The organism is Nocardia brasiliensis (genome assembly GCF_011801125.1).
Taxonomy (GTDB): domain Bacteria; phylum Actinomycetota; class Actinomycetes; order Mycobacteriales; family Mycobacteriaceae; genus Nocardia; species Nocardia brasiliensis_C.
Map to the genome: position 1 here is coordinate 4,813,212 of NZ_CP046171.1, position 57,671 is coordinate 4,870,882.

General features: G+C 69.3%; 52 protein-coding genes (2 of these 52 cut by a window edge). 20 read left to right on the plus strand and 32 right to left on the minus strand.

Annotated features, from left to right (window positions below; genetic code table 11):
• A protein-coding gene (locus F5X71_RS21670) for a DUF418 domain-containing protein (protein WP_167463700.1) crosses the window boundary here: on the plus strand, window positions 1-382 show its end. 836 nt of this gene lie to the left of the window's left edge; the window shows 382 of its 1,218 coding nt (coding positions 837-1,218); its start codon lies beyond the left edge, outside the window; its stop codon occupies window positions 380-382.
• Window positions 383-404: 22 nt separating this feature from the next.
• On the opposite strand, the gene F5X71_RS21675 is transcribed toward F5X71_RS21670, so the two are convergent.
• The gene (locus tag F5X71_RS21675) at window positions 405-1,166 is read right to left on the minus strand and encodes a DUF6882 domain-containing protein (RefSeq protein WP_167463701.1); all 762 of its coding nucleotides are present in this window, start codon (window positions 1,164-1,166) and stop codon (window positions 405-407) included.
• A gap of 414 nt (window positions 1,167-1,580) precedes the next feature.
• Window positions 1,581-2,291, minus strand: a complete 711-nt coding sequence (locus F5X71_RS21680) for a TetR/AcrR family transcriptional regulator (protein WP_167463702.1) — start codon at window positions 2,289-2,291, stop codon at window positions 1,581-1,583.
• Window positions 2,292-2,390: 99 nt separating this feature from the next.
• Between F5X71_RS21680 and F5X71_RS21685 the strand changes: the two genes are divergently transcribed.
• The 5 genes from F5X71_RS21685 (at window position 2,391) to F5X71_RS21705 (ending at window position 9,951) form a co-directional block, all read left to right on the plus strand.
• Window positions 2,391-3,287: an AurF N-oxygenase family protein gene (locus tag F5X71_RS21685; RefSeq protein ID WP_167463703.1), complete on the plus strand. Its 897-nt coding sequence runs from the start codon at window positions 2,391-2,393 to the stop codon at window positions 3,285-3,287.
• Window positions 3,287-5,053, plus strand: a complete 1,767-nt coding sequence (locus F5X71_RS21690; protein ID WP_167463704.1) for a DUF4873 domain-containing protein — start codon at window positions 3,287-3,289, stop codon at window positions 5,051-5,053. The genes F5X71_RS21685 and F5X71_RS21690 overlap by 1 nt, the downstream gene beginning before the upstream one ends.
• Window positions 5,054-5,127: 74 nt before the next feature.
• Window positions 5,128-6,786 (plus strand): right-handed parallel beta-helix repeat-containing protein, encoded by a 1,659-nt coding sequence (locus tag F5X71_RS21695; protein WP_167463705.1) that lies wholly within the window; start codon window positions 5,128-5,130, stop codon window positions 6,784-6,786.
• A 165-nt stretch (window positions 6,787-6,951) separates the two neighbouring features.
• Window positions 6,952-8,760, plus strand: coding sequence for an AMP-dependent synthetase/ligase (locus F5X71_RS21700; RefSeq protein ID WP_167463706.1), 1,809 nt, complete (start codon window positions 6,952-6,954; stop codon window positions 8,758-8,760).
• A gap of 21 nt (window positions 8,761-8,781) precedes the next feature.
• The gene (locus tag F5X71_RS21705) at window positions 8,782-9,951 is read left to right on the plus strand and encodes a PucR family transcriptional regulator (RefSeq protein ID WP_167463707.1); all 1,170 of its coding nucleotides are present in this window, start codon (window positions 8,782-8,784) and stop codon (window positions 9,949-9,951) included.
• A gap of 113 nt (window positions 9,952-10,064) precedes the next feature.
• Here F5X71_RS21705 and F5X71_RS21710 read toward each other — a convergent pair whose 3' ends face one another.
• Window positions 10,065-10,280 (minus strand): hypothetical protein, encoded by a 216-nt coding sequence (locus F5X71_RS21710; RefSeq protein WP_167463708.1) that lies wholly within the window; start codon window positions 10,278-10,280, stop codon window positions 10,065-10,067.
• On the opposite strand from F5X71_RS21710, the gene F5X71_RS21715 reads away from it, so the two are divergent.
• The 7 genes from F5X71_RS21715 to yidC all read left to right on the plus strand — a co-directional run bounded on the left by F5X71_RS21715 (window position 10,273) and on the right by yidC (window position 19,313).
• On the plus strand, window positions 10,273-12,258 hold the full coding sequence (locus F5X71_RS21715) for a CocE/NonD family hydrolase (RefSeq protein ID WP_167463709.1): 1,986 nt from the start codon (window positions 10,273-10,275) through the stop codon (window positions 12,256-12,258). The two genes, F5X71_RS21710 and F5X71_RS21715, sit on opposite strands and share 8 nt — an antisense overlap.
• Window positions 12,259-12,704: 446 nt before the next feature.
• Window positions 12,705-14,156, plus strand: coding sequence for a condensation domain-containing protein (locus tag F5X71_RS21720; RefSeq protein WP_167463710.1), 1,452 nt, complete (start codon window positions 12,705-12,707; stop codon window positions 14,154-14,156).
• Window positions 14,147-15,598, plus strand: a complete 1,452-nt coding sequence (locus F5X71_RS21725; protein WP_167463711.1) for a condensation domain-containing protein — start codon at window positions 14,147-14,149, stop codon at window positions 15,596-15,598. Before F5X71_RS21720 ends, F5X71_RS21725 begins: the two co-directional genes overlap by 10 nt.
• Window positions 15,598-16,977, plus strand: coding sequence for a condensation domain-containing protein (locus F5X71_RS21730; protein ID WP_167463712.1), 1,380 nt, complete (start codon window positions 15,598-15,600; stop codon window positions 16,975-16,977). Before F5X71_RS21725 ends, F5X71_RS21730 begins: the two co-directional genes overlap by 1 nt.
• A gap of 199 nt (window positions 16,978-17,176) precedes the next feature.
• A complete protein-coding gene (locus F5X71_RS21735) occupies window positions 17,177-17,965 on the plus strand; it encodes a helix-turn-helix domain-containing protein (protein WP_167463713.1) in 789 nt (262 codons plus the stop codon).
• Window positions 17,966-18,035: 70 nt separating this feature from the next.
• Window positions 18,036-18,335 (plus strand): DUF6412 domain-containing protein, encoded by a 300-nt coding sequence (locus F5X71_RS21740; protein WP_167463714.1) that lies wholly within the window; start codon window positions 18,036-18,038, stop codon window positions 18,333-18,335.
• 90 nt (window positions 18,336-18,425) lie between these two features.
• Window positions 18,426-19,313, plus strand: coding sequence for a membrane protein insertase YidC (gene yidC / locus F5X71_RS21745; protein ID WP_167463715.1), 888 nt, complete (start codon window positions 18,426-18,428; stop codon window positions 19,311-19,313).
• A 95-nt stretch (window positions 19,314-19,408) separates the two neighbouring features.
• On the opposite strand, the gene F5X71_RS21750 is transcribed toward yidC, so the two are convergent.
• The gene (locus F5X71_RS21750; RefSeq protein ID WP_167463716.1) at window positions 19,409-19,792 is read right to left on the minus strand and encodes a nitroreductase family deazaflavin-dependent oxidoreductase; all 384 of its coding nucleotides are present in this window, start codon (window positions 19,790-19,792) and stop codon (window positions 19,409-19,411) included.
• Window positions 19,793-19,877: 85 nt separating this feature from the next.
• Between F5X71_RS21750 and F5X71_RS21755 the strand changes: the two genes are divergently transcribed.
• Window positions 19,878-20,381 carry an NUDIX domain-containing protein gene (locus F5X71_RS21755; RefSeq protein WP_167466625.1) on the plus strand — a complete coding sequence of 168 codons (504 nt, stop codon included), beginning with the start codon at window positions 19,878-19,880 and terminating at the stop codon, window positions 20,379-20,381.
• A gap of 17 nt (window positions 20,382-20,398) precedes the next feature.
• Here the strand turns inward: F5X71_RS21755 and F5X71_RS21760 are convergent, their stop codons facing one another.
• A complete protein-coding gene (locus tag F5X71_RS21760) occupies window positions 20,399-21,079 on the minus strand; it encodes a TIGR00266 family protein (protein ID WP_167463717.1) in 681 nt (226 codons plus the stop codon).
• A gap of 114 nt (window positions 21,080-21,193) precedes the next feature.
• On the minus strand, window positions 21,194-21,562 hold the full coding sequence (locus F5X71_RS21765) for an arsenate reductase family protein (RefSeq protein WP_167463718.1): 369 nt from the start codon (window positions 21,560-21,562) through the stop codon (window positions 21,194-21,196).
• Between the two features lie 81 nt (window positions 21,563-21,643).
• Between F5X71_RS21765 and F5X71_RS21770 the strand changes: the two genes are divergently transcribed.
• Window positions 21,644-23,119: a bifunctional phosphatase PAP2/diacylglycerol kinase family protein gene (locus tag F5X71_RS21770; RefSeq protein WP_167463719.1), complete on the plus strand. Its 1,476-nt coding sequence runs from the start codon at window positions 21,644-21,646 to the stop codon at window positions 23,117-23,119.
• Window positions 23,120-23,130: 11 nt separating this feature from the next.
• On the opposite strand, the gene F5X71_RS21775 is transcribed toward F5X71_RS21770, so the two are convergent.
• The 9 genes from F5X71_RS21775 to F5X71_RS21815 all read right to left on the minus strand — a co-directional run bounded on the left by F5X71_RS21775 (window position 23,131) and on the right by F5X71_RS21815 (window position 33,591).
• Window positions 23,131-24,690: a glycosyltransferase family 39 protein gene (locus F5X71_RS21775; protein ID WP_167463720.1), complete on the minus strand. Its 1,560-nt coding sequence runs from the start codon at window positions 24,688-24,690 to the stop codon at window positions 23,131-23,133.
• A gap of 252 nt (window positions 24,691-24,942) precedes the next feature.
• Complete coding sequence (locus F5X71_RS21780) at window positions 24,943-26,247, minus strand: aspartate aminotransferase family protein (RefSeq protein ID WP_167463721.1); 1,305 nt, start codon at window positions 26,245-26,247, stop codon at window positions 24,943-24,945.
• 5 nt (window positions 26,248-26,252) lie between these two features.
• A complete protein-coding gene (locus F5X71_RS21785; protein WP_167463722.1) occupies window positions 26,253-27,395 on the minus strand; it encodes an ABC transporter substrate-binding protein in 1,143 nt (380 codons plus the stop codon).
• Window positions 27,392-28,183, minus strand: a complete 792-nt coding sequence (locus tag F5X71_RS21790; RefSeq protein WP_238815384.1) for an ABC transporter permease — start codon at window positions 28,181-28,183, stop codon at window positions 27,392-27,394. Before F5X71_RS21790 ends, F5X71_RS21785 begins: the two co-directional genes overlap by 4 nt.
• Window positions 28,180-29,088, minus strand: coding sequence for an ABC transporter ATP-binding protein (locus tag F5X71_RS21795; protein ID WP_238815385.1), 909 nt, complete (start codon window positions 29,086-29,088; stop codon window positions 28,180-28,182). Before F5X71_RS21795 ends, F5X71_RS21790 begins: the two co-directional genes overlap by 4 nt.
• 136 nt (window positions 29,089-29,224) lie before the next feature.
• A complete protein-coding gene (locus F5X71_RS21800) occupies window positions 29,225-30,106 on the minus strand; it encodes an ABC transporter permease (protein WP_167463723.1) in 882 nt (293 codons plus the stop codon).
• Window positions 30,107-30,230: 124 nt separating this feature from the next.
• Window positions 30,231-31,265 carry a TIGR03842 family LLM class F420-dependent oxidoreductase gene (locus F5X71_RS21805; protein WP_167463724.1) on the minus strand — a complete coding sequence of 345 codons (1,035 nt, stop codon included), beginning with the start codon at window positions 31,263-31,265 and terminating at the stop codon, window positions 30,231-30,233.
• A gap of 51 nt (window positions 31,266-31,316) precedes the next feature.
• The gene (gene hydA / locus F5X71_RS21810) at window positions 31,317-32,738 is read right to left on the minus strand and encodes a dihydropyrimidinase (RefSeq protein ID WP_167463725.1); all 1,422 of its coding nucleotides are present in this window, start codon (window positions 32,736-32,738) and stop codon (window positions 31,317-31,319) included.
• A gap of 16 nt (window positions 32,739-32,754) precedes the next feature.
• Window positions 32,755-33,591: a nitrilase-related carbon-nitrogen hydrolase gene (locus F5X71_RS21815; RefSeq protein ID WP_167463726.1), complete on the minus strand. Its 837-nt coding sequence runs from the start codon at window positions 33,589-33,591 to the stop codon at window positions 32,755-32,757.
• A 122-nt stretch (window positions 33,592-33,713) separates the two neighbouring features.
• Here F5X71_RS21815 and F5X71_RS21820 point away from each other — a divergent pair, with 122 nt between their 5' ends.
• Window positions 33,714-35,153: a PLP-dependent aminotransferase family protein gene (locus F5X71_RS21820; RefSeq protein WP_238815386.1), complete on the plus strand. Its 1,440-nt coding sequence runs from the start codon at window positions 33,714-33,716 to the stop codon at window positions 35,151-35,153.
• A gap of 152 nt (window positions 35,154-35,305) precedes the next feature.
• A complete protein-coding gene (locus F5X71_RS21825) occupies window positions 35,306-36,031 on the plus strand; it encodes a peptidylprolyl isomerase (protein ID WP_342803736.1) in 726 nt (241 codons plus the stop codon).
• Here the strand turns inward: F5X71_RS21825 and F5X71_RS21830 are convergent.
• The 5 genes from F5X71_RS21830 to arc form a co-directional block, all read right to left on the minus strand.
• Complete coding sequence (locus F5X71_RS21830) at window positions 36,028-36,843, minus strand: class I SAM-dependent DNA methyltransferase (protein ID WP_167463728.1); 816 nt, start codon at window positions 36,841-36,843, stop codon at window positions 36,028-36,030. The genes F5X71_RS21825 and F5X71_RS21830 overlap by 4 nt on opposite strands.
• A 69-nt stretch (window positions 36,844-36,912) precedes the next feature.
• Window positions 36,913-38,436 (minus strand): glycosyltransferase family 39 protein, encoded by a 1,524-nt coding sequence (locus F5X71_RS21835; RefSeq protein WP_238815387.1) that lies wholly within the window; start codon window positions 38,434-38,436, stop codon window positions 36,913-36,915.
• On the minus strand, window positions 38,429-39,064 hold the full coding sequence (locus F5X71_RS21840) for a TetR/AcrR family transcriptional regulator (RefSeq protein ID WP_167463729.1): 636 nt from the start codon (window positions 39,062-39,064) through the stop codon (window positions 38,429-38,431). The genes F5X71_RS21835 and F5X71_RS21840 overlap by 8 nt, the downstream gene beginning before the upstream one ends.
• Window positions 39,065-39,082: 18 nt before the next feature.
• Complete coding sequence (locus F5X71_RS21845; protein WP_167463730.1) at window positions 39,083-40,324, minus strand: carboxylesterase/lipase family protein; 1,242 nt, start codon at window positions 40,322-40,324, stop codon at window positions 39,083-39,085.
• 144 nt (window positions 40,325-40,468) lie between these two features.
• Window positions 40,469-42,229 carry a proteasome ATPase gene (arc, locus tag F5X71_RS21850; RefSeq protein WP_167463731.1) on the minus strand — a complete coding sequence of 587 codons (1,761 nt, stop codon included), beginning with the start codon at window positions 42,227-42,229 and terminating at the stop codon, window positions 40,469-40,471.
• 107 nt (window positions 42,230-42,336) lie between these two features.
• Here arc and F5X71_RS21855 point away from each other — a divergent pair, with 107 nt between their 5' ends.
• Window positions 42,337-42,921 (plus strand): hypothetical protein, encoded by a 585-nt coding sequence (locus F5X71_RS21855; RefSeq protein WP_238815388.1) that lies wholly within the window; start codon window positions 42,337-42,339, stop codon window positions 42,919-42,921.
• Between the two features lie 116 nt (window positions 42,922-43,037).
• Here F5X71_RS21855 and F5X71_RS21860 read toward each other — a convergent pair whose 3' ends face one another.
• Window positions 43,038-43,871, minus strand: coding sequence for a tRNA (adenine-N1)-methyltransferase (locus F5X71_RS21860; protein ID WP_167463732.1), 834 nt, complete (start codon window positions 43,869-43,871; stop codon window positions 43,038-43,040).
• A gap of 90 nt (window positions 43,872-43,961) precedes the next feature.
• Here F5X71_RS21860 and F5X71_RS21865 point away from each other — a divergent pair, with 90 nt between their 5' ends.
• Window positions 43,962-44,873: a RecB family exonuclease gene (locus tag F5X71_RS21865; protein ID WP_194250724.1), complete on the plus strand. Its 912-nt coding sequence runs from the start codon at window positions 43,962-43,964 to the stop codon at window positions 44,871-44,873.
• Between the two features lie 179 nt (window positions 44,874-45,052).
• Here the strand turns inward: F5X71_RS21865 and F5X71_RS21870 are convergent, their stop codons facing one another.
• The 5 genes from F5X71_RS21870 to F5X71_RS21885 all read right to left on the minus strand — a co-directional run bounded on the left by F5X71_RS21870 (window position 45,053) and on the right by F5X71_RS21885 (window position 48,027).
• Window positions 45,053-45,265 carry a hypothetical protein gene (locus F5X71_RS21870; RefSeq protein WP_167463733.1) on the minus strand — a complete coding sequence of 71 codons (213 nt, stop codon included), beginning with the start codon at window positions 45,263-45,265 and terminating at the stop codon, window positions 45,053-45,055.
• A 126-nt stretch (window positions 45,266-45,391) separates the two neighbouring features.
• The gene (locus F5X71_RS21875; protein ID WP_238815389.1) at window positions 45,392-46,567 is read right to left on the minus strand and encodes a YeiH family protein; all 1,176 of its coding nucleotides are present in this window, start codon (window positions 46,565-46,567) and stop codon (window positions 45,392-45,394) included.
• Window positions 46,567-46,701 carry a hypothetical protein gene (locus F5X71_RS37505; protein ID WP_275106740.1) on the minus strand — a complete coding sequence of 45 codons (135 nt, stop codon included), beginning with the start codon at window positions 46,699-46,701 and terminating at the stop codon, window positions 46,567-46,569. The genes F5X71_RS21875 and F5X71_RS37505 overlap by 1 nt, the downstream gene beginning before the upstream one ends.
• Window positions 46,702-46,866: 165 nt before the next feature.
• On the minus strand, window positions 46,867-47,718 hold the full coding sequence (gene hisG / locus F5X71_RS21880) for an ATP phosphoribosyltransferase (RefSeq protein WP_167463734.1): 852 nt from the start codon (window positions 47,716-47,718) through the stop codon (window positions 46,867-46,869).
• Between the two features lie 45 nt (window positions 47,719-47,763).
• A complete protein-coding gene (locus F5X71_RS21885; RefSeq protein ID WP_014986213.1) occupies window positions 47,764-48,027 on the minus strand; it encodes a phosphoribosyl-ATP diphosphatase in 264 nt (87 codons plus the stop codon).
• Between the two features lie 122 nt (window positions 48,028-48,149).
• Between F5X71_RS21885 and F5X71_RS21890 the strand changes: the two genes are divergently transcribed.
• Entirely contained in the window at window positions 48,150-49,115 is a 966-nt protein-coding gene (locus F5X71_RS21890) for an NAD(P)H-dependent flavin oxidoreductase (protein WP_167463735.1), read from the plus strand.
• Window positions 49,116-49,157: 42 nt separating this feature from the next.
• On the opposite strand, the gene F5X71_RS21895 is transcribed toward F5X71_RS21890, so the two are convergent.
• The 6 genes from F5X71_RS21895 to metH all read right to left on the minus strand — a co-directional run.
• On the minus strand, window positions 49,158-50,972 hold the full coding sequence (locus F5X71_RS21895) for a choline/carnitine O-acyltransferase (RefSeq protein ID WP_167463736.1): 1,815 nt from the start codon (window positions 50,970-50,972) through the stop codon (window positions 49,158-49,160).
• Window positions 50,969-51,805, minus strand: a complete 837-nt coding sequence (locus F5X71_RS21900; RefSeq protein ID WP_167463737.1) for a class I SAM-dependent methyltransferase — start codon at window positions 51,803-51,805, stop codon at window positions 50,969-50,971. Before F5X71_RS21900 ends, F5X71_RS21895 begins: the two co-directional genes overlap by 4 nt.
• 60 nt (window positions 51,806-51,865) lie before the next feature.
• On the minus strand, window positions 51,866-52,729 hold the full coding sequence (locus tag F5X71_RS21905) for a HalD/BesD family halogenase (protein WP_167463738.1): 864 nt from the start codon (window positions 52,727-52,729) through the stop codon (window positions 51,866-51,868).
• A 224-nt stretch (window positions 52,730-52,953) separates the two neighbouring features.
• Window positions 52,954-53,631, minus strand: coding sequence for an HAD family hydrolase (locus tag F5X71_RS21910; RefSeq protein WP_428981383.1), 678 nt, complete (start codon window positions 53,629-53,631; stop codon window positions 52,954-52,956).
• 94 nt (window positions 53,632-53,725) lie between these two features.
• Window positions 53,726-55,441, minus strand: a complete 1,716-nt coding sequence (locus tag F5X71_RS21915) for a serine/threonine-protein kinase (protein WP_167463739.1) — start codon at window positions 55,439-55,441, stop codon at window positions 53,726-53,728.
• Window positions 55,442-55,835: 394 nt separating this feature from the next.
• A protein-coding gene (gene metH / locus F5X71_RS21920) for a methionine synthase (protein ID WP_167463740.1) crosses the window boundary here: on the minus strand, window positions 55,836-57,671 show its 3' portion. It continues 1,761 nt past the right edge of the window; only the last 1,836 of its 3,597 coding nucleotides appear in the window; its start codon lies off the right edge, out of view — the gene reads right to left on this strand; its stop codon occupies window positions 55,836-55,838.

Below are 57,671 nucleotides of genomic sequence, written 5' to 3' on the forward strand. Positions count from 1 at the left end.
CGGCGGGCACTTGTTCCTCTACACCCGTTACGGCACCGCGCCTTTCGTCTCGCTGGGCATCCTCGCCCTGGTCGCGCGGTTCTATCTGAATCGCACCCGGACCGGCTTCGCCGGACGCCGTCTGGCCGAGGTCGGGCGGACCGCGCTCAGCTGCTACATCCTGCAGAACCTGGTGACCTCGATCCTGTGCTACGGCTGGGGTTTCGGCCTCGCCGCCAGGGTCGCACCCGACCTGTACGTCCCATTCACGGTAGGGATGTACCTGCTGGTTTCGGCGATCATCATCACCGCAGCACACCTGTGGCTGCGCCGCTTCGAACGCGGCCCGGTCGAATGGGCCTGGCACCGCGGCTATCAGCTGCTGACCCGCACGCGGGCCTGACCGCGCGCACCCGCCCTGTCGCTCAGCACATTTCGATGTCCGCCGAGCGCGGGGCGGGTGCGCGCGGTAACTCGATGCGGTCGATCGCCACCCCGACCTCCAGGTTCACCACCTGTCCCGCCGCATCGAATTCGATGGTGCCCGTGATGCCGAAGCCACTGAATTCCAGTAGCCGCTGATGCTCCACGAATTCGGTGCTCATCCCCCGCATGCTCAAGTAACTCTGCATCGCCCTGCGGTAGTCGACCAGCGGTAACGCGCCGACCCCGTGCGCGAGCACCCGCGCAAGCCCGGCCGCGGTGGGCGGCGGCAACTGGAGCGCCGGGTGCTCGACGAGAAAGGCGACGCAGGTGCCGTCGGTGACACCGCAGTAGGAACTCCAGTGTCCCGACACCACTTTCGCCGCGTCGGCCAGCAGATTCGCGATCTGGTGCGGTTCCGGCCGCGCCCGGCCGAGCGCGACCGGCATTTCCGCGGCGCACAATTCGGCGACGCTATAGCGAATCCCGAACGCGCGCACCATCCGCGCGACCGCGATCAGCGATTTGTCGAAGCCCCACGGGTTCGCCCAGGCCCACAGCCAGGATTCGGCGTCCGCGGTGCCGAGCAGGTGGAACCGCGTGCAGACCAGGGTGCGTTCGGCGCCGATGAATTCGAGCCTGCCCGCCTCCATGTCGGCCTGCCAGCGATGCGTGCCCAGCACTTCTTCGACATGTAGGCGATGCTCGAGCGATAGCAATCCCGCGTCGTCGAGCAGCCTGGTCAAGGGCACAGGTTCGGACACCGGCCTCAGCGTAGTCAACATGATCCCCCTCCTCTGCACCGTCCGGCCGCACTCTTTTCGCGTCGTGTCCCCGCCGAGCGACAACCGTTGCCGGACAACCAGACCCACCGGTCTCCAGCCGGCCTGGACCTGCGCTCGCGCATCGCCCACCCCCGGCGGGACGGTGGCACCGACCTCGGTGCCACCGTCCCGCTGTATTGCGACGTGTCATGCCACCCGGTCCCACGCGCGAACGGACGAGTCCATCGGCGCGGTCCGGTTCGCGAACTTCGCGAAGCGGCGGGCGCCTACCTTACCGGTCCGCCGCGGGCGGCACCCTGCACCCGAGCCCTCGGCAATCACGCTGCGTCCACGCGGAATTGGCGGCGAACCCGAAAAGGCCCGCCCGGTCGATCGGACAGGCGGAGCGGCGATCTACCTGGCGCTCAGTGCTTCCGGGGCGACCAGCAGGTCGCGCACCACCAGGTCACGCTCGAGTGGCACGCCGAGGCTGCGCGCGTTGCCCTCGAAGAGCGCGAGCACCGACTCGGTGAGGATGCCTTCGACCTGGTCGCAGGTGAGGGTCGTGCCCGCGTCGGCGCGCCAGCTGTTCACCACGCCGTCGACGAAACCGATGATGCCGAAGGCCATCGGCCGCGCCCTCGCCTGATCGATGCCGAAACCGGAGAGCCAGAGCGCGAACATGTCGGCCAGGCGGGCGCCGATCCGATCGCGGGCCCCGGCCAGTGAGGTCTCGCCCTGCGGCGCGGCGCCGCCGATGAAGCGGTGCAGGTTCGGGTGCCGCTCGACCCAGCGCACGTAGGTGCTGATCGCGCCGCGCACGGCGTCGCGCACGGTGCCGTCCGGGTGCAGCGTCGGCATGATCTGCGCCAGTAGCGATTCCAGGATCTGGCGACGGATCTGCTCGTCCAGGTCGGTGCGACCGTCGAAGTGGCGGTAGACCACCGGCCGCGGCAGCTTCAGCCGGTCGGCGATCTGCTGGACGGACACCTCGACGCCGCTCTCCTCGATGACGGTGATCGCGGCGTCGATCACATCGGCGCGCCGCCGCGCCTTGTGCCCGTGCCAGCGAGTCGCGCGGCCGTCCGCGGCGGGAGGCTCGGGCCGGTCACTCGTCGTGGTCACCTCACCACGATACCCGCCGCACGATTGACTGCGACATATTGTCTCACTAATATATGTGTAACAGCCTGTATCGGTTAAATCGACGATGTTGGAGCAGTCATGGGCAACGATGCCGCACTGATCCCCCAGGAGTCCTTCGCGCAGCGCCTGCTGAGCGGGTCGGTCAAGAAGTCCTACGACCCGGTGGTCGACATGGACTGGGACGCGCCCCTGGACCCGGACAAACTCTTCCTGCCCGCCGAGGTCGTCTCGCTCTACGGCACCGCGCTCTGGGAGTCGATGACGCCGCGGCAACGCCGCGAGCTGTCCAGGCAGGAACTCGCGAACGTGCTCTCGGTCGGCATCTGGTTCGAGAACCTGCTCAACCGACTCCTGTTGCGCGAGTTGATGGCCGACGATCCGACCACAAGGCACTCGCACTACACCCTCGTCGAGATGGGCGACGAGTGCAGGCACATGATGATGTTCGGCAAACTGATCGATCGCATCGACGCCCGGCCGTACTGGCCGCGCCGGGCGGGCCGGCTGGTCATCGCGACGCTGCCGATCTTCCTGCGCGGCTCCATGACCTGGGTCGGCGCGCTGGTCGGCGAGGAGATCTTCGACGCCATACAGCGCCGCACGCTCGACGATCCGCAGTTGCAGCCCTTGGTATCTCGCGCGATGCGCATCCACGTCACCGAGGAGGCGCGCCACATCGGTTTCGCCAGGGACGCGCTGGCCCGGCGGGTGCCGACCATGTCGCGCGCCGAACTCGCCTACACCCGGCTGTGTGTCGCGGTCGCGGCCCCGCTGTTCGTCTATCTGCTGACCAACCGGCACATGTACGACCGCGCGGGTCTGGACGGCCGTGCCGCGCGCCGGATCGCGACGCGCAACCCGGACGCCAAGAAGGCGCTGGGCATCGGCGCCGCGAATCTCGGTGCGTTCCTGCGCAAACAAGGCCTCATCGGCCCGGTCGGCGAGTGGATCTGGCGGCAGCGGGGGTTGCTCTGATGCCTACCGAACCCGACATCGTCATCGTCGGTGCGGGTTTCGGCGGCATCGGCATGGCCATCGAACTGCGCAGGGCGGGCATCGACGATTTCGTCGTGCTGGAGAAGGCCGGTGATGTCGGCGGCACCTGGCGGGAGAACACCTATCCCGGCGCGGGCTGCGATGTCATGTCGCTGATGTACTCCTACTCCTTCGAGCAGAACCGGCGGTGGACGCGCATGTTCGCGCGCCAGCCGGAGATCCTCGACTATCTGCGCCGCACCGTCGACAAATACGACCTGCGCCGCCATCTGCGCTGCCACGCGGAGGTGGTGGCGCTCGACTTCGACGACGAGCAGGACCGCTGGCAGGTCGGGCTCGCGGACGGGCGGCAGCTGCGACCCCGCCTGGTCGTGATGGCGCCGGGCCCGCTGCACGAGCCATCGATCCCCGCCTTTCCCGGCCAGGAGACGTTCCGCGGCACCAGCTTTCATTCCGCGCGGTGGGATCACGACTTCGACGTGCGGGGCAAGCGGATCGCGGTGATCGGCACCGGCGCGAGCGCGGTGCAGTTCGTGCCGCAGATCGCCAAGGACGCGGCACAGGTGACGGTCTTTCAGCGCACCCCGCACTGGATCCTGCCGAAGCCCGACCGGCCACTGTCCCCCCTGGAACACCGGATGTTCCGGTACGTGCCGGGCGCGCAGCGGCTCTATCGGTGGGCGATCTATTGGGGCTACGAGTCGATGATCCCCGCGTTCATGAATCCGGAGCTGATGCGCCGGGTGGAAGCGCTGGCCCTCGGCCATCTGCGCCGCCAGGTGCGCGATCCGGACCTGCGGTTGCGGCTCACCCCGGGGTATCGACTCGGCTGTAAACGAATCCTGGTGTCCAACAACTACTATCCCGCCTTGCAGCGCGACAACGTCACCTTGCGGACCACGCCGATCGCCCGGCTCACCGAGTCCGGCATCGCCACCGTCGACGGCGCGGAGGAAGAGTTCGACGCCATCGTCTACGGCACCGGTTTCAAGATCTCCGATCGATTCGCCGATCAGCACATCGTCGGCGCGAACGGGCTCACCCTGCAGCACGCGTGGCGTGCGGGCATGGAGGGGTTCCTCGGCGTCGCGGTGCACGGGTTCCCCAACCTGTTCCTCATCGTCGGCCCCAATTCCGGTGGCGGGCACCAGTCGATCGTATTCATGATCGAGGCGCAGGCCCGTTACATCCGCCAGTGCGTCGAGCTGCTGCGCAAGACCGCAGGCACCAGGATCGAGGTGCGCTCGGCGACCCAGCACGAGTTCAATCGCCGCACCCAGGCCGAACTCGCTGACACGGTATGGAATTCGGGTGGTTGTCAGAGCTGGTACCTGGATGAGCACGGCGTCAACCGCGCCGCGTGGCCCGGCTCGAGCGTGTCCTACTGGCGGGCCATGCGGCGTCCGGACCCCGGCCACTACGAGCTCACCGTGGCCGCGGATCGGGAACCGGCACACGAGTATTCGGGGCCCGCGATGCTGGACGCGCCCGGCGCGGTGCTGCCGGTGACGGTGGCGCTCAGCGGCCACGCGGACCCGATCGACGGCCGCTACCACTGGTACGGCCGGATCAGCGCGGCGGCGGGCGACGAACTGCCCGATCCCGGCCGCGCCGAGGTCCTGCTCACCCTCCCCGGCCGCTACCCCACCCCGGGCCGGCTTCAGGAGCGCGACCCATGGGGCAATGTGCGCATCGTCGGTATCGGCGATCCGCCATACCAATTGGCGGCCGCACAGGCACACTGAACCGACCAGGCAAAGGCACAAACTCGCGCCCCGAGGTTCGGCATTCTGCCGATACCCCGCGGGCCGGACATCGGGTGGGCTGGATCGACCAGATCGATCCGGAAGGCCCCATGAAACTCACCGCGCCACCCCTCGCCGCGATCGGCACGCTCTGCTGCGCACTCACCGTCGCCACCACCGCCCGGCCCGCGTCCGCCGATCAGGGGCGGACCTGGTACGTCAGCGCGACCGCCGCCGCAGGCGGAAACGGCACCGAGACAGCGCCTTTCCACTCGCTGGCGGCCGTGCAGCAGGCCGCCGGGGACGGCGATACCCTCGTCGTGCTGGCCGCGCCGCCGGGCACACCACCGCTCAACGGCGGCATCGCGCTCAAACCCGGCCAGCGCCTGATCGGCAGCAAGACACCGGGAAACGTTGCGGCGGTGGCCAATACCACCGCCGCGCTCGACGGCGACGCGATCCGGCTGGCCCCGGACACCGAGGTGCGCGACCTCACCGTCACCGCGGCCGAGCGCGGCGGCATCTACGGCCGCAACGTCGGCCGCGCGACCCTGGCAGGCAACACCGTCACCGGCACCAACCGGGCCTGTCACGACGGTTTCCTAGTGCAGCCCTTTCCGCCGATGCTCGGCGTTCCGTTCGGCACGGCGATGCCGGTCGCGCCGAACGTGGTGGCCTTGAACAACGGCTGGGCCGCCATCATGGTCGACGCCGACGCGGGCGCGAGCACCCTCACCATCGAGCGCAACACCGTGCACGACACACCGTGCGGCGACGGCATCGACGTGCGGACCAGCGGCACGGCACAGGTCGAGGCCGCCCTCACCGACAACCTGACCGAACGGATCAATCAGGGCCCGGCCAAGCTCTCGGTCCTGGCCGTCGGCCTGCAGAGCACCGGATCCTCGGCACTGACGGCCGCCTTGCGGGGCAACACCCAGCGCGATATCGCGCTGCCCGCACACGACCCGCTCAACGCCGCCGCCGACAGCGAGGGCCTGTTCGTCAACGCCGCCGACCAGGCCCGCATGCGAATCACCATCGACCGCAACAGCTATCGGCACGGCGGCGGCCACTTCTCGGCCAATGGACTGGAATTCGTCACCAGCAACGGCACCGCGGACAGCGAGGTCACGCTGACCAACAGCGAATTCATCGACGTGCCTGGCGATATCGTGGAGAACCTCAATCTGAGCGCTGAGGGCGCGCGCCACCGCATGACCATCGACGGACTCACCGCGACCCGCTCCAGTTTCCCCGCCGCGGCGCTGAATCCCGCGGTACCCGGCAACCTCGGCAGCTGCCTGTTCTCGGCGAGCTTCGGCCGGGACAACACCACCGCGCTCACGCTGCGCGACGCGCGGCTGGGCCAGTGCAGCGCCGACGGCATCGGCATCTACGCCTACTCCCCCAGCGGTCCCGCGCCGGCCACCGCGCGCATGAGCTTCGACATCGCCGACACCACGGTGTCCGACGCCGCCGTCGCGGACCTGCACGTGCAGACGGTCGGCGACCTGGCCGAGCTCTCCGGCAAGATCGAGCGCTCACGCTTCGGCGGCAAGGTGGTGCTGGCCAGGCACGCCGGGACGCTCGGGGCCGGATCGGTCCTCGATTTCGGCGGCGGCCGCCTCGGCAGCGCCGGGGCGAACTGCTTCGGACCGGCCACCGCGACCGACCTGGCCGCCCCGAGCCTGCCGGTCGAGCATCCCGGCTCTTGGCCGGCCTGCCGGTAGGAGGTAATTTTGGTCAACTGCACAAGACAAAACGCAACAATCTGCGCGTTTGCCGCTAGCGAAGACGCTCACTCATGCGTTGTGCTTAATAGCGACGATGAGGTCATCTCCGTCTCCCCGAACGAGCGGCGCGGGCCTCAGCCCTTCGGTAGCAGAGGTTAGGTCTTGGTTTCAACGACAGTCCCGGCAGGCAGCGGCCGCCCGGACACGCTGTGTGCGGCATTCCAGGCGAATGTCGCCAAATACTCCGACGCGGTCGCGCTGCGCACCTACGGCGGCGCTGTCTCGATCACGTGGCGCGAATACGGCGAGCGGGTCCGCGCCATCGCCACCGGGCTCGCCGCGCTCGGCGTCGGGCCCGGCGACACGGTGGCCATCATGCTGACCAACCGCCCGGAGTTCCACCTCTGCGACACCGCCGTGCTGCACACCGGCGCGACCCCGTTCTCGGTCTACAACACCAACCCGGTCGACCTGCTGACCTACCAGTTCGACAACTCCGGCGCCAAGGTCGTCATCTGCGAGCGGCAGTTCGCCCCGAAGATCCTGGAGGCGGTCGCCAAGGCCGCGGCCAAGGGCATCACGGTCGAGCACGTGATCAGTGTCGACGAGGCGCCCGCAGGCGCCATCACGCTGGCCGAGGTCGAGCGGCGCACCGCCGACGGCTTCGATTTCGACGACGCCTGGCGCAAGGTGCGGCCCGAGGATCTGCTCACCATCGTCTACACCTCCGGCACCACGGGACCGCCGAAGGGCGTGGAGCTCACTCACACCAATTTCCTCGAAAACGCCCGCGTGCTGGATCAATTCGGCGGTGGCACCGCCGAGGACCGGGTGATCTCCTACCTGCCCGACGCGCACGCGGCCAACCGCTGGTTCGCGCACTACCTCACCATGCTCACCGGCGCGCAGATCACCACCGTGCCCGACTTCAAGCAGGTCGCCGCCGCGCTCGGCGAGGTGCATCCGAGCGTGTTCCTCGGCGTGCCCAGGGTGTGGGTGAAAGTCAAAGGCGCGCTGGAGGAACGCTTCGCCGCCGAGGCCCCGGTCAAGCGCGCGCTGGTGCGCTGGGCGCTCGACATCGGCCGCAAGCGGGCGCGCGCGGTGTCGGACGGCCACCCCCTCGGCGCGTTCGACCGGGCGCAGCTCGCGCTCGCGGATCGCCTGGTGCTCGCGCCGATTCGCGAGCGGCTCGGACTGGACAGGGTGCGCGTCGCGGTGACCGGCTCGGTCGCGATCCCGCCGGAGGTGCACGAGTTCTTCCTCGGGCTCGGCCTGCCGCTGTGCGAGGGCTACGGCATGAGCGAGTGCACCGCGGGCGCCACGCTCAATCCGCCCGAGCGGATCAAGATCGGCACCGTCGGCACCGCCCTGCCCGGCGCGGAGATCATGCTCGCCGCGGACGGCGAGGTGCTGGTCCGGGGCAAGATGGTGATGCGCGGCTACCGCAACGACCCGGCCAAGACCGCGGAGACGATCGACGGCGACGGCTGGCTGCACACCGGCGACATCGGCAGCATCGACAGCGACGGCTACCTCTCGATCGTCGATCGCAAGAAAGAGCTCATCATCAACGCGGCGGGCAAGAACATGTCGCCCGCCAACATCGAGAACACCATCACCGACAGCTGCTCGCTGGTGTCCACGGTCGTCGTCATCGGCGAACAACGCCCGTTCAACACCGCGCTGCTGCTGCTCGACCCCGACCTGGCCGCCGCCTACGCCAAACGGCACAACCTGACCGGAACCACGGTCGCCGAGCTGGCCACCGATCCGGTGATCCTCGCCGCGATCGAGGAGGGCGTCGCCGCGGCGAACACCAAACTCTCCCGAGTGGAGCAGATCAAGAAGTATGTGGTTCTCCCCGAGGTGTGGGAGAACGGCAGTGCGTACCTGACTGCCACCGGCAAGCTCAAGCGCAAGCCGATATCCAGCGGCTATACCGATACGATCGAGGCTCTGTACTCGACCTAGTCCGGGAAGAGGACCAGCATGATGCCATCGCGCATACGGGTGTTCGACGACCTGCACCGTCGTACCGCGTCGATGCTCGACGGGTTCTACGCGTCGATTCCGCCCTACGAGCGGTTGCCACAGTCGCTGGTCGAAACAGACTTTGCCCGGGGCACCAAGCTCAACGTGGATCTGTTCTTCGAGTACCTGCGCCGGGGCGAGGAACCCACCGACGAGGACACCAGGGAACTCGTCGAGCTGGCGTTGGATCGGTTGCGCGACGGCACCCCACTGCCCGAGGTGCTGGAGCGCTACCGGCTCGGTGCGACGTTCATCTGGGACCGGTTGCGCGCCTCGGCCAGCCCGGCGGAGCGTGAGCTGCTGCTCGACGCCTCGCTGGTGCTGCTGAAGTACGTCACGCTGGTCACCTCGCGGATCGCCGCCGCGGCCACCCAACGGGTGCACGACCCGCGCTGGGAACTGCTGGAACGCAGGCGCGGCATCGCCGACGCGTTGCTCACCGGCCGCGACCCGGTGGAGTGGGCGAACGATCCGGTGATCCCGGTGGCCGACGCCTTCCTGGTCGCGGTGTTCCGCCTGTGCGGCACCCGCGGCGGGCCCGCGTCGGCACTGCGTCATCGGGTCGAGGCGATCCCCGGGGTGTTCCTGCGCCTGGACGCGGGCGGCTGGACCGCGCTGATCCCGCTGCAGCCGGGCGACGACGGTTCGGCCACCCTCGGCGCGCTCACCGCCCGGCTACCGGTGCAGGAGTCCGACGAGCCGCCGCCGTACTGGGTCGGGGTCGGCGCGGCAAGGAGCAAGGACGCCATCCCCGCGATGTACGCCGAGGCGAGGGTGCTCGCGGAGCTGGGCCGGTGCCTGGCCAAGCGCGAAATCCTGTGCCGCAGGCAGAATTTGCAGTTCGAGTACACCGTCGCGGTGAGCGATGCCGCGCGCCCCGGCCTCGCCTCGGTGCTCGCCCCGCTCGACGCGCAGCCGATGCTGGCCGAAACGCTGGAGGTGTTCGTCGACAGCGGCTTCAATCAGCTGGCGACGGCCCGACAGCTCAACGTGCACCGGAACACGGTGACCTACCGGCTTTCCCGGGTGCACGAGCTGACCGGGCTCGACCCGCATCGCCCCGCCGACGCGATGACGCTCTCGGCCGCGCGACTGGCCAGGCGGCTGGAGTCGGCATCGTTCGCTCCGTAATCCGCTCCCGCCCAAGCTTTTAGGCACATTTCCAAATACTGCCCGTCCGCTCTTGCGAATTGCCAGTGTCGCGGTACCCCGCCTATGCGTTGTGCTGGGTACCGACGATGAGGTCAGGCGTAGCGCCGATCCGCCTGGACACAATCCGGGACACGGGCGCCGACGCTGCGGCACTCGATCCGCGCATCCGCGGCGGACGGGTAGCAGGCCGTGCTGACCTCGACCACCGCCCAGCAAAGGTTCAGGTAGTTGAGAATTGCTTCCCGGACGCGGGTCTCCCGCCGCACCGTGACGGTCGCCGCCGCGTGCACCGCCGTCGGATTGATCATCCAGTTCACCCCCACCGCGCACGCCGTGCCGACCGCGGGCCCGGTGCCGAACGCACCCGCCGACTTCGGGCTGCCCGCCGGCTACCAGCCGACGCCCGAGCGTTACGGCGTCGCTTACGAATTGGGACATATCGTGCCGCTCGCCGACGGCACGCGGCTGCAGACCGAGGTGCGCTATCCGACCGATCCCGCGACGGGTCAGCGGGCCGAGGGCGAGTTCCCCGTCGTGGTCAACTTCACCACCTACGGCGCGGTGACGAGCGCGCTCGCGGCGGCGGTCACCAGCGTGGTCGACACCTTGGGGATCGCGTTGCCGGATCAGCTGAAGGACGCCCGCCGCATCATCAATCAGGGCACCAGCGCCCAGGACATGCTGGTGCGCCGCGGCTACATCGAGGTGATCGCGGACGTGCGCGGCACGGGCGGGTCGACCGGCGCGTGGAATCCGGCCTCCCAGCAGGACGGGGAGGACGGCGCACAGTTGGTCGACTGGGCCGCGAAACTGCCGGGCTCCAACGGCAAGGTCGGCATGTACGGCTATTCGTTCCCCGCGCTGTCGGCGCTGCGGACCGCCGAATCCGTTTCGCCCGGTTCGCCGTTGCGGGCGATCGTGCCGATGGCCATGCCCAACAACATCTTCAACGAGGTGCTCGGCCACGACGGCATGATGAGCCCGATCCTGCTCACCGCGATCTCGGTGCTGGTGCCCTACCTCAGCCTGATCGGCCCGTTCGTGTCCGCCGTGGTGTCGCCGCAGCAGTTCCTCGCCGCGCTCATCGATCATCTGCAAGCGGCGGTCTCGGCGGACAGCACCATCAAACTGCTGCTCGAGGCGTACGCGGGCGGCCCGCTCGCCTACGACGGCAAGTGGTGGCAGGACCGTCGTTTCGAGACCGACCTGCGCCGGGTGGTCGACAACGACATCGCCATGTATCAGGTCGGCGGCCTCTGGGACCTGTACCAGGAAGGGCCGTGGCGCAACTACTCCCAGCTGCAGAACATGGCGGCGGGCAAGGGTCAGTTCGCGCCGATGGCGCCGGGGCAGGCCACCGACGGCCGCTACCAACTGCTGATGGGCCCGTGGTACCACGTCGGTCTCGGCTTCGGTCCGGGCTCGCGGCTGGACACCGACATGATCACCGTGGCGTGGTTCGACCGCTGGCTCAAGGACATTCCGAACGGAATCGACAAAACCGACACGCCGCTGCATGTCATCGACCCGAACAACATGGCGGTGGCCACGGCGCGATACCCGTTCGAACAGGCCACGATTCAGCGGCGCTATTTCGACGGGGATCGGCTGGTGACGCAGCCGCCCGCGGTCGCCGACGCCTCGGATCGACTGGATTACACCGGCATCGACAACATCTGTAACCGGCAGAGCCTCGGCCAGTACAGCGCCGGGCTGCTCGACTTCCTGTTCCGCCTGTTCACCGCGTACAACCCCTGCACGGAGTGGGTACAGGGACCGACCGCGGGCCTGCGCTACACGATGGACCCGGTGACCGAGCCGACCGTGCTGGCCGGCCCGAGCAGCGTGAACCTCTACGCGTCCTCGACCAGCGACGACGCCGCCTTCCAGGTCTGGCTCGACGATGTCGCCCCCGACGGCACCGCGGTGAACATCACCGGCGGTTCCCAGCTGGCCAGCCAGCGCACCCTCAACGAGGAAAAGACTTGGCGCGCAACCGATGGCACCATCTACGCCCCAGAACACGTGGTACGCAAGGATGCCGAGCAATTGCTCACCCCGGGTACGGTGACCGAGCTGGCGATCAAGATCCGCCCGACGTTCTATCGCCTCGAACCCGGACATGCTCTGCGCGTACGCATCACCAGCGGCACCTTCCCGTCCACTATGCCGATCCCGACGGACCTGCCCCGGCTGCTCGGCTCGTCCCAGCAGATCCACCGGGACGCCGTACGACCGTCCAGCCTCATCGTTCCGCTGGCGCCCGCCGCCGCGTTCGGCGGCTGACCGGGGTGCCATATCCGGCATACCTGGCATACCCGGGACGACCCGGGTATGCCAGGGGTCACTTTTAGCCCGTCTTCAGACCTTCCAGCTGTAAAGATCGCGAAAACCTAGGATGAATTCCCGGTGCCGTGAGACACATTGTCTCGCTATCTCTCAGCTATCTGAACATTAAGTATTTCATATATCCGCTGGCTGTGGCGCTGCGACCGATGGTTGCGCGTCCCGCAATGCCGTTGTCCGGCAATCTCCGGCGAATACCGGTGACTCACCTCACCGACACATGCACCGGGAATTTCTTCTACAGTTTGTCTCGTCCCGGTCCGACGATGACGTCCCGGGACCGATCGGACAAAGTTCTCGGATGCAGGCCGAAATTCTTGTCACTATTCGGATCGGTAATTCCCTACTGCACACGGGGATTGTCGAGGGGCAGCTGAAGGTGTGTCATGGAATTCATCGAACTGGCCGACTATCCGTTGCCGAGCGGCCGGGTGATCGAGTGGCTTCCGACGGCCACCGCACACTGGGCCGACTGGCCACGAGATACGCGGGCCGTCTCCTATAACCACGAACACCACCTCCGGGACGCGGTGGAACACAGTCGAATACGAGATCGCCGACATTATTGGCTCGGCCACGCGTTCCGGATCGAGGGTCCGCTCGACCCGCAGGCCTGGCGCACCGCCTTCGACGCCTGGATCGACCGGCACGAGGGACTGCGCTCGCACGTCACCATCGAGGGCGGCCGGCCCGCGCGATACACGTTGCCGCCCGGCGAAATTCGGGTACAGCCGGTGGACGCGGGCGCGCCCGCCTCGACGATGGCGACCTACCGGCTGGTCAACGGCCTGCTCGACGACGGGACCTCGCCGCTGCGCTGGCCCGCCTACGTCTGCGTGACGATCGCGGGCCGCGACGGCTTCACCGTGGTGTTCGCGGCCGATCATTCGATCATGGACGGCTACTCCACCGTCTCCACCGGCGGCGAACTGCACGCGCTCTATCAGGCGGCGCGCGAAGGCAAACCGGCGCAATTGCCGGACACCGGCAGCTACGTCGACTTCTGCCAGGACGAGCGCGTCCGCGCGGCCGCGGCCGGTGCCGACAGCCCGGCCGTCGCGACCTGGCGCTCGTTCTTTCCCGACCACACCGAAAACGCCCTTCCCCGCGGCACTCTCAGCAAGGTCGCGGCGGCCCCGATCCAGCTCACCGGCCCCGCCGAGGCTCCGCCGCGGCGGGTGCCGCAGCGCAACCTCTCGGTCGAGGTGCTCGACGCCGACGCGGCCGACGCCGCCGCGGCGGTCGCCAGGGAACAGGGGCAGGGACTGTTCGCCGCGCTGCTCGCCGCGTTCGCGGTGACCACCACCGAGCTCGGCGCGGGCCGGGATTTCCGCACGGTGATCCCGCTGCATACCCGCTCCGAACCGCAGTGGGCCGACACCCTCGGCTGGTTCGTCGGACTCGCGCCGTTCCAACTCGATTGCGGCCCCGCGCGTTCGCTCGCCGAACTCATCACCCCGGCCGGCGAGGAACTGCGCCGCACCCGCAGCGCGGCGACGGTGCCGTTCGCCCGGGTGTGCGAGCTGCTCGGCGCGCGGCCACGCATCTCCTTCATGGTGTCCTACATGGACGTGCGCTCGGCGCACGCGGCGCACACCTGGGTCGACACCGACACGCGCTGGCTGCGCAGCCGCAACGTGTCGCCGGAGGAGTTCTTCTTCTGGTTCGTCCGCACCCCCACCGGCGTGACGCTGAACATGCGTTATCCCGGCACCGGCAAGGCCACCCGCGACATCCATCGGCACGTGCTGCGCATGCGCGATCTGCTGGCCGAGTTCACCCGCTACGGAGATGCCCGAATCCGCCCGATCGAAGGAGCGCCGCTGTCATGGAGATGACCCTCACCGAAGACTGGTTGCCGAAGCCGGGGGTCCTGCTGGAGTTCACCGCCACCGCGGCGACCGTGGCCGCCACCGCGGCCACCGAACCGTCCGACGCGCCGCCGACCTACGTGCAGGAATCGCATATCCGCCGCTGGGCCGCGCGCAGGCACACCGACGATCCGCTGGCCTCGGAACTGTCGCTGTGCTTCACCGTGGCCACCCCGCTGGACGCCGAGGCGCTGCGCCGCGCGTTCACCACCTTCCTGCGGCGGCACGAGAGCCTGCGCTCATGGTTCGAACTCGACGAGTCCGAGGGCCGATTCGCGCTCACCCGGTACCTGCTCGACCCCGCCGCGGTCGAGCTGGAGACCACCACCGTCGGCGCGTTCGACTCCGGTGAGCAGCTGCGTGACCTGCTGGTACAGAAGTTCCACGACAGTGCCGAGCCGACCAGGTGGCCCACGTTCCTCTGCGGGGCCATCGACCACGGCGCCGACGGTTTCACCCTGGTCTACAACACCGACCACGCCTTCAGCGACGGGCTGTCGCTGGTCACCGCGATCTTCGAGCTGAACGGGCTGTACACGGCGTACGCGACCGGGCAGGACCCGGTACTGCTGCCCGTCGGCAGCTACGTCGAATTCGCCAGGGCCGAGCGGGCTCTGGTGGCCGCGAACCCGCCCGAACTCGACCGACTCGCCACGGTGCTGGCCGAGAACGCCGACAACGTGCGGCCGCTGCCCATCGATCTGGGGCTGGCGCCGGGTGAGCTCGCCGACAGCCGCGGCACCAAGGTCGACCTGCTCGATGCCGCCCAGTGCGAGGCGTTCTCGGACGCGTGCAAGGCGGCGGGCGGGTCGTTCTCGGCCGGGCTGTTCGCTGCGATCGCGCTGGCCGAACTCCAGTTCGCCGGGCGCACCCACTATCTCGGGCTCAATGTGGTCGGTACCAGGCAGGAACCCCAGTACCAGCTCGCCCAGGGCTGGTTCATCAACCTGCTGCCGATCTCGTTCGACCTGGACCCGACCGACAGCTTCACCGATCTCATCGGCCGCGCCGGCGTCGCGCTGGACTGGGTGAAACCCCTCGCCGGCGTGCCCATCCACGCGGCACTCGAGCGGGCCGCCGAGCTCACCGGCGCGCCGCTGCCGGTGACCACCGAATGGCCGTGGGTCTCCTACATGGACGTGCGCGCGATTTCCGGTGCGGCACTGGAGAACGCGCTGCCCAACGTGTCCGGGATCAACGGGCTCGGCTCGCGCGCTCGGATGGGTCAGACCTCGCCGATGTGGTTCAGCCGAGAACTGGACCGCCTGCACGTCAGCATGTTGTTTCCCGACACCCCCACTGCCACGGCGTCGGCCGCGGCCTATCTCGACTCGATTCGCACAGCTCTGCGCGCCATCGCCACCACCGGCGAATTCGTTGCGGCCGCCCCGGATTTCGCGAGGTCTTGATGCAGTTGCTCTTTCTCGAACACCTGAGCGCACCACCGGGCACCCTGCTCGAATGGACCGCGCTCGCCGAGCCCGGCCCGACGCCGGACGCGACCCCCGCTTCCTCCAATCAGACCATCCACCTGTCCTCGGACGGACCGACGACCTGGCTGGCCGCCACCTTCGACGTGGCGGGCCCGATCGACGAATCCGCGCTGCAGACCGCGTTCTCGGTGTGGCTGCCGCGCCACGACGCGCTGCATTGCAGCTTCACCCCGCCCGCCGACGGCAACCCGCCGACGGTTCATGTGGTGGCCGATACCGATATCCGGCTGGTCCCCCGGCCCGCCGTGCAAACCTCGAGCACCGAGGACCTGCGCACCGTCCTCGGCGCCCGGCTCGACGAGGCCTGCGCGCCGTTCAGCTTCGCGCCGTATTTCCTCGGCGCCGTCAGCAGGCCCGAAACCTCCACCGTGATCTGCGGCTTCGATCACGCGGTCTGCGACGCCTGGTCGATCACCATCGCGGTGACCGAACTGGACGTGCTGTACCGCGCGGCACTCGAGGACGGGCCGGACGGCGCCGCGGCGGCGGCCGACGGGCTGCCCGAGACCGGGAGCTTCCTGTCCTACGCCACCAGGGAGGCCGCGGTGCCCGCGGCGGGCACCGGCCCGCTGATCCGGGCCTGGCGCGATTTCCTGCACGCCGCGGGCAACGATCTGCCGCATTTCCCGCTCGATCTCGGACTGCCCGCGGGCACTCTGGGGCCCTTCGGCAGCGACTCGCGGCTGCTGCTCGGCGCGATGGCCACCGACGCGCTGCACCGCAAGTCGCGCGCGGACGGGTACTCGATGTTCGCGGCCCTGCTCGCCGCGGTGGCGCTGGCCGCGGCCGAACTCGGCGGGCGCGCGGGCACCGACCTGGTGTTCCCGGTGCACACCCGGCGAGAACCCCGTCACCACAACACCTTCGGCTGGCTGGTCGCCAACGCGCCGGCGCACGTGCCGGTGGCGCACGACTTCTGCGCCACCGCGCAGGGCGCCGATCAGGCCATCCGCACCGGTCAGCGGCTCGCCCAGGTGCCTGCCACCCAGTTCCTCGCCGCGCTGGGCGCCGACCTGCGGCGCACCAGGAAGGACCTGTTCAGCGTCTCCTACACCGACTATCGGCGACTGCCGGGCGGCTCGCGCAGCGACACCACCCGCACGGTGCCGCGCAATCCGGCCCAATTCAGCCGCAGCGCACCGCTGGACGACGTGCAGATGTGGTTCACCCGCACCGACGACGGCCTGGCACTGCGCACCCGCTTCCCCGTGACCCCCACCGCGGGTCCGCTGCTCGGCGAGTTCCTCGATCGGGTCGCCGCCACCTTGTCCGCGGCGATCTCGGTCCGGGTATGACCGGGCGCCACCCGAGCCGCGCGCACGCGCGCCGCGCCGCCGAAACGGCGGTCTGGACCACGAGTTACGCGCGAATCGGAACCATGGCACGATCGGCTCCCCTGCGATCGACAAAGCACGACAGCCGGGGAGCCGAACCCACTAGTCTCAGCACAGGATCCACCGAGGAACTGTTCGTGTCAGCCGGGAGCATCCGACGATGAAGGCTCTTGTCACCAACGACTTCTCGACGTCATCGGACGCCGAACCCACCGAGACGCACCCCTGGACGGGCACCGCGCTGTTGCGGCCGGGAATCCTGGCCTTCGAGGGCGAGATCTGGCCCACCGAACTGCACGCCCACCATGCCGTGCAGATCGTCGCGGCCTGTACCCCGATCGTCGTCGTGGACGGCAGCGGGGTGCGTCAGCAGGGCACGCACATCATCGTGCCGACCGACGCGCCGCACCGGGTCGCCGAAGGCGCCGTGCACGGTATCGCGGTCTATCTCGACCCCGAGACCACCGCGGGCGCCGCCGCCGACCGGCGGGCCCACCTGCACGGCTGGGTGCACGGGCTCGGCGTCGATCCGGCGCACGGCCTGCTCGCGTCCCACGTCACCGACCTGCTCTCGGATCTACTGCCCGACGACGCGGCGGCCACCGACGACGGGCCGCACGGCGTGGTCACCGCCGCGCTGCAGCTGCTGCCCGAGATGGTCCGCGACGGCTCGGTGCGCGGCTCGGATGTGGCGCGCCAGCTCGGCATTTCGGCGACCAGGCTGACCACCATGTTCACCGAACAGGTCGGTATTCCGTTGCGCCGCTACATTCTCTGGTTGCGGCTCTACATCTCGATGACCCGGGTGATGGCGGGCGACGATGTCGCCGCGGCCGCCGACGCCGCAGGCTTCGCCGACTGCGCGCAGCTCACCCGCACCTGCCGACGGACCTTCGGGCTGCCGCCGTCGATACTGAGCCGCGACGTGGACTGGGACATCGCGCTCTGAACGCGATGGTGACCGTCGGCTCGGCGCGAACGCCGCGCCGTGCCGGCGGCACAGCACGTATCCTCTAGGCATGATCTCGCGGGTACGGCTGATCACGTGTGCGGTTGTCGCGCTCGTGCTGCCCGCCCTCGCGCTGCTGGCGGTTCCCGTCGGCGAACCCGGGTCGGTCGCCGTCGTCGGCGTGGTCGCGGCCTCGCTGATCGTCGCCTTCGCCGCGGTGCACCCCGCGATCGCGCTGCCGGTCGCGGTGGTCGATTCCGGCCCGCCGCCCTCCGCGCAACGCCGCCGCCGCGGCTCGTTCCAGCGCCAGAGCAACCCTGACACCGCGGGCCGCCCGCGCCCACGAGCACCGGGTCGCGCGCTCGCCTGACGTCTGTCCCCGCTGTGGACGGGCGTCGGCGTTGCCGTCGCATCCCGTTCGTTCTCGTGCGCGTTCGCACGCCCACAGTCAGGTGCTCGCATGCTCGACTTCATCTACTACCCCGTCTCGGCCATTCTCTGGTTCTGGCACAACGCCTTCGGCCTCGTCCTCGGGCCAACCGGCGGGCTGTCCTGGGTGCTCGCCGTGATATTTCTCGTGCTCACGTTGCGTGCTGCCCTTTTTATCCCTTTTCTGGAACAAGCACGCAACCAAGCCATTGTGAAAAGGTTGCAACCCAAGGTCGCAGGGTTGAAACAAAAATACGCAACCGATCGGACGCGCCAGGCCACCGAAGTCCAGAAACTCTATAAAGACAACGGCGTCAAAACCTTCGCCACCTTGATTCCGATCATCGTGCAACTATTCGTATTTCTCGGACTGTTCCATGTCCTGCGCTCCTTCGACCGCACCGGCAACCTCGGCCATCTCCCGTTCCAGGCGATCGCGACGCCGATGAGTCCCGAGCAGAACGCCGCCACCCCCAACTACGTCTTCGGCGCGGCCGACGTCCAGTCATTCCTGCACGCCGACCTGTTCGGTGCGCCACTGGCCCGGACCGTCGTCGGCGCGGGCGACCTGCTGGCAACGGTGGCCTGGGTCGCCATCCCGCTCATGCTCATCGCCGCGATCGCCACCCACTGCACCGCCCGTGCCTCCCTCGCCCGGCAGGAGACACCGGCACAGCTGTCGTTCATGCGGCCGCTGTCGCTGTGGGTGTTCCCCGCCGCCGCGCTCGTCGGCGGCACGCTGCTGCCGGTCGCGATCCTGCTCTACTTCGTCACCAACAACGCGTGGACCTTCGCCCAGCAGCACATCGTCTATCGCAAGCTCGACGCCGAGGCGGCCGCCGAGGCGAAGCTGGTGGCCGCGAGCAGAGCCGCCGCGGCCCCGAAACCGGGCGCCAAACCCACCCGCCGCCGGAAATGAGCTGAAAACCGCCGGGACGGAATCCGTCGCACGAAATCCGCCCCGCTCGGCCGCATTGCGAAACCCATTGCGGTAGCGGCGTTCCCGGGAACAGCTCAGCGGGTGACGGCGCGGGCCTCGACGTAGTACTCGGCCGAGAGCACCCGCAGCCACGGGCGTACCACGACCGGCGCCCAGGCGGCGGCGGGGTCACGGCGGATGACGGGGTCGGTCAGGTCGAGCACGTCGCCGCGCGTCTCGACGCTGAACTCGCCCGCGGCACAGATGTTCTTGGCCCAGTCGACGTCACGCCCGTAGGTCATGGCGATCCGGTAGACACCGTCGTCGTGGAAGATCGAGATCGGGGTTCGGTAGAGCCGCCCGGACTTTCGCCCCTTGTGCCGCAGAATGGCGAACCCGGGCGCGCGGCCCGCGAACAGTCCGGCGACGCGATTGGTCGCCGATCGGTTGAATCTGGCCAGCGTGCGGGGAAGTACCATGTGCGCGATCCTCTCTGCGGATGACCTGCTGTGCTCACGTTACCCTCGAGCCGTGGTAGCCGAACCGGTCCAGCAGAACTCCGAGATGATCGCCGTCTACGACGCGGCAGGGCGCCCGGTCGGCGCCGCCGATCGCGCCGAGGTGTACCGCACCGGACTCTGGCACGCGAGCTCCGGGGTGCTGGTCCGCTCCGGTGACGGCACCCGGATCTACGTGCATCGACGCACCGACACCAAGATGGTGTTCGCCGGCATGCACGACTGCCTCGCCGGCGGGGTGGTCGGTCCGGCGGAATCGCCGCGGGAAACCGCCGTACGGGAACTCGCCGAGGAACTCGGCATCACCGGTGTCGCACTGCCCGCGCAGCCGGCGGGCACGATCTCCTGGGACGGCCGGTGGCAGGACCGCCCGATGCGCTGCCACCTGTTCGCCTACGAGATCCGCTACGACGGGCCGATCCGGCATCAGCCGGAGGAGATCGTCGACGGGTGGTGGTGGACCGACGCGCAACTGCGCGCCCACCTGGCCGATCCGGACTGGCCGTTCGTGCCCGACACCCGCATCCTCGTCGACGACCTGCTCGCCTGAGCGCGCGCTCGGCCGGGCTATCCGGAGGAGGCCACCGAACTGGCCCACGCGGCGAACGCGCCCGGATTGCGGGTCTGCAGCAGGACGCGGCCGGGCCCGACGAAGTCGAAGACGAAGCCCTCACCGGACTTCAGCGACTGGATCGACCGCCCGACCACCGCGCGCCGGATGGTGAAGTTCATCGACAGGTCGTAGGCCACCACGTGCCCGGTGTCGATGGTGATCGGCTCCCCCGGCTGCAGGTCGATGACGTCGATCGCACCGAACACGCCGACCACGATCTCGCCGTCGCCGTGCGCGCGCAGACCGAACCCGCCCTCGCCGCCGAACAGGTTCGCGAACCCGCCCCACTTGCTTTCCACTTGCACGCCATGGGAATTCGCGATCCAGCCGCCGCGGCTGATGAAGAACGGCCGATCCTGGGTGATCTGCAGATTCAGCATGTCACCGGGCAGCGCGGGCGCGACGTCCACCCAGCCGCCCTGCGGCGGCGCGGTGAACGTGGAGACGAAGAACGATTCACCCGCCAGCACCGAGCGCTTCAGCCCCGCCAAGATGCCGCCTTCGGCCTTGGCCTGCAACGTGACTCCCGCCGAGTGCGCGACCATGGCGCCGCTCTCGACCCGCATCGGCTCGCCGCCGGCGAGGAAGCACCGCGCGATGGTCGAGGCCGGATTGTGGCGCAACTGTACCTTCATGATTGGCGACACTACCGCCTGATTCGCACCGGCAGGGCCGCGAAATCCAGTGGTGTCGGCTACCGGCGCGGCCTCGGCGACGCGGGCGCTCAGCTCAGCTCAGCACAACTCAGCTCAGCCGAGCGAACGCAACGTGTCCTCGTCCCTGGCCACCACCGCGCCGCCGTCGGCAGTCAGCACGATCGGGCGCTGGATCAGCTTCGGGTGCTCGGCCAACGCCGCGAGCCAGCGTTCCCGGTCCGCCGGGGTGCGCCCCCACTGCGCCATGCCGAGGTCCTTGGCGATCTGCTCGCCGGTGCGCGTGATGTCCCAGGGCTCGGCGTCGAGCCGGCGCAGGACCGCGCGCAGCTCCTCGACGGTGGGCGGCTCGTCGAGGTAGCGCCGCACCTTGTATTCGACGCCCGCCTCGTCCAGGTGCGCGGTGGCGTTGCGGCTCTTGGTGCACCGCGGGTTGTGCCAGATCTCGGTCGGTCCGGAAGTCATACCGGCAGGCTACCGAGCCGCCGCGCGGCCGGTGCGCGGCGACACCGTTTGAGCACCGCGTGCCTGGATAAACTCGCCTCGATGTCACACAGACCTGGTCCTATCAACGCACTCGACCGCAAGCTCGTCGAGCACGCCGCCCAGATTCCGCCGAGCCGGGCGGACGCGCTGCTGCGCGAGCTCAGTACCGGCGCCGATCACAGCAAGCTCTGGATGGCCGTTGCCGCAGGGCTTTTCGCGGCGGGCGGCCGGGCGCAACGGCGCGGCGCGGTCCGCGGGCTCGTCGCGGTCGCCCTGGCCAGCGCGCTGGCCAACGGAGTCGCCAAACCGCTGTTCCCGCGCAGGCGGCCCCCCGTGCACGCGGTGCCGGAATTGCGCAGGCTGGTGCGGCCGCCGCGGTCCTCGTCCTTCCCGTCCGGTCACGCGGCCTCCGCCGCGGCCTTCACCACGGCGGTAGCGCTGGAGTCGCCCGCGACGGCCGCGGCGCTCGCGCCACTCGCCGCGGCGGTGGCGTACTCGCGCGTGCACATCGGCGTGCACTGGCCCTCCGACGTGGTGGTCGGCGCCGCGCTCGGTTCCGGCGTCGCGCTGGCCACCCGGCGCTGGTGGGCGGTGCGCGCGGACGAGCCCGCCTCGCTCGGCCCGGCCGAACGGCTCGATTCGCTGCCCGCGGGACGCGGCCTGCTGCTGGTGGTCAATCCGGCATCGGGCAGCGGCACGGGCACCGAGTCGCTCGAGCAGCTGCGTGAGCGGCTGCCCGAAGCACGACTGCTCGAGGTCGGCGACGGTGATCTCGACGCGGCGATCGAGGATCGGGTGCGCCACGGCGGTGTCACCGCGCTCGGCGTGCTCGGCGGCGACGGCACCGTCTCCGCACTCGCGGAAACTGCTGTGCGACATGGTCTTCCGCTGGCCGTGTTCGCCGGCGGGACGCTCAACCACTTCGCCCGCGACGTCGGCGTCGAGGATCCGGCGACCACGTTCACCGCGCTCGAGTCCGGCCAGGTGGTGCTCGTCGACACCGCCCTGGTCCGGCTGGACGAGTCGCAGGATCGCATGTTCGTCAACACCGCCAGCCTCGGCGGCTATCCGGACTTCGTGCGCCTGCGGGAACGGTGGGAACGCCGGATCGGCAAGTGGCCCGCGGCCGGTTTCGCGATGCTGCGCGTGCTGTTTCGGGCCGCGCCGCTGCGCGCCGAGATCGACGGTGCGCCCGGCGCATTGTGGATGCTGTTCGTCGGCAACGGCGCGTACCACCCGGCGGACCAGATCCCGATGTCGCGGCCCCGGATGCACGACGGCACCATGGACATCCGGTATCTGCGTGCGGACCTTCGCTTTTCGCGCGCGCGACTGATCTGGGCCACGTTCACCGGCACGCTGGACCGTTCGACCACCTACGTGCACCGCCGGGTCGCGCGGCTCGACGTGCGGGTCGACGGGGCGCCGGTCTCGCTGGCCACCGACGGCGAAGTGAACCACCGCGCAACGCGTTTGACCTTCACCAGCCGCCCCGCCGCACTGGCGGTGTTCCGGGAGCCGGACCGGCAGGGCTGATCACACGGCCGCTACAGGTGCATCAGCGTCGGCCACACCTGCGACCACGGGTGGCGCAGCCCGCTGCAGCGCCACACCACGACGTGCTGGGTGTTGCCGGGGTAGCCGATCCGCGAATCGACCAGGGCCACCGGCTCTATGTGGTCGAAATCCCAACGCAGGAAGTCCTCGTTGAGCGCAACGGCGAGCACCACGCTCGCGTCGTCGGGTGGCGTGCCGAAGTATCCGTAGCCGCGGCTCGGACTGTAGACGGGCGGCAGCCTATCTCGCGCGAACTGGTCCAAAGCGCTTGCCTGCCAGTAGGTGTCGGTGACGATCACCGCGCCGGGCCGTTGCGCATCGGGCAGTGACCGCGCCGCACCGGTGACGGCCTCGGTCAGCTCGGACCAGCCGAACTCGCCGTAGACACCGATGTTGATGGCGGCCTCGGCGTCGTCGGCGGGCGGGCGGATCGCCGAGGCGGACCGCCACGGCGTCGACCACAGCACGAAGACGGTGGCCGCGAGCGCGAGGGCCGTACCCACCACCAGACCGGCCCGGCGCCCCGCCGTATGCAGGCCGCGCACCGCCTCGGCCAGCCCGACCGCCCCGGCGGCCAGCACCACGCCGTACATGCCCGCCACGTAGTAGATCCGGCCGCCGATCGCCAGGAAGAGCGCGACCAGCAGCAGCAGGGTCCAGCCCAAGAACCGGTACGGGCGCAGCGCGCGGTGCCGCAGCAGCGTCCACACGCCGTACAGCAGCACCACCGCGCCCAGATAGCCCGCGGTCAGCACGGCCAGCGGCACGAACATCAGCCTGCCGCCGAGGATTCCCTGTTCCCCGCTGATCACCCCGCCCATGGCCAGCTGCGGCCACCCGTGGCCGGCCTGCCAGATCAGCGTCGGCACCGTCGCCAGCACCACGAGCGCACCACCGAGCCACAGCAGCGGCCTGCGCGCCAGCTCGCGCGGGCCCCAGATCAGCGAGGTCACCGCGACGGCGATCCAGAAGAACGGAATCAACCATTTCACCTGCATGTCGAGCGCGGTCAGCAGGGCCGCGTACAGCAGCAGGCCGTCGCGCCGGGTGCGCACCCAGCGCACCACCAGCCAGGTGATGACCACCCACAGCGCGGTGTCCACGGCATTCGTCGTGAGCATCTTGCCCTGCAGCAGCAGGAACGGCGAGGTCGCGTACGCGAGCGCGGCACCGAGCTGCGCGCCGCGCCCGCCGCCGAACTCGCGCGCGAGCACCGCGGTGAGCACGATCGCCAGCACGGTGAGCGCCACCGCGGGCAGCCGCAGCACGAAGAACGAGCCCGGTGCGAGCAGGTCCATCGCCCGCGCCAGCAGCGGCAGCACCGGCCCCTGATCGGCGTAACCGAAGGACGGGTGCCGACCAGCCGCCAGGAAGTACAGCTCGTCACCGAAGTAGTCGTAGCGGCTCGCGGCGAACAGCAGCACCGCCGTCGCGCACCCGGCGAGGGCGGCGAGCCACGCCGTTGCCAAGGGCGGGCGGTCGGGGCAGGCCGGGTCGAGCGCGGGCCGTGCCGCGGTATCGATCGGCGGGGTCTTCGTACGCTCGCGCATGCCGGCTCCTGGAACACTTCCGGGACGGGACCGCTCGAATGTAGCGGGAAACCGCCGCGCGAACGGGAACCGGCCAGACGAGACGCCGCGGCGTTTCGCGCGAGATCCGGGGTCCGCGTTCGATGTCGGGGCGAGGACGCCCGCCGATCGCGCCACGCTGCGGCCAAGGGTGGGCGACCTACCCCGGGTCGCGACCGTCGAGGCGGCACCGGGCGGCGGCGGCATCGCGCCGACGCCGCACCGGCGGGCCGCTCAGCGCACGTAGGAGTCGGCCACCGCGAGGACCTCGTCGACGATCTCGAGGCCGGTGCGCAGTTCGTCCGCCGACGTGGTGAGCGGCGGCGCGATCTGAAAACGGTTGCCCGCGTTGAACGGCCACAACCCACGTGCCTTGGCGGCGGCGGTCACCTTCGCCATCGGCTCGGCGGCCGCGCCCGCGGCGGCGAACGGCACCAGCGGCTCCCTGGTCCCGGGATCACGAACCAGATCCAGTGCCCAGAAGAAGCCGAGCCCGCGCACCTCGCCGACGCTGGGATGCCGAGCGGCCAACTCGTGCAACCCTTTTCCGAGCACGTCCGCCCCGACCGAGCGCACGTGCTCGAGGATGCCGTCGCGCTCGAAGACCCCGATCGAGGCGACACCGGCCGCACACGCCAGCGGATGGCCCGCGTAGGTGAGCCCGCCGGGATAGACGGTGTGGTCGTAGCGCTGCGCGATCCGCTCGGCGATGAGCACGCCGCCGAGCGGCACGTAGCCGGAGTTCACCCCCTTGGCGAAGGTGATGATGTCGGGCGCGACATCGAAGGCCCGCACCGCGAACCACTCCCCGATCCGGCCGAAGCCGACCATCACCTCGTCGGCGATGTAGACGATGCCGAACTCGTCGCACAGCGCTCGCACACCCGCCAGGTAGCCGGGCGGCGGGATCAGCACACCGTTGGTGCCGACCACCGTTTCCATGATCAAGCCCGCGATGTTCTGCGGCCCCTCCAGTTCGATCACCTGCCGCAGATGATGCAGCGCGGCCGCCGTCTCCTCCTCGGGAGTGCTTGTGCCCCACGGTGATCGATAGGGATACGGGCCGAAGAACCGGACCACGTCGACGTTCGTCGGCTCCGCGCCCCAGCGGCGCGGCTCGCCCGTCAGGCCGATCGCGGTACCGGTGCCGCCGTGGTAGGACCGGTACGCGGACAGCATCTTGGTGCGGCCGGTGTAGCTGCGCGCCAGGCGCACGGCGTGCTCGATCGCCTCCGCGCCGCCGGTGGTGAACAGGACCCGGTTCAGCTCACCCGGCGCCCGCTCCACGATGAGCCGGGCCAGCTCGCTGCGCACCTCGTTGCCCATGGTCGGGGAGATGGTGGTCAGCACCTGGGCCTGCGCGACGATCGCCGCGACGATGTCGGGATGCTGGTGTCCGATGTTGACATTGACCATCTGCGAACAGAAGTCGAGGTAGCGCTTGCCCTGGTCGTCCCAGAAGTAGGCGCCGGAGGCTCCCGTGATCGGCACCGGGTTCAGTTCGGCCTGCGCGCTCCACGGGTAGAAGACGTGATCCACCAAGGTTATTTGCCTCCCTCATGCAGCGTGACCTGGCTCGGCGCATAGCCGGCGCCGGTCACGTCGATACCATCGGCCTTCAGCAATTCCACCGCCTTGCTGACGTATTCGTTCGTATAGGCGTCCGCGTCCGGGTCCTCGCGCAGCACGGTGACGCCCTCCTGGTTCTTGGTGTCCTTGGCGATGCGCACCGTGCGATCCCACGCCGCCTTGTCCACCATGCCGATACCGGCGGGGGCCGGCCAGATCAGCTTGTTCACCTCGTTGATCTGCCACTGCTGGTGGGACGCGCCCAGGGTGCTGCCCGCGGCGACGGTGATGTCGCGGCACTTGTCGACGTTGTCGCGGCAGAACGCCCAGCCTTTGAGCGAGGCCGCGACGAACTTCGTCGTCAGCTCTTGATATTTCGGATCCCGCAGCTTCTCGGTGTTGGCCCAGATCGCGTCCTGGAGCATCGCGACGCCCTGGTCGTTCCAGTCGATGGTGGTGAAATCGTCGGCGGTGTAGAGCTTTCCGGTCGCCGGGTTCTTCGTCTCCAGCAGCTGGGCGTACTCGTTGTAGGACATCGCCTGGGCCGCCGCGATGTCCCTGGCGAGGAAGGCGTTCATGTCGAACTGCTGCTGCACCAGCTTGACGTCCTTCGCCGGGTCGAGACCGGCCTTCGTCATGCCGGCGAAGAGCTCGAACTCGTTGCCGTAGCCCCAGTTCCCGACCGTCTTGCCGCGCAGCGCGCCGGGGTCGGTGATGTTGTCGGACTTGAACGAGACCTGCTTGGTGCCGGAACGCTGGAAGATCTGCGCGACCTCGGTGATCCCGACGCCCGCCTCGCGGGAGGCCAGCGCCTTGGGCACCCAGGCGATCGCGTAGTCGGCCTGTCCCTGTGCGAGCACGGTCTGCGGGACGATATCGGTTCCGCCGTCCAGGATTTCGACCGAGAGGCCCTGCTCCTTGTAGAAGCCCTGATCCACCGCAGCCAGATAGCCTGCGAACTGCCCCTGCTTGAACCATTGCAACTGCAGGCGGACCTTGGTCAGGCCGTCCGCGGTGGTGGTCGAGGCGCCGTCGGTGGTGCTGCAGCCGGTCAACGCGGCCGCGGCCAGCGTGACCAGCGCGAGACAGGCACGAAAACGCTTGGTGGACTGGGTCATGGTGTTCTCCAGAGGGTGGTGCGGGGTCTGCGGGTGAGTAGTTCGAGGAGCAGGACGGCGGCGAGGAACAGCAGGCCGACGAGCATGGCGCCGACCACGTAGGCCCATGCCCGCGGATAGGCGGTGTTGGCCGCGGCCGAGGTGATCCTGCTGCCGAGCCCGTTCTGCAGGCCGCCGAAGTACTCGGCGATGACGGCCGCGATCACCGCACCGGGCGCGGCGATGCGCAGGCCGGTGAACAGGTGCGGCAGCGCGGCGGGCAGCCGCACGGTGCGGGTGATCTGCCAGCCGCCCGCGGCATAGGAGGTCATCAGGTCGGTGTGCACCTGCGGCACCTGCCGCAGACCACGCGCCGTGCTGACGAACATCGGGAAGAACACCACGATGGTGACCACCATCCGGCGCGGGGTGTCCGTCGTCGTCGAGTACATCGAATTCAGCAGAGGGGCAAGAGCGACGATCGGTATCGCGGCCGCCGCCGCGGCGAGCGGCGTGAGCAGTCCGTCCACCGGGTGGAACCGGACGGCGAGCATCGCGGCCACGATGCCGAGCACACCGCCGACCAGCAGACCGAGCAAGGCGTTGGCGCCGGTGGCGCGCGAGGCGTCGAGGATGCGGTCGAAGTTCGCGGTGAACTCGCGCGCGATCGCGCTCGGCGTAGGCAGCAGGAACGACGGCACCCCGGCCACGGTGGTGACCAGCTGCCACAGCGCCAGTCCGCCGACCCCGAACAGCAACGGCGGCAGCACCGTTCGCCAGGACGGCAGCGCCTTCCAGGCCGCCGTCACCGCACGTCCCGTCCCGCGACCGCCCCCGGATCGGCCGACCCGCCGCGCAACGCCTCCCGCACCGCGGCCACGGCCTCGAAGAACGCCGCGCTGGACCGCACATCGTCAGCCGCCGCCGCGGCGTCGCGGCGGCCCCATCCGCCGGTCGGCACGATCTCGGTGATCCGGCCCGGCCGCGGCGACATCACCACCACCCGATCGGACAGGAACACCGCCTCCGGGATGGAGTGCGTCACGAACACCACCGCCGCCTCGGTCTCCCCCGCGATGCGCAGCAGTTCGGTCTGCATCCGCTCGCGCGTCATCTCGTCGAGCGCGCCGAACGGTTCGTCCATCAGCAGCAGCGACGGCTTGGGCGCCAGCGCCCGCACGATCGCCACCCGCTGCTGCATGCCGCCGGACAGCTCGGCGGGATAGCGCTTGGCGAACTCGGACAGCCCGGCCATCTCCAGCAATTCCGCACTGCGCGAGCGGCGTTCGGCCCGCGGCACCTTGTGCAGCTCGAGCGGCAGCTCCACATTGGCCTGTACGGTGCGCCAGTCGAGCAGGCCGGACTGCTGGAAGGCGATGCCGTAGTCCTGATCGAGCCTGGCCTGCCGTGCGCTCTTGCCGTGCACGGTCACGGTACCGCTGCTCGGCTGCTCCAGGTCGGCGATGATCCGTAGCAGCGTCGACTTACCGCACCCGGACGGGCCGATCAGCGAGACGAATTCGCCGGCGGCGACGGTCAGTGAGACGTCCGACAGCGCGGTGACCGACCCGGCGCCGAAGATCTTGCCCACGTGACCCAGTTCGACCGCGGCCAGGCGCCGCGCGCAGTGTTCGGCGAGATCGGTGGTACCCACCTGCTCGTCCGCCCCGTCCGGCGCCGCGGTCGCGACGGCCGGTCTTGCTTTGGCGGTCAATGGATACCTCCTGAAAAACTGCCCGCCCGGCGACGCGGGCGGTCCCTACTGTGCGTTCGTTTGTCGTCGAATGCGTTGGTGTCCACGGTCTTCGGACTTCGTTCGGTTCGTGCCGTGGCCCGGCCGCACCGCCGAGTCACCGACCCGGCCCTGTCGCGTCGACCGAGCCCGGTGGTCTGCTGTAGCGGCGCAGCGCCAGTTCGATGAGCCCGACCACGGCGGTGATCACCACACCGAGCAGCGCCGCGGCCAGGACCGCCGCGAACAGGCGCGACGCGTCGCCGGTGGCCTGCTGCGAGAAGACGATGATCTGGCGACCGATGCCGCCCGCCGTGCCCGTGGAGATCTCGGCGACCACGGCACCGATCACCGACGCGGCGGCGGCCAGGCGCAGGGCCGGCAGCAGGTGCGGCACCGCGGCGGGAAAGCGCAAGTGCACCAGCGTTTCCCACCAGCTCGCCGAATAGCTGTGCAGCAGCTCCACCGAGGCCTTCGCCGGTGCCTGCAAGCCGCGCAGCATGCCGACCGCCACCGGGAAGAACGCCAGATACGACGCGATCACCGCGATGCTCATCCACGGCCGCCACGGCTCGCCCGCGATCACGATCTTGCCGCCCCACCCGGCCACCAGCGGCGCGAGCGCGATCAACGGAACCGTCTGCGAGACGATGATGTAGGGCAGCAGGCCGCGCTCCACCCAGGCGAAACGCTGCATCAGCACGGCGAGCAGCACCCCGACCACGGCCCCGATCGCGAGCGCGAGCAGGGCCAGTCCCAGGGTGAATCCCGCCGTGCGCACCAGGGTCGTGCCGACCGTGCCCGTGCCGTCGCGCTCACCGAGCACCGTCACCACCGACCACACGTGCGGCAGCGCCGCGTCACCCGTGCGCGGCAGGACCCGCTGCGCGCCGATGCTCACACCGCGCTCGGGAACCGCGAACTTCACCAGCTCCCAGACGCCGACCACCAGGGCGAACACGACAACCGCGTAACCGGCGCGTACCCATCGACCCTTCATCGAACCTCGCTCACGTTCTCGCACCGCCGGATTCGAGAGCCCGGCAGGCGGTGACCGGTCCCGGCGAGCCACCCGTTCAACTCCGACCTACCCGCCCCGGCACAGACCAGGTAGTCCGCGGGTATCAAGCGCCCTCCGTGGCGATCACCGGGTGCGCCAGCCGGGGCAGCACCGATTCGCCGTACGCCTCTAGCGTGGCCGACTTCGCGTCGTGCTGCAGATAGACCGCGAACTGATCGACGCCGAGCTTCTCCAGTTCGCGCAGGCGCGCGAGCTGATCGTCGGGGGTGCCGAGCAGGCAGAAGCGGTCCACGATGGCGTCGGGTACGAACTCGGCGTGCGCATTGCCCGCGCGACCGTGCTGGTTGTAGTCGTAACCCTGCCTGCCCGCGATGTATTCGGTGAGCGCGGCCGGAACATCGCTGCCCGTCCCGTATTTCGCGACGATGTCGGCCACGTGGTTGCCGACCATGCCACCGAACCACCGGCACTGGTCGCGGGCGTGGGCCAGTGCCTCGGCCGAACCATCGGTGACGTAAGCCGGTGCGGCGACACAGATTCGCACCGCGCCAGGATCACGACCGGCCCGTTCTGCTGCGGCACGCACCCTGGCGATGGTCCAGGCGGTGATGTCCGGATCGGCCAGTTGCAGGATGAACCCGTCGGCCACCTCGCCGGTGAGATCCAGTGCGCGCGGGCCGTATCCGGCTACCCACACCTCGAGCCGGGAACTCCCGGCCCAGGGGAACCGCACGATCTTGTCGTCGACCCTGGCGCTGCGCCCGTTGCCGAGTTCCCGGATCACCTCGATGGCCTCGCGCAGCGTCGCCAGGTTGCTCGGCTTGCCGCCGAGCGTACGGACCGCGGAGTCACCGCGGCCGATCCCGCACACCGTGCGGTTGCCGAACATGTCGTTCAACGTGGCGAAGGTCGACGCGGTCACCGTCCAGTCCCTGGTGGCCGGGTTGGTCACCATCGGGCCGACGGTGACCTTCCTGGTGGCCGCCAGGATCTGGCTGTAGATGACGTAGGGCTCCTGCCACAGCAGGTGCGAGTCGAAGGTCCAGACATGGGAGAAGCCGTGCGTTTCGGCCTGCCTGGCCAGTTCGACCACCCGGGAGGCGGGCGGTGTGCATTGCAGCACCACACCGATGTCCATGCGGCACACTCCGTTTCGAAGTCGATGCGGCTGGGCGGGCCAGCCGCTGGATCAGATCAGGTTCTGCGACAGGCCGCGTTTAACGAATCGGCCGTGTCCGGCGCTGCCCAGATACGCGCCCGCGTCGACGATCACCCGGCCGCGCGAGAGCACGGTGTCGACGTGCCCGTCGATCTCGAACCCCTCGTACGCCGAATAGTCCATGTTCATGTGATGGGCCTTGCCGAGCCCGATACTGGTGTGCCCGTTCGGGTCGTAGACCACGATGTCGGCGTCGGCGCCCGGACTGATCACGCCCTTGCGTGGATACATGCCGAACATCCGCGCGGGCGTGGTGCAGCAGACCTCGACCCAGCGCTCCAGCGTGATCCGGCCGCTCTTGACGCCCTGGAACATCAGGTCCATCCGATGTTCCACGCCGCCGATACCGTTCGGGATCTTGCTGAAATCGCCGAGGCCCAGCTCCTTCTGGTCCTTCATGCAGAACGGGCAGTGGTCGGTGCTGACCGTGGTGACGTCGCCGGTGCGCAGGTAGCGCCACAGCTCGTCCTGGTGCCCTTCGGCCCTGGACCGCAGCGGCGTCGAGCACACCCATTTGGCGCCCTCGAAACCCGGTGCGCCCAACTGTTCTTCGAGCGAGAGATACAGGTACTGCGGGCAGGTCTCGCCGAAGACGTTCTGGCCGTTGCCCCGTGCGGTGGCGATCTGCTCCAGCGCCTGCTTGGCCGACACGTGCACCACGTACAGCGGGGCACCGGTCAACTGCGCCAGCATGATCGCGCGATGGGTGGCCTCCTCCTCCAGCTGCCACGGCCTGCTGGTGCCGTGGAAGTACGGAGCGGTGTCGCCGCGGGCGATGGACTGTTCGACCAGCACGTCGATCGCGATGCCGTTCTCCGCGTGCATCATCAGCAGCGCGCCGAGATCGCCCGCCGCCTGCATGGCGCGCAGGATCTGGCCGTCGGTGGAGTAGAAGACGCCGGGGTAGGCCATGAACAGCTTGAAACTGGTGACGCCCTCGGACACCAATTCGCGCATCCCCTGGAGGGATTCGTCGTTCACCGCCCCGATGATCTGGTGGAAGCCATAGTCGATCGCGCACTTCCCGTCGGCCTTCTGGTGCCAGGCGCCGAGCGTGTCCTGCAACCGCTCCCCCGGCGTCTGCACCACGAAGTCGACGATCGTGGTGGTGCCGCCCCAGGCGGCCGCGCGGGTGCCGGTCTCGAAGGTGTCGGAGGCCTCGGTGCCGCCGAACGGCATCTGCATGTGGGTGTGCCCGTCCACGCCACCGGGAATCACGTATTTGCCGGTCGCGTCGATGACGACGTCGGCGGTGGCGGCGAGATCCGCGCCGAGGGTAGTGGTGCCCGGTTGCAGCACGGCGGCAATGGTTTCGCCGTCCACCAGCACATCGAGCGGCTGCGAGCCGGTGGCCGAGACCACCGTGCCACCGTGGATGAAGGTCAGAGTCATCGCAACATCACCGGCCTCAGGGCGCCACCAGCGGACCGTACGCGTCCGGCCTGCGGTCGCGGTAGAAGGCCCACCGGTCGCGCACCGTCTTGATCAGGTCGAGGTCCAGATCGCGGATGACCAGCTCCGGCGCGGTGTCGGAGGCCACCTCGCCGACGAACTTCCCCTCCGGATCGACGAAATAGCTGGTGCCGTAGAAGTCGTCGTCGCCGTACTCCTCGATGCCGACCCGGTTGATCGCGCCGATGTAGTACTCGTTGGCCACCGCGGCGGCGGGCTGCTCCAGTTTCCACAAATACGCCGACAGGCCGCGCGAGGTCGCGGACGGATTGAACACGATCTCCGCGCCGGCCAGGCCGAGCGCCCGCCAGCCCTCCGGGAAATGTCGGTCGTAACAGATATAGACGCCGACCTTGCCGACCGCGGTATCGAACACCGGCCAGCCGAGATTGCCGGGACGGAAGTAGAACTTCTCCCAGAACCCGTTGACATGCGGAATATGATGTTTGCGGTACTTGCCGAGATACGTACCGTCGGCGTCGATCACCGCCGCGGTGTTGTACAGCAGGCCCGGCTGTTCCTGCTCGTACACCGGCAGGACCATCACCATGCCCAATTCCCTTGCCAGCGCGGCGAATCGGTCCGTGGTCGGACCCGGCACCGACTCCGCGTACTCGTAGAACTTCGCGTCCTGCAACTGGCAGAAGTACGGGCCGTAGAACAACTCCTGGAAGCAGATCACCTTCGCGCCCTGCGCGGCCGCCTGCCGTGCGTAATCCTCATGCGCTTTGATCATGGACTCTTTGTCGCCGGTCCAGTTGGTCTGGACGAGCGCCGCTCGAACGATTCCCATGCTTTGTTATACTTCACTCCGAACCAATTCGGTTGTGTTACAGAATTGCGGAAACAGTTTCGTAGCCGTAAACCTTGGCAGTGGCCATGGCCCCACCCCCTCCCACCACGCAGAATGACCATGTGAGCGACCTGAATCCGCACCTCGCAGACCGTTCGGTCGGAAACCAACGCGCGGTGACGGGGGCCGGGTTGTTTCTCGCTGAGCTGCCCGATCGGACGGCGGCCGGGATCGCGGCGGCGGTGAGCCGGTTGGTCCGATCCGGTGAGCTGGCGCCGGGCACGCGACTCCCGACGGTGCGGGAGGTGGCCCGGGAATGGAAGGTCTCCCCCGCGACGGTGAATCAGGCGTGGCGGGCGCTGGCAGCCGCGGGGGTGATCGTGGCGCGGGGCCGGGCAGGCACATTCGTGAACGCGCGACACGCCGGTCCGGCGGCCGTGACCGGCGGACGCTATCAACGGCTGCATCCACCGTCCTACAGCGCTTTTCGGATCGATCTCGCGCGGGGCACGCCCGATCCCGAGCTGCTGCCTGACCTCGGTGCGGCGCTGCGGCACCTGACCGGGGACGGGGCAGGCGACCTCGGCGCCGACTATCTCGGTGAGGCGGTGCTACCGGAACTGGCCGCGAAGGTGCGGGCGGACTGGCCCTTTCGGGCCGAGCGGTTGGCGATCCTCGACGGCGCGCTGGACGCGGTCGATCGCATACTGACCGCGCATGTGCGATTCGGGGACGCGGTGGCGGTCGAAGATCCCTGCTTCCCACCGTTTCTCGACCTGCTCGCCGGACTCGGGGCGCGACCCGTTCCGGTGCGGATGGACGAATCCGGGCCGCTGCCCGACGAACTCGCCCGCGCGGTCGCCGACCACGGTGTGACGACGCTGATCCTGCAACCGCGGGCACAGAACCCTACAGGTGTGTCGCTCACCGCGCGGCGCGCCAGGGAACTCGCCGACGTACTGCAGGACACCGACACCCTGGTGCTCGAAGACGACCACTCCGCCGGAATCGCCGCCGCCCCACTGCGTTCGCTCGGCAGCAGGCTCCCCCGGCGCACCGTGCACATTCGCTCGTATTCGAAATCCCATGGCGCCGATCTGCGTTTGGCCGCCGTCGGCGGGCCCGCCGACCTGCTCGATCCGGTGCTCGAACGCCGCATGCTCGGCGCGGGCTGGACGAGCAGGCTGCTGCAGCGGGTACTGCTCAGCATGCTCGAGGACGACCACGCGGTGCACGCCGTCACCGCCGCACGCGCCGAATACCGCAGGCGCTCGGCCGAACTGCGCCGTGCCCTGGCCCGCCGCGGCGTCGTGGTCCCCCGCCCCGACGGTATCAATCTGTGGCTGCCGGTCGCCGACGAGAACGCCGCGATGATCTCGCTCGCCGCCGCGGGCATCAAGGCCGCCCCCGGCGGCCCCTTCGTCGTCGGCGCGCACCCGCCGACCGATCACCTCCGCATCACCACCGCCCCGCTCACCGACGCCGACATCGACTGGCTGGCCGCCGAACTCGCCGCGGCGACCACCGCCGTACCCACCTACCGCCGCAGCCGCCGTCCCTGAGCTCGACCCCGACCGCACGAACGCCGTTGGGGCGCGCGACGCCGGATGTTTTCCGGCCGATCACGCCGTCCAGGCCCGTTCTGGCCGGGGAGATGGAATGATTCGGCACGGCATCGTCCGGTGCGCAACCCGATCGAAGGAGATTTCTAGCGGTGAGCAGCGAAGTCCAGGGGCGGCAGAGCGACAGCGGAAAGCACGGATCGCGGTTCGGGGTACCGCGCGCATTACTACGGATGGCCGGCGTGGCGGCGGTCGCGGCCGCGCTCGCGGCCTTCGCCAGCGGCGGCGTCTCCGCGCAGACCTGGAATGTCCGGACACAGGCCCCCGCCCAGTGCGGGGAGGCTGCGGTGGCGCCGAACGGCAAGCAGTGGCCCGCCGAACCCGGCATGGCCATCGACGCAGGCGCGACCTATCGGGCGACGCTCCAAACGAACTGCGGCACCGTGCAACTCGACCTGGAAGCGGCGGCCGCACCGCGCACGGTCAACTCGTTCGCGTTCCTGTCCGCCGAACAGTACTTCGACCACACCAAGTGTCATCGGCTGACCACGGCAGGCATCTACGTGCTGCAATGCGGTGACCCGCAGGGCAACGGGATGGGCGGCCCCGGCTACCGGTTCCCGGACGAGAACCTGGCGGGTGCGACCTATCCGGCGGGCACGGTCGCGATGGCGAACGCGGGGCCGAACACCAACGGCAGCCAGTTCTTCCTCGTCTACCAGGACAGCCAGCTGCCGCCGAACTACACGCCGTTCGGCCGCGTCACCGCGGGCATGGACGTGCTGGCGTCGGTGGCCGCGGCGGGCACACAGGGCGGCGCGGACGGTGCGCCTGCCAACGATGTCGTGCTCGAATCCGTAACCACCACACGCGACTAGATCGCGCCGAAGGCAGTGGCGGCGTCCCCCGGGACGCCGCCACCGTCATGTCCGGACGAGCCACGCGGTGCCGAATGCCTTGCGACCGTGATGATCTCCGGGCCACGGTCGGAGAGCGGGCGCCCATCCCAGTCGCCGAACTGTGCGGCGACGCGCAATCCTGCGCCGGACAACAGCTCACCCAGCGCCGCCGGGCCGAGAAACCGCAGCGTCGAGTGGCTCACGTGCGGCCGCGCCCAGCCCGAACTCCGGAAGGTGTGCGTGCACGAGACGGTATCGCCGCGCACCGGCCGCACGACCTCGCACACGCACCGCACGAGCGCACCGGCCTCGTCGGCCACCTCCCCCGAGTACCGTCGATGCCACGTCTCCCATTCGCGCGCGGCCGGATTGCGGGTCTCGAAGACGAAACTCCCGGTCGCGTCGAGCACCGCCGCGACCGTCGCCACGGTGGACCGCAACTCGTCGTCGCCGACCAGGGCTTGGAACGCGTGCCCGGTCATCACGACGAGGTCGAATTGCCTACGCCACCCGTGCAGGGCCGTTGCGTCGCCCAGCACCCATTCGATGTCGGTCCGCCGCCGGGCCACCTCGAGCATGCCCGGCGCCGGGTCCAGGCCGCAGAGTCGACCCCGGTGCCCGGCCGCGCGAGCGCGGTGCAGCAGGGCGCCGGTGCCGCAGCCGAGGTCGAGCACGGACCGTGCCCGCATGATCAGCGGTAGGTAGAACGCGAGATCCGCGCGCTCGTCCGCCGGGCTGAACAGGTCGTACAGTGCCGCGAGCCGGGCATCGGTGAATACCTCGTCGACCATGCCCGCAGCGTGCCAGAACCGCGGCACCGCTCGCCACCGGTTTTCACCGGCCCGGATCGCGGCGCGGAATCAGTCCAGTCGCAACATGTTCGGCCAATTCTGGGACCACGGCACGCGCGGGCCGTCGCATCGCCAGATGGTCGTGTCCCGGGTGAGGCCCGGAATACCGAGGCGGACGTCCGCGCGGCCGATCGGCGTCACCGACTCGAACAGCGCGCGCAGGTCGGCTTCCGCGCCGCCCACCCAGACAACCGTGGTCGCCGTGTCGGGCGGGGTGCCGAAGTAGCCGAAGCCACGGTTGGGACTGTAGACGGCGGGCAGCTCGTGTCCCGGCCCGAACACGTCGAGCGCGGCTGCCTGCCAATAGGAATCGGCGATGAGCACCGTGTGCGCCCGCACCGACTCGGGCAGCGCATCGAACGCGGTCGCGGTCGAGGTGGCGAGCTCGGGCCAGCCGTTCCTGCCGTAGATCGAGAGATTCAAGCCCACGTCCGCATCGCTACGCGCCGGTTCGATCTCGGACTCCGGGGTGAACGGCAGCGAGAAGTAGACGATGCCCGCGGAGAGCACGACCACCGGGATCGTGACGACGGTGCGCCAGCGCGCCCAATGCGCGGTCCAGTGCACCGCGCCCGCGGCCATGATCGCGGCGTAGCACCCGACCGCGTAGTACGGCCTGCCGTCGGTCACGATGAACACCACGGCGAGCACGATCGGCAGCAATGCCAGAAACCGATACTGCCGCAACGGTTCCCAGCGGAACAACACCACGATTCCATAGCTCAGCAGCAGCGCGCCCAGCAGGCCCGCCATGATCAACGCCAGCGGCAACCAGGCGTAGCGGCCGCCGATGGTGGCCTGCTCCTGCGCGATCACCGCGCCGAGCCGCAGCTGCGGCCACCCGTGAGCCGCCTGCCAGAGCAGACTCGGCACCGTCACGAGCAGCACAAGCGCCGCACCCGACCACAGCGCGGGCCTGCGCAACAGCTCGCGCGGGCCATAGCACAGCACGCCGATCGCGACGGCGACCCAGAAGAACGGGATCAGCCATTTCACCTGCATGTCCACCGCGGTGGCCAGCGCCGCCCACAGCAGCAACGCGTCCCGCCTGGTGCGCACCCAGCGGATGAGCAACCAGCTGATCAGCACCCACAGCGCGGTGTCGATCGTATTGGTGGCCAACTGCGTACCCTGCACGAGCAGGAACGGCGAGGTCGCGTAGGCGGCGGCGGTGAGCACCTGCGCAGTGCGGGAGCCGCCGAATTCCCTGGCGATCTGCGCGCTGAGCACGATCGCGGCGATCGTGACCAGCAGCGCCGGAATACGCTGCGCCACCACCGATCCCGGGGCGATCAGGTCCATCAGCCGCGCGATCGCGGGCAACAGCGGCCCCTGATCGGCGTAGCTGGGGGCGAGGCGACGCCCCGCGGAGACGAAATACAGCTCGTCACCGAAGAACCCGTATCGGTCCAGCGCGGCGATCAGCCCGATCGTCGCGGCCAACGCGATCGCACCGACACCGGCGAAGGCGAACGGCGGCAGCGGCTCTCGCATATCGGGCCGTGGTTCACGGTGCAGCGCAACCTCAGTCATCGTTACTCACCTTCCTGGTGGCCAGGTCGAACAGCCGGCACACGTGCGCGGCGTACGTGCCCATATCGAAGTCGGGCTCGCGGATCGTGCGCCCTGCCGCGCCGTCGATCGCGTCGCGCAGGGTCTTCGCCATTGCCACCGCATCGAATTCGCCGAACTCGCCGCTGCGCTGCCCCTCGGCCATGAGGTCGATCAGCGGTGTGATGATCTCGCGTTCGCCGTCGGCGGAGGCGAACTTCGGGCTGCCGTTCGCGTCGCGCAGATTCCACACCACATCGGTGAGCGCCGCGACGTACGTCCGGTTGGCGTCGATGAAGTCCAGATTGGATTCGATGTAGGCCAGCAGCTTGTTCCGCAGCCCGACCGCCGCCTCTACCCGCGGACCGATGTGTTCGCCACCGGAGACGTAGAGCTGGACCACCAACTGCGTCATCAGGTCGTCTTTGCCCGCGAAGTGGTAGGAGATGACCCCCTTGGAGATCCCGGCGCGCTCGGCGATCCGCGCCAGCGACGCGCTGCCGTACCCGACCTCGGAGATCACCTCTACCGCCGCGGCGATGATCTGGCGGCGCCGCGCCTCCTCGATGAACGACTTGCGTTGGCCATCTGTACCATTTTCTGACCGCACGGCCAGATTTTAGCACGGTCAGTCAGTGAAGTGCCGGGTCTCCCCACGTGCCCAGCCCGGATCGCCGATCGTGACGAAATCGAGCCAGCTGCCGCGCATCTCGTCGACCAGCCGCTCGGGGCGCTCGCCGCACAGCATCGGCGCCGCCCGCCAGGCCGCCGCATCGCCGAGCAGGAACGGCAGCTCGAGACAGTGGCACGCACCGAACGGGCTGTCCGCCGGCTGCCAGTCGAACCGGAACAGCCAGGGCGCTACCCCGCGTTCGGCGAGCGCCGCCGCCAGCCGCCGGGTCGGTCCGGCGAACAGCTGCTCGGTGGCCGCCGCGACGCGGCCCGGATCGTCGGGAAGGAACGCCGCCGCCTCGTCGCGCGTCATGCCCATCAGGATCGGCAGGTCCGCCTCGCGGCCCACCGTGTCGAGGGGATCGGCGGCGACGACCGTGCCGTCGCCGGTCAGCTGGAACGGCGGGATGACCCGCGACGACGCGCGGCTCGCGACCGCCGACTGCGCGGCGAGCAGCTCGGCCACCGGAACGTCGTCGAGTCGGGCGGCCTCGATGTCCAACTCCCGCAACAGTTCCGCGCCGACCCGCTCGGCTTCCTCCGGCGTCGCGGGCGCCATGCCGAGCGGCGTGCTCTGCAGGATGGCCCGCTGGAACAACCCGCGCCCCGGCTGCCCCGACAGCAAGGCCACCAGGGAGATCGCGCCCGCCGACTGACCCGCGGCCGTCACCCGCTCCGGGTCGCCGCCGAACGCGGCGATGTTCTCGCGCACCCAGGTGAAGGCGGCGATCTGGTCGCGCAGCCCGAGGTTGCCGTCGCTGACACCGGGCAGGCGCAGAAACCCGAGCACACCGAGGCGATAGTTCAGCGTCACCACGACCACGTTGCCGCGCGCCGCGAGCTCCGCGCCGTGATACCAGTCGAGGCTGCCCGCACCGCTGGAATAGCCACCGCCGTGCACGAACACCAGCACGGGATGGCCGTCGCCGGGCGGGGCCCACACGTTGAGCGAGAGGCAGTTCTCCGCCTGCGGCACGTCGAAGGGCCCCATCACCCGGGCCAGCCGGGAGGCGAGTTGCGGTGCGGCCGGGCCGGATTCCGTCGCGTCCAGCACGTCGGTCCACCGTGCCCGCCGCGGCGCTTCGAACCGTTTCGCCGTGGCGTACGGCACGCCCCGGTAGGCCGTCACCGCCCCCTCGGCGACACCGCGCACCGGACCCGAAGCCGTCTCGACGATCGTCTGCATCTGCTTGGTCATACGCTCGAGTCTGCCCCGATCCGCGACACACGGCCCGAAGTCGCCCGTTCGGCGCGCTGTCGCGGCGCGAGCGACCTGCGGCTTCCCACCCAAGAAACGAAAAAGCCGCGCCCCCAAGGGGAGCGCGGCTTCTCGTGGCGAATCCTACAGGTACTGACCGGTGTTGGACTCGGTGTCGATCGCCCGGCTGGCGCTGGCGTTCTTGCCGGTCACCAGCGTGCGGATGTAGACGATCCGTTCGCCCTTCTTGCCCGAGATACGCGCCCAGTCATCGGGATTCGTGGTGTTGGGCAGGTCCTCGTTCTCGGAGAACTCGTCCACGATCGAATCGTAGAGATGCTGGATGCGCAGACCCGGGTTGCCGGTGTCGAGGACCGACTTGATGGCGTACTTCTTGGAGCGGTCCACGATGTTCTGGATCATGGCGCCGGAGTTGAAGTCCTTGAAGTACAGGACCTCCTTGTCACCGTTGGCGTAGGTGACCTCCAGGAAGCGGTTGTCCTCGCTCTCGGCGTACATCCGCTCGACCACCCGATCGATCATCGCCCGGATGCACATCGCCTTGTCGCCACCGAACTCGGCGACGTCGTCCGCGTGCAGCGGCAGGTCCTCGACCAGGTACTTCGAGAAGATGTCCTGCGCCGACTCGGCGTCGGGCCGCTCGATCTTGATCTTCACGTCGAGCCGGCCGGGCCGCAGGATCGCGGGGTCGATCATGTCCTCGCGGTTGGAGGCGCCGATCACGATGACGTTCTCCAGCCCCTCGACACCGTCGATCTCCGAGAGCAGCTGCGGCACGACCGTGGTCTCCACATCGGAGGACACGCCCGAACCACGGGTGCGGAAGATGGAGTCCATCTCGTCGAAGAACACGATCACCGGCGTACCCTCGGACGCCTTCTCACGCGCCCGCTGGAAGATGATCCGGATGTGGCGCTCGGTCTCGCCGACGAACTTGTTCAGCAGTTCGGGGCCCTTGATGTTGAGGAAGAACGACTTGGCTTCCTTGGCATCCTCACCGCGCGCCTCGGCGATCTTCTTGGCCAGCGAGTTGGCCACCGCCTTGGCGATGAGCGTCTTACCGCAGCCGGGCGGGCCGTAGAGCAGCACGCCCTTGGGCGGACGCAACGCGTACTCGCGGAACAGGTCCTTGTGCAGGAAGGGCAGTTCGACAGCGTCGCGGATCTGCTCGATCTGCCTGCCGAGGCCACCGATGTCGCTGTAGTCGACATCCGGAACCTCTTCCAGCACAAGGTCTTCGACCTCGGCCTTGGGGATGCGTTCGAACGCGAAGCCCGCCTTGGTGTCCACCAGCAGCGAATCACCGGGGCGCAGCTTGCGGATCGGGGAGTCGGGGTCCTCCAGGTCGTCCATCTCGGCGACCTTGGCCAGCGGACCCGCCAGCCAGACGACGCGCTCCTCGTCGGCGTGGCCGACCACCAGTGCGCGACGACCGTCGTCGAGGATCTCGCGCAGGGTGCCGATCTCGCCGACCGCGTCGTAGACGCCGGCCTCGACGACCGTGAGCGCCTCGTTGAGACGCACGGTCTGACCGTATTCGAGGGTGGCGGTGTCGATGTTCGGCGAACAGGTCAACCGCATCTTGCGGCCCGAAGTGAACACGTCGACCGTTTGATCGTCGTACACGCCGATCAGGATGCCGTAGCCGCTCGGCGGCTGACCCAGCCGATCGACCTCCTCGCGCAACGCGACCAGCTGCTGGCGCGCCTCTTTGAGGGTGTCCATCAACTTCGTGTTGCGAATGGTCAGCGAATCGATGCGGGCTTCCAATTCCCGTGCGCGATCCGGCGAATCGGCGAGTTGCCTTCGGAGCGCAGCGGCCTCGGCGCGTACTGCCTCGAGCTCTCTCCAGGCCGCCGAATCCGAATTCTCGATGGGGCTCATGTGCTGCTCCTCCCAGTCCCGGTCTATCAACGCTACCGGGCGCGAACCGTTCTCGCTTTCCGACATGGTTTCGTCGTGATCACATCTGGGCTGCGATCGACCGCCGGATGACCATGTTAGCCTGCCCTAACCCGCACTCGGTGAGCCTGCTCGCCGACCGAGCCGAAAGGTTGCTGAAAATGCTCCTTCCCACCAGAATTCTGCGCGTTTCAGTTGCTACCGCTGCCGCCGCGCTCGCCGTTACCGTCGGGCTGTCCGGCTGCGGTTCCGATGACGGCAAATCCGATACCAAGTCCTCTTCCTCCAGCGTGGTGGCCTCCAGCAGTGCCGCGCCGAGCGCGGCGGCGGCCGCGCCGACCGCCGAGTCCCTGCAGGCCGTGCTCACGAAACTCTCCGATCCCGCGGTACCCACCGCGGACAAGGCCACGCTCATCGTCGACGGCGAAAAGCGTACGGCGAACATCGATCAGATGAACAAGGCTTTGGCCGGATACGGCACCCTCACCTACGCAGTGGCCGATGTCACAACCCAGGGCGACACCACGACCGCGCAGGTCACCATCACCTCGCCGCACGGCGCCGCGCCCGCGATGCCGCTCACGTGGCAGAACGTCGGCGGCACCTGGAAGCTCTCCGACGCCAGCGGCTGCCTGCTGCTCGGCTTCGCCCAGGCGCCCTGCGTACCCGCCTGATCGCCGACCGCCTTCGCCGCGACGCACGCGACCTTTCGATCGGTCGGCTCACCGGGTAGGGATACCGATCGAAGGGGGATCTTCCGGTAGCGGCGAAGGCGATCTCAGCGCGCGCGTCAGCCCTTGGACGGACGCCGCTGCGGCTTGGGGGTCACCGTGCCCTCCGCGAGGCGGCGTGCGCTCACCAGGAAGGCGGTATGGCCCTGCATGCGGTGCTCCGGGCGCACCGCGAGGCCGACCACGTGCCAGCCGCGCACCATCGACTCCCACGAGCGCGGCTCGGTCCAGCACTCCTGTTCGCGCAGCGCCTCCACCACCTTGGACAGTTGCGTGACGGTGGCCACGTAGACGATCAGCACGCCGCCGGGCACCAGTGCCTTCGACACCGCGGGTAACGCGTCCCACGGCGCGAGCATGTCCAGCACCGCGCGATCGACCGGCGGGCCGTCGTAATCGGCCACGTCACCGACAGTCAGCGACCAGTTCGCCGGGCGTTCGCCGTAGAAGGTCTCGACATTGCGGATCGCGTGCTCGGCGTGATCCTCGCGAATTTCGTAGGAAACGACCTCGCCCTGCGGGCCGACCGCGCGCAACAACGAACAGGTGAGCGCGCCGGAACCGGCGCCTGCCTCCAATACCCGCGCGCCGGGAAACATATCGCCCTCGTGCACGATCTGCGCGGCGTCTTTCGGATAGATCACCGCGGCGCCGCGCGGCATGGACAGCACGTAATCGATCAGCAACGGGCGCAAGGCCAAATACGGAGTGCCGTTGGTCGAATTCACCACCGAGCCCTCGTCGGCGCCGATCAAGCTGTCGTGCTTGATACCGCCGCGATGGGTGTGGAATTCCTTGCCCGGCTCCAAGACCACCGTGTACAGGCGGCCCTTGGCATCGGTCAGCTGTACCCGGTCACCGGTGGTGAATGGCCCGGTCCGTCTGGCCGTCATGTATCTCCGTTCGCTGATGTTCTGGTTCCGCGCCGACGTGCGGCCGCGCGCAGACGCGCTGTGTCGGTGCCGCCGGATAGCCTGCCAGGTATGAGCTCGCCCGTGTCCACGCCCCCTGCCGACGGCGCGCCACCGCCGCCGCCGGACCCGATGGCGAGTCGTGCGCGTCCCGCGTTGTCGCCCTCGCGGGCAATGGATTTCAAGCAGTGCCCGCTGAAGTATCGCTATCGCGCGATCGATCGCATCCCCGAGGCGCCGACCCGGCACGCGGTGCGCGGCACCATGGTGCACGCGGTGCTGGAGGACCTCTACGGGCTGCCCGCGCCCGAGCGCGCGCCGGGACGCGCGGACACGCTGGTGGTCCCGGCCTGGGCGCGGGTCCGCGCGGAGCGACCCGAGGTGGCGACGCTGATCACCGACGACGAGCTGGACGGCTTCCTCGACGAGGTGCGCGCGCTGGTGCGGACCTACTTCCGGCTCGAGGATCCGACCGGCTTCGATCCGGAGTCGCGCGAGGCCAGGGTCGAGGTGCAGCTCGACGACGGAGTTCTGTTGCGCGGCTTCGTCGATCGCATCGATGTGGCGCCCGCCGGGCAGCTGCGCGTGGTCGACTACAAGACCGGCCGCTCCCCCGGGCCGACACAGGAGACCAAGGCGCTGTTCCAGCTGAAGTTCTACGCGCTGGTGGTGCTGCGCACCCGCGGCATCGTGCCCGCCCAGCTGCGCCTGATCTACCTGGCCGACGAGCAGATCCTCACCTACGCCCCGGACGAGGCGGAACTGCTGCGCTTCGAACGCACCCTGTCCGCGCTGTGGGCCGCGATCCGCGAGGCGGGCCGCACCGGCGAGTTCCAGCCCAACACCAGCTGGCTGTGCTCGTACTGCGACTACAAGCCCCTGTGCCCAGAATTCGGCGGCACCCCACCGCCCTACCCCGGCTGGCCGGACGACGACGCGAACGAATCACCCGACGAAACCCTCGCCGCCGCGGTCGCCGACTGAGCACTGCGGCAGCAACACGACCGGCCCAGCCAGCCGTCCCCCGCACGACCAGCCCACACGACCAGCTCGAGCAAGTCGGACTCGCACGACCAGCCCGGCCCAGCCACCACCACACGACCAGCCCGGCCGGCCTCGCCGGCCGCCCGCGCCCCGGCGAACTTGCTCGCAAGGTGGGCGGCTCAGCGGTCGCTGAGCACCCGCAAGAGATCCAGCACCGTGTCGTGCGCGCCGATCAGGGCCGCGGCGACGATGAGCACCAGAACGCCCACGACGTCACCGGCCAGGACCAGCATGTCGCGCACCCGCGGCCAGACCGGCGACGTCCGCCCTGACGGCCGGGGCGCGGCGCCGAAGCGCGCCTCGGCGTGCTCTCCGTGCATCTCGCCTGACACACCGGATAGTGTGGCCGGGCGATCATGAACGTTTCGTGAAGTCCCGCGAAACTGTCCCTGTGCAACTGGTGCGGGTGCGCCACAGCGCGCCGCTGCCGTGGTCCCGGATCCGACGCTCAGCCGAGCTCAGACGACGAAGTCGTGGAACAGCAGGATCGACAAGCCAAGGCCCACCGCGAGATTGACGACCACGGCGGAGCCGAACACGACGACCGGCCGCCAGCCCGCCTCGCGCAGGCCGCGCAGCGAGAACTCGAGCCCGATCGAGACGAACGCGAAGATCAGGAACCAGGTGCGCAGGTCGTTGACGATGGCGATGTGCGCGGCGCCGGACTTCTTGTCGGCCGACTGCAGATACAGCGTGCCGATCACCGAGGCGGCGACGAAACCGAGGACGAACTTGGGGAACCGCGCCCAGAGCTGACCCGCCGACGGCCGCGCCGCACCCGCGACCCGTTCCACCCGCACCGTGAAGTAGGCCGTCAACGCGATCGCGACAATGCCGATCAGCGCGTTCTGCGTGTTCTTCACGATGGTGGCGATCTGCAGCGTCTGTTCCCCCGCGAGGGCGCCCGAGGCCGCGACCGCCGCCGTGGTGTCGATGTTGCCGCCGATCCAGGCGCCCGCCACCGCGTCGGAGAGGCCGAACACGTCCGCGAGCCACGGCAGCAGGAAGATCGACGGCAGCGCGAACAGGATCACCAGCGAGGCCGCGTAGGCGATCTGCTCGCGCCGCGCCTGCACCGCGCCCGCCGCCGCGATGGCCGCGCTCACCCCGCAGATCGACACTGCCGAGGACAGCAGCGCCCGCAGCTTGTCGTCGAGCCCGAGCCGCCCGCCCAGCCACCAGGTGAAACCGAACACCACGGTGATCAGCAGCAGCGCCTGCAGGATAGCCGGCCCCGCGGCGGTCACCAGGATCTTCAGATTGATCGAGGCGCCGAGCAGCACCACGCCGGTCTTGATGAAGAACTCGGTGCGGAATCCCGCCGAAAGCCGGTCGCGCAGTGCGAGTTTGCTGAGCACGACGTTGCCGAGCAGGCCGATCGCGATGGCGTACACCGGGAACTCGATCGACTTCGCCACCCGGCGCAGCGGCGTATCCGCCGCCCACTGCGGGACATGGGTGTCGAAGTAGCGGGTCAGCGCGCCGAGTACGAGCACGACCGCGATACCGGCCGCGATCGCACCGCCGGTGGGCCGCGAAACCGCCTGCAACGCCGCGGTTTCCGAGGTCACCGGGGCCGCGCCCGCCGCCTTCGGGGCCGACGAGATATCCACGCGCGCTTCGGTCTCCGACATCACGGCACCAGCCACGCCGGAATCGCGCCGACCAGGACCAACGCGATCAGCACCAGGCCGACGACCGCGGCGAGCCAATCCTCGTTCCAGGCGAACCCGCCGCCCGGACGCTGCTCGGGTGATGTCTGTGCCACGGTCGTACTCCTTGCTCTTCCCTCATCCAGAGGCCGCAAGGTACCAACGCCGCACCGGCACGCGCACCGGTTGCGTTCACCGTGAATTATTCACGCATACAAGACAAATCAGACGCCGATAATCCGTACCGTCCCCGGCGCAGCAGGAACGGGTACGGGCGGAACTCAGAACGCGCGGCAGGAGCGGATATCGAAGGCGAGAATCGCCTTCGCGCCCAGCTCGGCGAGCTGGTCCATCACCTCGTTGCCCTGCTTGCGCGGCACCATGGCGCGGATCGCGACCCAGCTGTCGTCGGCGAGCGGCGACACCGTCGGCGACTCGAGCCCCGGGGTGATCGCGACGGCCGCCTCGAGCAACTCCTTCGGGCAGTCGTAGTCCAGCATGATGTACTGCTGGCCGAAGACGACGCCCTGGATGCGCGCGATGAGCTGATTACGTGCCCGCTCATGCTGATCGGAGCCGGTGCGCTCGATCAGCACCCCTTCCGAATCGCAGAGCGACTCACCGAAGGCGACCAAGTTGTGCTGGCGCAGGGTGCGGCCCGAGCCGACCACGTCGGCGATCGCGTCGGCGACCCCGAGCTGGATGGAGATCTCCACCGCGCCGTCGAGGCGGATCACCTCGGCCTCGATGCCGCGCTTGCGCAGATCGCTCAGCACGAGATTCGGGTAGGACGTGGCGATGCGCTTGTCGTAGAGGTCCTCGACCTTCCAGTCCTGCCCGGCGGGGGCCGCGTACCGGAAGGTGGAGCGGCCGAAGCCGAGGGCGAGCCGCTCGCCGACCGGCGCGCCGGAGTCGAGGGCGAGATCCCGGCCGGTGATGCCGAGGTCGAGTTCACCGGAACCGACGTAGATGGCGATGTCCTTGGGCCGCAGGAAGAAGAATTCCACCTGGTTGGCCGGATCGAGCACGGTCAGATCGCGGGCATCGGTGCGCTTGCGGTAGCCGGCCTCGGCCAGGATGGAGGTGGCGGCTTCGGACAGGGCGCCTTTGTTGGGGACTGCGACGCGCAGCATGATCGGGGTCCTTTCACGGAGAGAGACTGCGGAACAAGACGGCCGTCACAGATGTCGGTACACGTCTTCGAGCTTCAGCCCACGACCCACCATCAGCACCTGAACCCAGTACAGCAGCTGCGAGATCTCCTCGGCGAGCGACTCGTCGCTCTCGTGCTCGGCGGCCAGCCAGACCTCACCGGCCTCCTCGAGCACCTTCTTACCCTGGCTGTGCACGCCGGCGTCCAACGCGGCCACGGTGCCGGACCCCTCGGGGCGGTTTACCGCACGATCCTGCAGCTCGGCGAACAGGGATTCGAAGTTCTTCACGATAAGCCATTCTTTCAGACCCCTCCGGGCCCGCGATCGCCGAGGGGGAACTGGTGGCGCGGCGCACTCGGACGTTGCCACCACATGTTCCCCCTCGATCCAGTGGTCGGCATGATGGGGGCATGGGGTTGCGGACCGCGGTTACGGAAATGTTCGATTTGCGGCATCCGATCGTGTCGGCGCCGATGGGCGGGGTGGCCGGTGGGGCGCTGGCCGCCGCGGTGTCCGAAGCCGGCGGGCTGGGGTTGGTCGGTAGCGGCGACCGGGCCTGGCTCGAACGCGAGCTGGCGATCGTGGCCGCATCGACCCGCGCGCCGTGGGGCATCGGGTTCCTCAGCTGGGCGATCGACGTCGAGACCATCCGTTGGGCGCTGGCCGAGTACCGGCCGCGGGCGGTGATGCTGTCGTTCGGCGATCCGACCCCGTTCGTCGAGACGGTGCGCGCCGCGGGGGCGGCACTGCTGGTGCAGGTCACCGATCACGACGAGGCGCGCCGGGCGGCCGAGGTCGGCGCGGACGTGATCGTCGCCCAGGGCGGCGAGGCGGGCGGGCACGGCGCGGGCCGCTCCACGCTGACGATCGTGCCGACCGTCGCCGATCTGGTGCATCCGACGCCGGTGCTCGCGGCGGGCGGGATCGCGGACGGTCGCGGGCTGGCCGCCGCGCTCACGCTCGGGGCCGCGGGCGCCATGATCGGCACGCGCTTCGAGGCGACCGACGAGGCGGTGCTCTCCGCCGCGGAAGCCGCGGCGATCGTGGCCGCCCGCGGCGACGACACCTCCCGCAACCGGGTGTTCGATATCGCCCGCCACTCCCCCTGGCCCGCCAAGTACACCGCCCGCATGCTGCGCAACCCGTTCTTCGACCGCTGGCAGGACCGCGAGGACGAGCTGCGCGCCGACCCCGCCGCGCAGGAGGTCTACCTCGACGCCGTACGCCGCGACGATCCGGCCGCGATCCCGGTGTGGGCAGGCGAGGGGGTAGACCTGATCACCTCGATCGCTCCGGCCGCCGAGGTACTGACCACGATCGCCGCGGAAGCCGAAGCGGCACTGACCCGCGCGGCCCGAAGCCACACGGGCGCCTGAGCCGCGAGAAGCACCGGAGGTGACGAACAACCCTCGCGTGGTTCAGCTTTCGGTGAGCAGGGCCTCCAGGTCGGCGACCGCGGTGCGCAAGTGTCCCGCGAAGGCGTGCATCTGGTCGGCGACCGCGGTCGGGGTGGCGAGGTAGAGGTTCCAGCGGTCGGGCAGCAGCACGTACGCGACGCCGATGCAGCGGGGGCTGGTCGAGCCGAAACCGAAGTAGCGGATGTTGACCGACGGGGCCGAGCTGGTGCTCAGGTAGTCGTCGCGCATGATCGTCCAGCCGGGGCTGTCGTAGAGCGGAATCGGCTCGGTGACACCGAGTTCCGCGCCGCGCCTGCGCTGGATCCACTGCAGTTCCCACAGATGCTGTTCCGGCGCGTCACCCGCCTGGCACTGCTTGGCCCTGCTGACGTGCGCGGTGGCCGCGGTGCGCGCCGCCGCGAGCCGGGCGGCCCGGTCGACGGACTCGTCCTGCATCGCGTCCACGAACGCCACCATCTCCGGGGTGATGACCCGCATCGCCTCGGTGCGACCGTTGCGATACTGCCTGGTGGCGATGGATTCATAAGTGGCGCCGGTGATTCCCTTGCTGCGCCGGTGCGCGAGCTGGTAGCTCAGCTGCGCGAACGCGTCCGGCGAGATGCCGAGCTGCTTGGCCCTTGTCGTCCCGAAATCGGGGAAAGAGACCGTCTGCGTGGCATTGTCGGCCGCGTACTGCGCGAAGTCGGCGCCCGCGGTGGCGATGTCGTTGCGCTGCGCGGCATCGAGCACGAACTCGATCGGCTCGACGGCCGGTAAACCCTGGGCCCGCGCGCCGGATCGGGTGGCGTGCTCCTGCGCCGTGGTCTCGAGCATCGCGTCCACGAACGACAGGATGGTGGTGCCGTCCAGCCCGCAGTGCTCGATGTTGATGCCCGCCTGGCCATCGGCGAAGACGATGAACGACACCGACTTGTCGAACCAGCGGTTCGCGCTGTCGCCGTGCAACAGTTGATCGCACGCGTGCAGTTCGTCGCGCGGCGCGAAATCCTCCAGGCAGACGCAGAACAGCGCGGTCTCGATGGTGTCGAGGGCCGCGGCGTTGGCCGGTTCGGCGAGCAGCGACTGCCTGCTTGCCGCCCATTCGGCGCGCGCCTTGGTGGTGAGATGCCCGACCGCGGAATCGGTTCGGGTCGAGCGGGCGCCCGCCTTGAGCACCTCGCGCAGACCGTCGGCGAGGTCGTCGAGCGAGTACGGCGCGCCGTCGGCGCCGAGCACGTCCATCCGGAACATGCTGCCGCGGAAGAACACCACCACATGCTTGGCCGTCGACGGCCCCGGCCAGTCCGGGCTGTAGGGAACGCGGACGCTGTCCTGTTCGGCACCGGGGATCCTGGTCTCGGAGAACAGGTACTTGTTCTGCCACATCGACAGCGCCTGCCCGCGCTGCCGCACCGGGGGAATCGCCTCCTGGTCCAGCGCGAGCTTGTAATCGACCGCGGCGCTGATGATCCCCGCCGCCCGCTCGACCTGATTCGCGCCAGTCGAGGCGGCCAGCGTGGTCTCCTCCCGGAACAGGAAGAAGAAGTTCGCGTTCAGCGCGATGCGGTCCCGCCTGCCCAGATAGCGCGACGGCCAGAACAGGTCCAGCCAGCTGCCGACGCCGGGGGTGGCGTCGTACTCGGCCAGCGCGGCGTGCAGGGTGCGCGCCGGGCTGTCCGGGCGCAGCAGGTCGGCGACCGCCGCCTCGGTGGTGGCCAGTTCCTCGGCGGTGAGCAGCGGTGCGCACCATTCCAGGAAACGCTGACAGCTGGCCTCCAGCGTCGGCAGGGGCACCCGTGGCAGGGTGTCGTCGGCGGCGAAGGTGCGTTCGGTCAATGCTGGTCCTCGGTGTCGGGGTAATGCTTCGGCAACGGTCGCGATAGATACAGGCCGGCGTAGAGCCAGCCTTCGGTTTCCCGGTCGGTAGTGTCGATACCCTTGGCGGACAAGGTGTTCAGCACCTGGGTCTGCTCGGCGTCGGAGGCGAACCTGCGCTGTTCGAACAGCCCGGGCGCCTGCTCGGTCCGGTAGCCGAGCGCCGCGAGCTCGGCGGCGATCGGCGCGAAGTCGAACATGCGCAGCACGAAGTGTGCCATCCATGGTCTGCGGCGTGGATGCGCGGTGGCGACTCGGGCCAGGGTTTTCTCGGTGACGTAGCCGATGCAGCCGGTGGAGATGATGATGTCGGCCCCGGCGAGCACCGCCCGCTGCGCGTCGGTGGGCTCACCGGATTCCAGGTCGGCGTGCACCGTGTCGTGCAGCAGTCCGGCCTGCTTCGCGTAGCCGAGCGCGGACGCCGAGGCGTCCATACCGAGGAAACGGACATCGGGCAGGCGGTCCGCGCTGCCGAGTTCGGCGCGGTCGCGGGCGATCAGCGCCGCCCGGTCCCCCTCGGCGGTGCGATAGTGCTCGGCGAGTTCGCGCATGGTGGTGTCGAATCGCAGCAGCGCGGCGTTGACGCCGTAGGAGCAGCCGATGTCGAGCACCGTGGGCGTGCGCACCCGGGCGGACGCGCGATACTCCCGGATCTGTTGCTGGAAGACCGGTTTCGCCAACTCGGGAATGCGATAGTCGAGGTCGGACATGCGGGCGTAGTAGTCGCGGGGATCGGGACGTTCGTAGATGTCGTCGAAGGAGGCTTTCCCGGTCGTGTGTAACGGCACTGCCACAGTCGTTCCTCTCGGGTCGAGCGGTGTCCCCGATCGAAGTGGACGATCGGGCCGTTCGGCTCAGTCGAGCAAGCGGTCGCCACGGACGGCGTCGGCCGCGGCGGCCAGATGGTCGGGAAGTACTCGACCGAAGAGTTGGCGGGTGCGCTCCACCGTGCCGATCACCCCGGGCCGGTCGGTGTAGGCGAAGATCGCCGAATGCCGCTGCGCCGCACCGGCGACGGGCGAGACGCGATGCAGCGAGAACCGCCCGCGGAACAGCTGCAGGTCGCCGGGGCGCAGGTCGAGGCGCTGGATCAGTCGCTCGCCAGAACCGGTGAGCACCGCGCGGACATCGTCGAGCCGCTCGGCCCGCGGCGTGCGGATATTCGGGCAGTACTCGAAGATGCCGCCCGAGTCGGCTGGTTGGGTGAGCATGCTGACGGTGAATTCGTTGGTGTCGAAATGCCAGGGATGCGACATGCCCGGCGCGACCACGTTGAGGCACAGACCGGCCAGCGGGTCGGCGAACTCGTGCAACTCGGCGAGATCGAAGCAGTCGGCGACGAAGCGCTGGAACCGTTCGTCCACATAGAGCCGGTGGATCAGCGCGTCGCCGGGGATACGGTCGCGCGGGACGAAGGCGTTGCCGCGCTCGAGCACGATCCGGCCGGGATGGTCCTCGGGCAGATCGGTGTCCAGGGGAATGTTGTAGGCGTTGACCCGCTCTACTTCGTAATAGGCGTGCGGCGCCATCGCTGCACCCTGCGCGCGCAGGGTCTCGGTGAGTTCGGCGCGAATGAAACCGCGCAGTACGGTACATCCGGTCGCGGCCAGTTCCGCACGCGCCGAGGCCACCGCGGCCTGCCGTCCGGGGTCCGTCGCATCCAGCAGTGGATACCGAGCGGTATCAACGATCTCGTCGAGCACACCCGTGGCTGCCATGGCGACATTCTGGTAGAGCCGATGGCCGACACGCCCGAGATTCGCCGAGATTGCCGGTGATCGGGGTCACACGTCCCAGCTGGGCGCACTCCCGTTGCGGCACAGTAACTCTCGGCAAACGCGGTCGGGTGTGTCGCGCGCCGACCATGATCAACAGCGGCTGCCGCCGGCGGGATCGCCCGGCCTCGCACTCCCCCCGCGCGACCGCGCAGACCGCGAAAAGCTCAGTCGCGCAGCGACAAAGCGCGTTCCAGATCGTCGAGGCCGAGCCCGACGAGCGACTCGCGAAACATCCGTCCCGGTCCGTCCGGAACCGAGATCTCACAGGGCACGACGACCACCGCGCAGCCCGCCGCGCGCGCCGCCCGGACACCGGTCGGCGAATCCTCCACCGCCACACAGTGTCGCGGCTCGACCCCGAGCAGTTCGGCGGCCCGCAGGTAGACATCGGGCTCGGGTTTGCCGCGCGCCACCTCGTCGCCACAGACCGAGATGTCGAAGAAATCGCGTCCCAAGGTGTCGAGCCCGAACTCGGCGAGCGACCGCTTGGTATTGGTGACGAGGGCCGAGCCCAGCCCCGCCGTGCGCACCATCGCGAGCGCGTCCTCGGCACCGGGCCGCCACGGGATCGGACCGGTCATCAGCTCGGCCACGCGCCGATCGAGGAACTCCGCCGCCTCCCGCACCGCGACCGGAGTCGCGTCGATGCCGAGACTGCTGAAGATGATCCGCATCGCGTCGTCACCGGACGCACCGATCAGGGCGTGCCGGATCTCGTCGGTCATCTCGTGCCCGAGCTCGCGCGCCAGCTCCCGCACTCCCACGTCCCAGAGCTTCTCCGAATCCAGCAGCGTGCCGTCCATATCCCACAGCACCGCGGCCACGCCACACTCCACACTCACCGCTACATCCTGTCAGCCGCCCACAGCTCACCGATCCCCACACCCACCTCACCCGGCGAGCACCGCGAACGCGGGGTGAAGTGGTCGGGGTGGTTCAGGTGCCGGAGCCGGAGATGAGCATGCGGCCGTTGTCCGCGGTGACCTGGATCCACCGGTTCTCGGAGCGGGTCTCGCCGGTTTTCATGACGTAGGTCAGGGCGACTACGGCGCGGTTGTCGCCGTTCGGGGTGACGCGGCCGACGCTGACCGAACGCACGGTGCCCCACCATCGGGCGTACTCGTTGTAGCCACCGCCGGTCTGTACCTGATAGGACGGGGTGAGCTGGGACCACGCGCCCGCGGTGTTGCCAGGCAGCATGCCGTAGTAACCCTGGACGAACTGGGCGACCTTGTCGGGGGTGGGTGGGCCGAAGGGGGTCGCGGTGACAGTGGTCGGCGCCGGTGGGGCCGACGAGGTGGGCGGAGCCGAGGACGGCGTCGGGGTCGGGGTCGGCGTGGGGCTCGTGCTCGCGCCCGGACTCGACGTGGGCGCCGGTTCGGTGCTGGGCGCGGGCTCCTGCGGCTGCTGCGGCACGGGCCCGGTGTCGCCGGTCGCGGGCGGCGGGCCCGCGAGGGCGGGCACCGAGCTACTCGGGCCCGGTGCGGCCGCGGTGCCGCTGTCACCGTCGTTGCCCTTCACCAGCAAGGCGACCAGCCCGACCACGACGAGCACCGCGACGAACGCGCCCGCGCCGAGCAGCACCGCCCGGTTGCGTGACGGCACGGCACCGGTCCCCGCGGGCAGGGTGCCCGAGCCGCTGGGCGGTATCGGCGGCTGCACGGAAACCGATTCGGCGACACCGGGATCGGTCAGTGCGGCGGTCGGCACGACGGTGGTGGCCGCGGTCGCGTTCGCGGCGTCGGCCGCCGGCTGCGGCAGCACGGTGGTGGCGCTGTCGCCGCCGGGCGCGGGCATCGCCTTGGTCGGCGGCGGCGGACCCAGCGTCGGAACCCGGCCCTCCGCAACGGCTTCCAGCGCCTGCTTGGCCTCGTGCATGCTCGGGCGGGCGTCGATGGTCGGCGCGAGCAAGCGCATCAGCACCGGGCCGAGCGCGCCCGCCTCCTTCGGTTCGGCGATCTCGCCCCGCGCGACGGCGTGCAGCACCGCGAGCGGGTTGTCCCCCTCGCCGAACGGCGGCTGCCCTTCGACGGCCGCGTATAACGTTGAGCCGAGGGCGAATACGTCCGAGGCCGGCTCCGGGTTCTCCCCGCGCGCCACCTCGGGTGCGAGGTAGGCCGGGGTGCCAGCGAGGAAGCCGGTGGCGGTCACCGTGACATCGCCGACCGCGCGGGAGATGCCGAAATCGGTGATCTTGACCGTGCCGTCGTCACCGACGAGCAGGTTCGCCGGCTTCACGTCGCGGTGCATGATGCCCGCGTCGTGCGCGGCGGCCAGCGCGCCCGCGGCCTGCGCCCCGATCTTGGCGACCTCGGTGGGCGCCAGGGTGCGCTTGCCGGAGAGCTTGGCCGCCAGGCTCGGCGCGTTCATGTACTCCATCACCAGCCACGGCTGGCCGTCTTCCTCGGCGACGTCGAAGACGGTGATCGCGTTCGGATGGTGCAGCCGGGCCGCGATGCGGCCCTCGCGCATGGCCCGCAGCTTCGCCTCGAGCGCCGCCGAACGGGTCAGCCCAGGCGCGAGAATGAGCTGCTTCACCGCGACCGTGCGCCGCAGCCGGACATCCGTGCCGCGCCAGACAACTCCCATGGCACCTGTGCCGATCGGATCCGTGAGTCGATACCGTCCCGCGATCAGTCGATCCGCCGTCATGGTGTTGTGCCTTCCTGCTTACGCCCCGAGCCTGTGCCGCACCGGCGCGCAACGCTCGGAGAATCCGAAATCGCTACGCGCCGAAGTACTTTGCACCCGTAAACAGCGATGGCGACGCATCCGCCGACTGCCCCGGATGCAGTTGCAACGCTTCCGACAATGGCATACCCACCCGATCCACATCCACTTCGCCGCGCGGGCCGGGGCGATCCCCCAGGTCAGCGCCGCGCCACGCCGAAGGACGAAATGCTCTCGGCGCGTCGGAATTTCCCCAAATCATGACATATGGGCTGGTAGCCAAGGCCCTGTCGCGCGGTGAACAAGAGCGCGCGTCGCCGTGAGCACGATCACTGCGGACAGACTTCACCTGCTGAAGCCACACGCGCGGCGCGGGTCAGGCGTTGAAGTACTTCGCCTCCGGATGCAGCAGCACGAACGCGTCGGTGGACTGCTCGGGATGCAGTTGGAGTTCCTCCGACAGCACGACACCGATGCGGTCGGCCTCGAGCAGGTCGACCAGCTTGGCGCGATCCTCCAGCTCCGGGCAGGCGCCATAGCCGAAGGAGTAGCGCGCGCCGCGGTAGCCGAGTTTGAAGTACTCGAGCACGTCGGTCGGATCGGAGTCGGCCACCGCGTGCCCGTCCAGGGTCAGTTCCTCGCGGACCCGGCGGTGCCAGTATTCGGCCAGCGCCTCGGTGAGCTGCACGCCGATGCCGTGCACCTCGAGATAGTCGCGGTAGCTGTCGCCCGCGAAGAGTTCGTTGGCGAAATCGGCGATCGGCTGCCCCATCGTGACGAGCTGGAAGGGCAGCACGTCCACCTGCCCGGTCTCCTGGGCGCGCGCCCGCGAGCGGATGAAGTCGGCGATGCACAGGAACCGGTCCCGCTGCTGGCGCGGGAAGGTGAACCGATACCGTTGTGGCGCATCGGGTTCGGGCTCGGTGAGCACGATCACGTCGTCGCCCTCGGACACCGCGGGGAAGTAGCCGTAGACCACGGCGGCGTGCTGCAGCACACCCTCGGTGCTGAGCCGGTCCAGCCAGGCACGCAGCCGCGGCCTGCCCTCGGTCTCCACCAGTTCCTCGTAACTGGGCCCCTCACCGCCGCGCTGGCCGCGCAGGCCCCACTGGCCGAGGAACAGCGCCCGCTCGTCGAGCAGGCCCGAATACTCGTGCAGCGCCAGGCCTTTCACCACCCGCGTGCCCCAGAACGGCGGCACCGGTACCGGCACGTCAGCCGCGACATCGGAACGCTCGGGCACCTCGATCGGCACCTCGACGGCCTTGCGCTGCTCGGCGATCCGCTTGGACCGCTCGTGGCGGGCCTTGCGCTCGGCGGCCTTCTCGCGTTCGGCGATCGCCTCCGGGCTGTCCGGATCGGGGCCGCCGCCGCGCTTGCGGGTCATGATGTCGTCCATCAACCGCAGGCCCTCGAACGCGTCGCGGGCGTAGTGCACATCGCCCTCGTAGACGTCGGTGAGGTCGTTCTCGACGTAGCCGCGGGTCAGGGCCGCGCCGCCGAGCAGCACCGGGAACTGTTCGGCGACACCCTTGGAGTTGAGTTCCTGCAGGTTCTCCTTCATCACCACCGTCGACTTCACCAGCAGCCCGGACATGCCGATGACGTCGGCCTTCTTGTCCACGGCGGCGTCGAGGATGGTCGCGATGGGCTGCTTGATCCCGAGGTTCACCACCTCGTAGCCGTTGTTGGACAGGATGATGTCGACCAGGTTCTTGCCGATGTCGTGCACGTCGCCCTTGACGGTGGCGAGCACGATCCGGCCCTTGCCGCTGTCGTCGGTGGCTTCCATATGCGGCTCGAGATAGGCGACCGCGGTCTTCATCACCTCGGCCGACTGCAACACGAACGGCAGCTGCATCTGCCCGGATCCGAACAGCTCACCGACGGTCTTCATGCCCGAGAGCAGCGTCTCGTTGATGATCTGCAACGGCGGCACCTGCGTCATCGCCTCGTCCAGATCAGCGTCCATGCCTGCCTTCTCGCCGTCGACGATGCGCCGCTCCAGCCGCTCGAACAGCGGCAACGCCGCCAGTTCCTCGGCGCGGGAGGCCTTGGACGAGGACGTCGAGACGCCCTCGAACAGGGCCATCAGCTTCTGCAGCGGGTCGTAGTCGGGGGTGCGCCGGTCGTAGACCAGGTCGAGCGCGGTCTCGCGCTGCTCGTCCGGGATGCGCGCCATCGGCAGGATCTTGGAGGCGTGCACGATCGC

Excerpts from the sequence above, each read along its gene's own strand:
- F5X71_RS21685 (WP_167463703.1), top strand. The coding sequence starts at position 2,391 with ATGGGCAACGATGCCGCACTGATCCCCCAGGAGTCCTTCGCGCAGCGC.
- F5X71_RS21690 (WP_167463704.1), top strand. The coding sequence starts at position 3,287 with ATGCCTACCGAACCCGACATCGTCATCGTCGGTGCGGGTTTCGGCGGC.
- F5X71_RS21705 (WP_167463707.1), top strand. The coding sequence starts at position 8,782 with ATGCCATCGCGCATACGGGTGTTCGACGACCTGCACCGTCGTACCGCG.
- F5X71_RS21710 (WP_167463708.1), bottom strand. The coding sequence starts at position 10,280 with ATGATCAATCCGACGGCGGTGCACGCGGCGGCGACCGTCACGGTGCGG.
- F5X71_RS21720 (WP_167463710.1), top strand. The coding sequence starts at position 12,705 with ATGGAATTCATCGAACTGGCCGACTATCCGTTGCCGAGCGGCCGGGTG.
- F5X71_RS21725 (WP_167463711.1), top strand. The coding sequence starts at position 14,147 with ATGGAGATGACCCTCACCGAAGACTGGTTGCCGAAGCCGGGGGTCCTG.
- F5X71_RS21730 (WP_167463712.1), top strand. The coding sequence starts at position 15,598 with ATGCAGTTGCTCTTTCTCGAACACCTGAGCGCACCACCGGGCACCCTG.
- F5X71_RS21735 (WP_167463713.1), top strand. The coding sequence starts at position 17,177 with ATGAAGGCTCTTGTCACCAACGACTTCTCGACGTCATCGGACGCCGAA.
- F5X71_RS21740 (WP_167463714.1), top strand. The coding sequence starts at position 18,036 with ATGATCTCGCGGGTACGGCTGATCACGTGTGCGGTTGTCGCGCTCGTG.
- yidC (WP_167463715.1), top strand. The coding sequence starts at position 18,426 with ATGCTCGACTTCATCTACTACCCCGTCTCGGCCATTCTCTGGTTCTGG.
- F5X71_RS21750 (WP_167463716.1), bottom strand. The coding sequence starts at position 19,792 with ATGGTACTTCCCCGCACGCTGGCCAGATTCAACCGATCGGCGACCAAT.
- F5X71_RS21755 (WP_167466625.1), top strand. The coding sequence starts at position 19,878 with ATGATCGCCGTCTACGACGCGGCAGGGCGCCCGGTCGGCGCCGCCGAT.
- F5X71_RS21760 (WP_167463717.1), bottom strand. The coding sequence starts at position 21,079 with ATGAAGGTACAGTTGCGCCACAATCCGGCCTCGACCATCGCGCGGTGC.
- F5X71_RS21765 (WP_167463718.1), bottom strand. The coding sequence starts at position 21,562 with ATGACTTCCGGACCGACCGAGATCTGGCACAACCCGCGGTGCACCAAG.
- F5X71_RS21770 (WP_167463719.1), top strand. The coding sequence starts at position 21,644 with ATGTCACACAGACCTGGTCCTATCAACGCACTCGACCGCAAGCTCGTC.
- F5X71_RS21775 (WP_167463720.1), bottom strand. The coding sequence starts at position 24,690 with ATGCGCGAGCGTACGAAGACCCCGCCGATCGATACCGCGGCACGGCCC.
- F5X71_RS21785 (WP_167463722.1), bottom strand. The coding sequence starts at position 27,395 with ATGACCCAGTCCACCAAGCGTTTTCGTGCCTGTCTCGCGCTGGTCACG.
- F5X71_RS21800 (WP_167463723.1), bottom strand. The coding sequence starts at position 30,106 with ATGAAGGGTCGATGGGTACGCGCCGGTTACGCGGTTGTCGTGTTCGCC.
- F5X71_RS21805 (WP_167463724.1), bottom strand. The coding sequence starts at position 31,265 with ATGGACATCGGTGTGGTGCTGCAATGCACACCGCCCGCCTCCCGGGTG.
- hydA (WP_167463725.1), bottom strand. The coding sequence starts at position 32,738 with ATGACTCTGACCTTCATCCACGGTGGCACGGTGGTCTCGGCCACCGGC.
- F5X71_RS21815 (WP_167463726.1), bottom strand. The coding sequence starts at position 33,591 with ATGGGAATCGTTCGAGCGGCGCTCGTCCAGACCAACTGGACCGGCGAC.
- F5X71_RS21830 (WP_167463728.1), bottom strand. The coding sequence starts at position 36,843 with ATGGTCGACGAGGTATTCACCGATGCCCGGCTCGCGGCACTGTACGAC.
- F5X71_RS21835 (WP_238815387.1), bottom strand. The coding sequence starts at position 38,436 with ATGACTGAGGTTGCGCTGCACCGTGAACCACGGCCCGATATGCGAGAG.
- F5X71_RS21845 (WP_167463730.1), bottom strand. The coding sequence starts at position 40,324 with ATGACCAAGCAGATGCAGACGATCGTCGAGACGGCTTCGGGTCCGGTG.
- arc (WP_167463731.1), bottom strand. The coding sequence starts at position 42,229 with ATGAGCCCCATCGAGAATTCGGATTCGGCGGCCTGGAGAGAGCTCGAG.
- F5X71_RS21855 (WP_238815388.1), top strand. The coding sequence starts at position 42,337 with ATGACCATGTTAGCCTGCCCTAACCCGCACTCGGTGAGCCTGCTCGCC.
- F5X71_RS21860 (WP_167463732.1), bottom strand. The coding sequence starts at position 43,871 with ATGACGGCCAGACGGACCGGGCCATTCACCACCGGTGACCGGGTACAG.
- F5X71_RS21865 (WP_194250724.1), top strand. The coding sequence starts at position 43,962 with ATGAGCTCGCCCGTGTCCACGCCCCCTGCCGACGGCGCGCCACCGCCG.
- F5X71_RS21875 (WP_238815389.1), bottom strand. The coding sequence starts at position 46,567 with ATGTCGGAGACCGAAGCGCGCGTGGATATCTCGTCGGCCCCGAAGGCG.
- hisG (WP_167463734.1), bottom strand. The coding sequence starts at position 47,718 with ATGCTGCGCGTCGCAGTCCCCAACAAAGGCGCCCTGTCCGAAGCCGCC.
- F5X71_RS21890 (WP_167463735.1), top strand. The coding sequence starts at position 48,150 with ATGGGGTTGCGGACCGCGGTTACGGAAATGTTCGATTTGCGGCATCCG.
- F5X71_RS21905 (WP_167463738.1), bottom strand. The coding sequence starts at position 52,729 with ATGGCAGCCACGGGTGTGCTCGACGAGATCGTTGATACCGCTCGGTAT.
- F5X71_RS21915 (WP_167463739.1), bottom strand. The coding sequence starts at position 55,441 with ATGACGGCGGATCGACTGATCGCGGGACGGTATCGACTCACGGATCCG.